Source organism: Gordonia sp. (in: high G+C Gram-positive bacteria) (genome assembly GCF_020438995.1).
Lineage (GTDB): Bacteria > Actinomycetota > Actinomycetes > Mycobacteriales > Mycobacteriaceae > Gordonia.
This window is the reverse complement of record NZ_JAGQTN010000170.1, coordinates 1-57,671: the sequence shown is the minus strand read 5'-3', so window position 1 is coordinate 57,671 and position 57,671 is coordinate 1. Positions and strand designations below refer to the sequence as shown.

Genomic DNA, 57,671 nt, shown 5'->3' with positions numbered 1-57,671 from the left:
TGGTCGCGGCGCAGCGGCATCGGTCTTCCGGAATCGGGCAATCGCAAAGGCAGCGTGTGGGTGCTGACTCTCGACGGCCGGAATCTGGTGTCGGCCGACTACTTTGACAGCCCATTGGCCGAAGTCGACCGCAGTCCCACCGGGTTTGCCTCAAGCGCTGCGGCTCCCGACGCCGTGATCACATGATCCTGCCCCGGCGGGGGAAGTCCGTCGGGGCAGGAGTGGGCTGACGTATTCAGACCGGGATGTGATCAGCGACTGGTGCGACGGGTGGTCTTGGCCGGCGCCTTCTTTGCGGCTGTCTTCTTGGCTGCCGCGGTAGTGGTCTTCTTCGCCGCGGTGGTCTTCTTCGCCGCGGTGGTGGTGGTCTTCTTGGCTGCCGCGGCCGTGGTCTTCTTCGCCGCGGTGGTGGTGGTCTTCCGCGCTGTCGTCGCGGTGGTCTTCTTCGCCGCGGTAGTGGTCTTCTTGGCTGCCGCGGCAGTGGTCCGCTTCGCCGCTGTGGTTGTCTTCTTCGCGGCGGCCTTCTTGGCGGCCGCGGTGCTGGTCGCACTGCCGCGCTTAACGGCCGGGCCGGTGGCCGAGAGCTTCTGCTTACCGGCGACCACGGCCTTGAACTGGGCACCCGGACGGAACGCCGGCACCGAGGTGGCGCGGACCTTCACGGTCTCACCGGTCCTCGGGTTGCGTGCCACACGCGGTGCGCGCTTACGCTTCTCGAAAACACCGAAGCCGGTGATGGTGACGCTCTCGCCGCGATGAACTGCCCGCACGATCGTGTCGACGACCAATTCGACTGCCTCGGTGGCGGTCTTACGATCCGCGTCGAGCTTCTTGGTCAGCTCGTCAATGAGCTCTGCCTTGTTCATGGGGATACCTCCGCAAGCCGTTGTGAACCATCGGAATATGGTCAGCTAAACACACACGGTAAACGTCGGAACCGAAAACGTCCATCTTCCACGAGAATTAGTGGGATGTTTTCCGAAACCTCAAGGCGCACGCGGTATGCCGGAGGCCGAATTCGAAACCCTCAGGTATGGCGTTCGGAACGCCCATACCCGAGGGTTGCCGATCATTGTCGAAGTGTCGTCGGCTTCCACGAAGGACGCGACTTCTCGTACGCGGAAATCGCTTCTACCTGGCGCAATGTCAGGCCGATATCGTCCAGACCCTCCATCAGGCGCCAGCGGGTGTAGTCGTCAATCGTCAACGGCACCACGAGGTCTCCGGCGGTCACCGTCCGATCCTCAAGGCTGACGGTCAGTTCCAGACCGGGCTCTTGCTCCAGCCGCTTCCACAGCAGTTCGACGTCGGGCTGTTCGACCTGTGCGGCAACCAGACCCGCCTTGCCGGCGTTGCCGCGGAAGATGTCGGCGAATCGGGAGGAGATCACCACCCGAAAGCCGAAGTCGGACAAGGCCCACACCGCGTGCTCGCGGGACGAACCGGTACCGAAGTCGGGACCGGCGACGAGAACCGAACCGTGGCTCCACGGTTCGTTGTTCAGGATGAAATCAGGGTCGGCACGCCAGCCGGCGAACAGACCGTCCTCGAAACCGGTCCGGGTGACCCGCTTGAGGTAGACGGCGGGGATGATCTGGTCGGTGTCGACGTTGCTGCGGCGCAGCGGCACACCGACGCCGGTGTGGGTGAGAAAGGGTTGCATGTCGGAGCTTTCGGTCGTCTAACGAGTGTTCGGAATCGGCGGTGTCAGGCCAGATCAGCGGGCGCGGCGAGCGTGCCACGCACAGCAGTGGCCGCGGCCACGAGCGGGGACACCAGGTGTGTCCGGCCGCCCTTGCCCTGTCGCCCTTCGAAGTTGCGGTTGGAGGTCGACGCGCAGCGCTCCCCCGGCGCGAGTTGGTCGGGGTTCATGCCCAGGCACATCGAGCATCCCGCCTGGCGCCATTCGGCGCCCGCGGCGGTGAAGATCTCGCCCAGACCTTCCTCTTCGGCCTGCGCCCGCACCCGCATCGAACCCGGCACGATCAGCATTCGCATACCGTCGGCGACGCGGCGCCCCTTGAGGATTCCGGCGACCGCGCGCAGGTCCTCGATGCGGCCGTTGGTGCAGGAGCCGACGAAGACCGTGTCGATCTTGACGTTCCGCAACGGGGTTCCCGGTTCCAGGCCCATGTAGTCCAGCGCCTTCGCCGCGGCCTGTGACTCCGTCTCGTCCGGGATGAGCGCGGGATCGGGAACCCGATCCCCAAGCGGCGCACCCTGACCCGGGTTGGTGCCCCAGGTGACGAACGGCGTCAGCGCGGAGGCGTCGATGTGTACCTCGGCGTCGAACTGCGCGTCCGGATCGGTGCGCAGCGAATCCCAGTACGCCACAGCGGCATCCCAGTCCTCGCCCTTGGGAGCATGATCGCGGCCTTTGAGGTAGTCGTAGGTGATCTCGTCGGGGGCGATCATCCCGGCGCGCGCACCGGCCTCGATCGACATGTTGCAGATGGTCATTCGCGCTTCCATCGACAACTTCTCAATGGCCTTGCCGCGATACTCCAGCACATATCCCTGGCCACCGCCGGTGCCGATCTTGGCGATGACGGCCAGGATCAGATCCTTGCTGGTGACACCGGGCCCGAGTTCGCCGTCGACGTTGATGGCCATCGTGCGGAACGGCTTGAGCGACAACGTCTGCGTCGCCATCACGTGTTCGACCTCGGAGGTGCCGATGCCCATCGCGATGGCGCCGAAGGCCCCGTGTGTGGATGTATGGCTGTCGCCGCAGACCACCGTCATGCCGGGCTGTGTCAGACCCAGCTGCGGGCCGACGACGTGGACGATGCCCTGTTCGCGGTTGCCCATCCGGTACAGGCGAACACCGAACTCCTCGCAGTTACGGCGCAGGGTGTCGACCTGCAGGCGGGAGACCTCGTCGGCGATCGGCTTGTCGATGTCGACGGTGGGGACGTTGTGATCTTCGGTCGCGATCGTCAGGTCCACCCGGCGCAGGGGCCGGCCGGCCATCCGCAGGCCGTCGAAGGCCTGCGGGCTGGTGACCTCATGCACGAGGTGCAGGTCGATGTAGATCAGGTCCGGATTGCGGTTGCCCGCCTCGTCGACCTCGCCGTGCACCACGACATGGTCGTCCCAGACCTTCTCGGCCAGCGTCCGCGGCCTGGTCCCGGATCCACTCTGCGTCACAGGTTCGGTCTGTGATCCTTCGATTCGCTCACTGCTCATGGCTGTACTCGCATCTACTCATTCGCCAAGCCGCGCGGGGGCTGCTCCGCACGGCACTTCCGGTGACCGACGACCATCCCGATGTTCGATCCATCTCGGGCGGTCATCCGGCACCAGATTGGCAATCTCACTATTTGGACAGCTAGTATCGTCCTATGGGACAGGATAGCGCACTCGAGGTCGTCAGCGGAATCGGCGTCCTCGACAAGTCGGTCACGGTCCTGCGGGCCGTCGCCGCCACCCCGTGCAATCTCGGCGAACTGTGCGAGCACACCGGCCTGCCGCGCGCCACCGCACATCGCCTCGCCGTCGGCCTCGAAGCACATAGGTTGCTGGCGCGCAATGCATCCGGGAAATGGTATCCAGGACCGGCGCTGGGCGAGCTGGCCTCGTCGGCGCACGACCCGGTGCGCGAGGCCGCGCTGATGGTGCTACCGCGGCTGCGCGAGATCACTGGCGAATCGGTACAGATCTACCGCCGCGAAGGCACCGAGCGCGTCTGCATCGCCGCGATCGAGCCCCCCACCGGTCTGCGCGACACCGTCCCGGTGGGCACACGCTTTCCGATGAACGCCGGGTCGGCCGCCAAGGTCCTGGCCGCCTGGACCGAGGGTGCCACACAGCGAGCGCTGCTGGCCGAGAGCGTCTTCGGAGAACGAGCCCTGCACGAGATCCGGCGCCGCGGCTGGGCGCAGAGCGCGGGCGAACGTGCCGCCGGCGTCGCCAGTGTGTCCGCCCCCGTCCGCGGTTCCACCGGCGAGGTGATCGCCGCGATCTCGGTGTCGGGTCCCATCGACCGGATGGGCCGGCGGCCGGGCGCGCGGTGGGCCGCCGACCTGCTCGCCGCAGCCGACGCGATCCAGAAACGTCTGACCGCCGGCGACGCCTGAATCAACGCGGTCAGCTCAGCGCCACCGGGTAATTCACGTGGATGGTGCTCGCCGGAAATGCGTACAATTACGCACGGTCCGCATGGGAGGATCAGTGTCAACACTGATTTGAGAGGACCCACGACATTGGGCAATCCATACGACCCGACCCAGTCGGGCGACCCGCAGCAGCAGTATCCGGGCGGTCAGCAGTACCCGGGCGGCCCGCAATACCCTGGTGGCCAGCAGTATCCCGGCGGTCAGCAGTATCCGCAGGACCCACAGCAGAACTGGCCCACCCAACAGGCCCCGCAACCTCAGCAGGGCTGGCCCGCCGGCCAGGGCGGCTACGGCGCGCCGACCTCCCCGCCCCCGGCTCCCCCATCCGGTGGTGGCTCCAAGAAGATCTGGTTGCTCGGTGGCGGCGTGGCAGTATTGGCCGTGGTGGCCGTGATCGCCCTCGTCCTGGCACTGACCTCCGGCGGGGACGAGGGCGACAAGGGCAAGTCCGCACCCACCGCCGCGGCCAAGGACCTACTGCTGCCGGAGTCCGGCTTCCCGAGCGCCGCCGGCGGCGAGTTCTCCGTCTCCGACGGGAGTGGCGACGGCGATGACGACGACATCAAGGTCGACAACGAGGCGTGCAACCGCATCGTGAACGCCGAGGACAAGAACAACGGAAGTCAGAAGGCCTCCCGTGAACTCAAGATCTCCGAATCGGGTACCTCGTCGTTCTCGGAGACCACCTATGAGTCGGAGCTGACCAAGCCCGTCGACAAGTCAGATCTCGACACCTTCGACGAGACCGTCTCGAACTGCACCGACTTCACCATGACCATCGACCAGGACGGCACGCCGGTCACCGCGAAGATGAAGATGAGCAAGTCGTCCATCCCCGGCGTCGACGGCAAGTACAAAGCGGCCAAGGTCACCGGCACGTTCGAGATCAGCGGCGTCAAGGTGAACTTCATCATGCACGTGGTGCTGGGCGTCGAGCGTGAGGTCGGTATCGAGATCACCCACGGTCTGGTCAGCACCGGCAATCAGGCCGCGTCGGGCGTCGAGTCCGATCTGGCGTCCATGTTCAACCAGCAGCGTGAACTGATCGCCAACGCGTCCTGAACGCCTGGCCGATTCCCGACGGGGCGTCCATCCCATTGTGATGGGCGCCCCTCGTCGTCTCCGGCGAAACCTCACGAGGCGAAGAACGCGACACGAAGAAGGAGACACCCTCACCGATGTGGTGAGGGTGTCTCCTTTTGTAGCCCCGACGGGATTCGAACCCGCGCTACCGCCTTGAGAGGGCGGCGTCCTAGGCCGCTAGACGACGGGGCCCTAGAACGATTCCCTGTCAGAAACATCTCAACATCAGAAACGCTGCGTGAGACGAAGCGCTGTGTGAGAAGTTCCCTTCCGGAGAACCGGTGTATTCAGTTCTTGAACTACCGCGCACCAGACTAATACACACCGGGTGGGCGATCGCTCGCTGGGGTACCAGGACTCGAACCTAGAATGGCTGAACCAGAATCAGCTGTGTTGCCAATTACACCATACCCCAAGGTTTTACCCTCGCGGCCCCCTTCAGGGCCGAGAAGAACCTTAGCAAAGGGACCCCCCTAAACCACAAATCGGCAGGTCAAGGCCCTATTTCGCGTAGTTTTCGCGTGCTGACCGCAGCCTGGCCAGGGTCGTGTCCCGGCCCAGCAACTCCATGGACTCGAACAGCGGCGGGCTGACGGCCGACCCGGTGACACCGACTCGGACCGGACCGAACGCCTTGCGCGGTTTGAGCTCCAGACCGTCCACGAGCGCCTCCTGGAGTGCCTGCTGGATCGCGTCGGTGGTCCAGTTGGTGGATTCGAGCGCGGCGACCGCAGCATCGAGCACAGGGGCCGCGTCGGCTCCGAGGTTCCTGGCGGCCGACTTCTCGTCGATGGTGAACTCGTCGTCGGACACGTACAGGAACGACATCAGTCCCCAGGCGTCGCCGAGCACCTGGATGCGGGTCTGCACCAGGTCGGCGAGCACCGCGAACTTCGCGTCGTCGGCGTCCTCGGGCAGTAGACCGTGACCGGTGAGGTACGCCTTGAGCCGGCCGGCGAAGTCCTCCGGCGTCAGGCGCCGGATGTGTTCGGCGTTGATCGCGTCGGCCTTCTTCTGGTCGAAGCGGGCCGGGTTGGAGTTCACCTCACGCACGTCGAAGGCCTCGACCATCTCGTCGAGAGTGAAGACGTCGACGTCGGCCTTGTAGCCCCAGCCGAGAAGCGCGAGATAGTTCAGCAGACCCTCGGGCAGGAACCCGCGGTCGCGGTGGTGCAGCAGATTCGATTCGGGATCACGCTTGGATAGCTTCTTGTTGCCCTCGCCCATCACGAACGGCAGATGACCGAACTCGGGTACCCGGTCGGCGATGCCGAGCCGTATCAGCGCCTCGTACAGGGCCACCTGCCGTGGCGTCGAGGACAGCAGATCCTCACCGCGCAGTACGTGGGTGATCTTCATCATGGCGTCGTCGACGGGGTTGACGAGGGTGTAGAGCGGTTTGCCGTTGGCCCGGGTGAGCGCGAAGTCCGGGACAGTGCCCGCCTTGATGGTGGTGGTGCCGCGGACCAGGTCGTCCCACGCGATGTCGTGATCGGGCATGCGCAGGCGCACAACCGGATTGCGGCCCTCGTCGCGGTAGGCGGTGCGCTGCTCGTCAGTGAGGTCGCGGTCGAAGTTGTCGTAACCCAGCTTGGGGTCGCGGCCGGCAGCGCGGTGACGCGCCTCCACCTCCTCGGGGGTCGAGAACGCCTCGTAGGCCTCGCCCGCGTCGAGGAGCTTGCGGACGACGTCGAGGTGGATGTCGGCGCGCTCGGACTGTCGGTACGGCCCGTACGGGCCGCCCACCTCGGGGCCCTCGTCCCAGTCCAGGCCCAGCCAGCGCAGCGAATCGAGGATCGCCTCGTACGACTCCTCGCTGTCGCGGGCGGCGTCGGTGTCTTCGATGCGGAACACGAAGGTGCCCTTGTCGTGCCGGGCCTGCGCGAAGTTGAACAGCGCGGTGCGCACCATCCCCACGTGTGGGGTGCCGGTCGGCGACGGACAGAAACGAACACGAACCTGATCAGGACTGGTCATGCCGATCAGCGTATCGAATCAGGTCCTACAGACTCTTCGCGAAGTCGATCAGGAGCCTGTTCACCGCTTCCGGCTGTTCCAGGTAGCCGAAATGCCCTGCCTTCTCGACGACCTCGTAGCGCGAGCCGGGTATGGCGTCGGCGACTTCCTTGGCCAGTTTCACCGGCAGGGTGCGGTCGTCGGCGAAGCCGATGACCATCGTCGGGACGCTGATGGCGCGGTAGGCGGCAAGCCGGTTGCCGTCGTGTTCGTGAATGCCATACTGGGCGCGGACTCCGGGGGTGACCTTCTGCGGCGAGAATCCGATGATGTCGAGCCAGTCCTGGGCGTGCCGGTCGTCGTCGAAGGTGTGCGGCGACAGGTTGAGATGGGCGGTGATGGCGGCCTCGTAGTCGGGCGGCAAGGTGATGCCGTTGTCGTAGAGGGCGCGTTCGCCGGCCGAGATCGCCCGCTGAAGTGGAGTATTGCGGCCATATGTGGCGATCATCACCGCACCACGGACGACGTCGGGCCGGGCGAGGGCCAGTTCCTGGGTGATGTGCGCACCGAGGGAGGTGCCGACGACGATCGCGGGACCGTCGCCGAGATGCTCGATGAGTCCGGCGGTGTCGGCGACCATGTCATCGATGGTGAATCCCTGGGGGCATTCGGAGCTGGGAGCGATGCCGCGGTTGTCGAAGAGTGCGACCCGGAATCCCGCTTTGACGAGGGCGGGTTGCTGGTTGGCCTTCCAGACGCGGCCCGGGCTGCCGGTGCCCATCACCATCACGACCAGGGGGCCGGTGCCGGTTACCTCGTAGGAGATGTCGATGCCGTTGATACGGGCGATTTCGGGTTTCTTCATGCTTTGTCCATCACAGGGTTGGAGAGTGTGCCGAGGCCGGAGATCGTGACCGAGACCCGTTGGCCTGCCGTCATCGGACCCACGCCTTCGGGGGTTCCGGTGAGGATGACGTCGCCGGGTAGCAGTGTCATCACCCGGGAGATCCACTCGATGATCTTGCCGATGTCGTGGATCATCAGTGAGGTTCGCGAGTGTTGTTTGGTCTCGCCGTCGAGTTGGGTCGTGAGTTCGGCGTCGGCGGGATCGAACTCGGTGTCGATCCAGGGACCGAGGGGGCAGAAGGTGTCGTAGCCCTTGCCGCGGGTCCATTGGCCGTCGGCCTGCTGGTGGTCGCGAGCGGTGACGTCGTTGGCGATGGTGTATCCGAGGATCACACTCGCCGCCTTGGCGGCCGGGACGTCCTTGCAGGGTTTGCCGATGACGACGGCGAGCTCGCCCTCGTAGTCCACGCGTTGCGATGAGGGCGGACGCACGATGGACACTTCCGGCCCGATGATCGACGTGTTGGGTTTGATGAAGATCACGGGATCGGCGGGCGCTTCGCCGCCCATCTCGGCCGCGTGTGCGGCGTAGTTCTTACCGATGCAGATCACTTTGGAAGCCAGGATCGGCGCGAGCAGGCGAACGTCGGCCAGTGGCCAGGTGCGTCCGGTGAAGGTGGGTGTGCCGAAGGGATGTTCGGCGATCTCCTTGGCGACGAGTACACCGTCCTGCTCCTCGATGGAGACGAATGCCACGCCGTCGGGGCTGGCGATACGACCTAAACGCATGCGAGCAGACTAGCCGACGGCTCGGACATCACACCTACCCCGGCCTGACCCATCCGGCCGAGAGTATTAGAATGTGGACGTTGTATCTCATAATTTGAGACCATTCAGCCCAGCGAAGTCCGGGAGGTTGCGGCTATGCACGAAGACATCGGTGCCACACAACGGTGGGTGATGCTGGTGTGCTCGATGATCGCCGCGATGACCACGACCTGTGTCGTCAGTGGTGTGCCGTATCTCATCCCGACCCTGCACTCCGACGAGGGCTTCTCCCTCACCACGGCGTCGGTGATCGCCACCGTCCCCACCATCGGGCTGATGATCGCGATCATCCCGTGGGGCGTGTTGCTCGATCGCTACGGCGAACGCCTGGTGCTGACGGTGTCATTGTCGGGCACGCTGGTGGCGGCGGTCGCCACCGCCGCAGCGGCCCTCGGCGGCGCACCGACCCCGGCGCTGGCGATGTGCCTGTTTCTGGGCGGGTTGTCCTCCGGCGCGGCCAACGGCGCGAGCGGGCGGATCGTCGTCGGCTGGTTTCCGGCCGATCAGCGCGGCACCGCGATGGGATTCCGGCAGATGGCGCAGCCGCTCGGAATGGGTTTATGCGCCTTGACGATGCCGGTGCTGGCCGCGCGATCCGGTGTCGGCGTCGCGCTGCTGGTTCCGGTTACGGTCACGGCGATCGGCTTGGCCTGCTGCATCTTCGGGATCAAGGACCCGCCGCTGAGGACCGAGACACCGGTCTCCGCCGACGCAATATCAGCCGCTCCCAAGCGTCTGGAAAACCCTTACCGGACAAGCAATTTCCTGGCGCGTGTGCACGCGGTCAGTGTGGCACTGGTGATTCCGCAGTCGATGCTGTGGACGTTCGTCCCTACGTGGCTGATCGTCGACCGCGGCTGGGCACCGGCTGCCGCCGGAACGTTGATCACCGCAACACAGATCGTGGGCGCGCTGGGCAGGATCGGGGCAGGGCGACTGTCGGATGTGATGGGCTCGCGAATGCGTCCGATCCGACTCATCGCGATCACCGCAGGTCTCGCCACAGGTGTGCTGGCGCTTCTCGACGCCGTCGGATCGCCTGTCGCGGTGGTGATCATGGTGATCGCGTCGGTGGCGTCCGTCGCCGACAACGGCCTGGCCTTCACCGCGATCGCCGAATACGCCGGTCCCCGTTGGAGTGGCCGCGGCCTCGGAATCCAGAACACCGCACAGCATCTCGCGACCGCCGCCACCACCCCGCTGATCGGTTCGGCGGTCACGCACCTCGGATTTGCCGTCGCCTTCGGCCTGACCGCCCTCGCCCCGCTGATCGCCCTCCCCCTGATCCCCCGCGACGCCACGTAAGGGGCAGCTGCAAAGCGTTGAGAGCCTGGCGTCACCGGACCCTTCGAGACGCGTCGGCTCGCAAGCTCGCGCGACGCCCTCAGGGATCAAGAATTATGGTCACGACCAGCCAATTTGCCCCGAGACCAAAGCAACAAAACAAGCGCCCAAACATCTCGCCCCCGAGACCAAAGCAACGAAGGAGCGGCCAAACATCTTCATCCCCGAGACCAAGGCGACAAAGGAGCGGCAAACATCTTGATCCCTGAGGCCGTTGCGACGAACGAGCGAGGGACCCGTTGGGTCCGGTGACCTTTCGGCGCCTGACGTGCGCACCTCGAAACCTGGTGAGACGACGATGTCCGCGACCGCCGGAAGACGGTCGCGGACATCGCAGTCGGTGTCAGACGCGGGCGAGGATGCGATCCCCGATCGTGGTGGTGCCGAGTTTCTCGTCACCACGCTCGGCCACATCGGCGGCCACCGCCGCCTCGATACGCGCGGCGTCGTCGTCGCGACCGAGATGACGGAACAACAGAGCCACCGACAGGATGGCGGCCGTGGGGTCGGCCTTGCCCTGGCCGGCGATGTCGGGTGCGCTGCCGTGCACCGGCTCGAACATCGACGGATTGGTGCCGGTGGCGTCGATATTGCCCGACGCGGCCAGCCCGATACCGCCGGTCACAGCCGCGGCGAGGTCGGTGATGATGTCGCCGAACAGGTTGTCGGTGACGATCACATCGAACCGCGACGGATCGGTGACCAGGTAGATGGTGGCGGCGTCGACGTGGCAGTAGTCGGTTGCCACGTCGGGGTATTCCGCACCCACCTCTTCCACGGTCCGCGCCCACATCGATCCGGCGAACGTCAGGACGTTGGTCTTGTGCACCAGCGTCAGCTTCTTGCTCCGGGCCTGTGCGCGGGCGAACGCGTCGCGCACCACCCGTTCGATACCGAACCTGGTGTTGACGCTGACCTCGGTGGCCACCTCGTGCGGGGTGCCGACGCGGATCGAACCGCCGTTGCCGGTGTACGGCCCCTCGGTGCCCTCCCGGACTACGACGAAGTCGATCTTCGGGTTACCCGCCAGCGGCGACCGCACACCGTCCAGCAGGACCGACGGCCGCAGGTTGACGTGATGGTCCATCGCAAACCGCAGCTTGAGCAGGAAACCACGTTCGAGAACCCCCGACGGCACCGACGGATCGCCGATCGCACCGAGCAGGATCGCGTCGTGTTCACGCAGCGATGCCAGATCGGCGTCGGTGAGCAGTTCACCGGTCGCGTGGTAGCGGCGTGCGCCGAAATCGTAGTCGGTGGTGGTCAGCTCGGGTTCGAGCTTGCGGGCCACCCGCAGCGCCTGGTCGATGACCTCGGGTCCGATGCCGTCGCCTGCGATCACAGCCAGTTTCATGCCAGGTCCACCAGCTCGATCAGGGTGGCGCCGACGGCGCCGCGGACCTCGGCCAGCAGGTCGTCGCCGATCTCGCGATCGACGCGCAGGATCAGGGTCGCACCGTCGCCCTCGACGTCCTGCGATAGCGCGGCGGCCAGGATGTCGACGCCCGAATTGCCCAGCAGGGTGCCGACCTTGCCCAGCGAACCCGGCTGATCGGTGTAGCTGACGATAAGGTTCAGGCCCTCGGCGCGCAGGTCGATGTTGCGGCCGTTGATGTTGACGATCTTCTGCACCAGCCGGGGTTCGGTGAGCGTGCCTGCCACGTTGGCGACCGATCCGTCGGCGAACACCGCCTTGACGTCGACGACGCTGCGATGGTTGGGGCTTTCGGTGGCGGTGGTGACCTCACTGGTCACCCCGCGCGCCTGCGCCACGGCCGGGGCGTTGACGAAGGTGATGGGCTCGTCGAGGACGGCCGAGAATAGGCCACGCAGCGCCGACAGGCCCAGCACGTCGACATTGCCGGCGGCGAGCTCACCGAGCACCTCGACGTTAATCGAGGTGGGCACCTCGGTGCTGATGGCACCGATGAGCACACCGAGCTTGCGGGCCACCTCCAGCCAGGGTGCGACCTCTTCGTCGACGGCTCCGCCGGTGATGTTCACGGCATCGGGCACGAAGTGTCCCGCCAGGGCCAGGCGCACGCTCTTGGCGACGTCGGTACCGGCCCGGTCCTGCGCCTCGCTGGTGGAGGCACCCAGGTGCGGGGTGACGACGACCTGCGGCAGGTCGAAGAGCGGTGAATCGGTGCACGGTTCGGTGTTGAACACGTCCAGACCGGCCGCGCGGACCTGGCCGGAGTTGATGGCGTCGGCCAGGGCCTGCTCGTCGACGAGGCCGCCGCGGGCGGCGTTGACGATGACCACACCCTTCTTGGTGCGGGCCAACTGCTCGGCACCGATGAGGCCGAGCGTCTCGGGAGTCTTGGGCAGGTGCACGGTGACGAAGTCGGCCCGTTCGAGCAGTTCGTCGAGGCTGACCAGTTCGATGCCCAGCTGCGCGGCCCGCGCGGCCGACACGTAAGGGTCGTAGGCAATGATGTGGGTCTCGAACGCGGCCAGTCGGGCTGCGACCAGCTGGCCGATACGGCCCAGGCCGACGACGCCGACGGTCTTGTCGAAGATCTCGACACCGTTGAACGACGACCGCTTCCAGGTGTGCTCACGCAGCGTGGCGTCGGCGGCCGGGATCTGGCGGGATGCGGCCATCAGCAGCGCGATGGCGTGCTCGGCGGCGGTGTGGATGTTGGAGGTGGGCGCGTTGACGACCATCACGCCGCGTGCGGTGGCGGCGGGCACGTCGACGTTGTCCAGACCCACGCCGGCGCGGGCGATGATCTTGAGGTTCTTGCCGGCCTCAAGCACCTCCGCGTCGACCGTGGTGGCCGACCGCACGAGGATCGCGTCGGCGTCGACGACGGCCTCGAGCAGCTTGGGGCGGTCGGGGCCGTCCACCCAGCGGACCTCGACACCGTCGCCGAGAGCCTCGACGGTCGAGGGGGCCAGTTTGTCGGCGATCAAGACGACCGGACGTCCTGCTGAGGTCACAGTTCTCTTCTCCAGTATTCGGTATGGAATCCACCCCGGCACCGCGGTGCCGACCGGGCGGATCGGTAGGTGCGCACCCGCTAGCTTAGAGGTCGCCGAAATGCGCGAGACCAGCGGATCTGCCGCACGTGGAGTCTCGACACGTCGGTGTGTACATTGTGGTCGGTGTTACATGCCGTAAGGTCTGTGCACTATTGGGACTTTTCCGACCCGATCGCGGGCGAACAGACCATGCCGGAACCATACAGACCTGATCGGGAGCCCCTTGGGCCACAACGACCAGGCGACATGAACTCCGGGAGTATCCGCTACCGATGGTCGGTGGTGCGCACGAGACGACGAAGCGGGAGCGCGCATGGCGCAGAGACTGACAGCACTGGTGGCTGCACTGGCCACCACGGTGCTGGCAGGCTGGGGGGCAGGCGCGGCCGAGGCTGCACCGGCGAAGATCCCCCTCGGCGGCGGATCGGGCATCTACGTGATGAAGACCAAGGACATGGCGTCCTCGTGCACGCTCACCACGATCGGCCGCGCCAAGAAGACCAACAAGCTCATCGGCATCACGGCCGGCCATTGTGGTGTCCGTGGTCAGTACGTCCTGTCGGAGAGGTACACCGACCGCGGTGTCGCGGGTGTCGTCACCTACACGGCCGACGACCTCGACATCGCCGTGATCGAGTTCAACGAGAAGCTGGTCCGCCCCTTGCGCACGGTTCAGGGAGTGACCATCAATGGATTCGACACCCGGCCCCTGTCATTCCCCACGATCGCATGCAAGCAGGGCCGTACCACCGGCAACACGTGCGGTATCGCCTGGTTCTCCAAGGGTCACGAACACTACAGCCAGCTGTGCATCGTCGAAGGCGACTCCGGCTCCCCTGTCGTCGTCGGTGACCGCCTCGCCGGAATGGTCAACGCCTACTACACATTCGGCTGCATCGGCACCGAAACCGGCACCAACATAGGCCCCATCCTCAAGCGGCTGGCGGCGCTGCCCTCATACCGGGGTTTCACACCGATCTGATATCACAAACCCCACCGATGGCCCCCGGCGAGGACACTATTGCGATGCCGGGGCCTATCGGTGGGGTTTGTGACGTCACACATGACGGCAAGGGGTTTCGATGAACGATCCGTCCCGGAGCCGGCGAAGCACTCGCACGTCCCCGAGTTCGTCACGCAGAGACGGATGACGCGCGTAGAAGTCGAGGAGCCAGAACGCGGCCGGTGATCCGGTCGCCAGATGATCGACCTCGAACCTCGTGGCCGCCGGCCCGAATCCCAGAGCAACACGCGTTCTTCCGGCAGTGCGTCGGCACGGCACGGCCTCGGTGATCTCACCCCAGTCGATGTGTATCGGTCTGCTTTCCAATGGACGCGCCACGACTCCGCGTGTCGAGACCACCAGAACATCACGCGAACCGAGCCGCAATATGCGAACCAGTTGGTGGATTCCGCCGACCACACCGACGAGCCCCATGCCATACATTTCCGGGTCGTAGTCGATGAGTCCGTACACCTGGAAAAGGACCATCACTGCCGCTGCGGCGATACCGGATATACCGGTCGCCAAGTGCAGGCTCCACAACCTGGCGTCCACAGATATGGCCAATGCTCCATCGACAACTCGCACGCCATCGCCACTCACCCGTTTCGCAACGGCCAGCGACCGGCCTCTCCAAGCCGCGGCCACCATAAGAGCAAAAATCGTCGAGAACGTGCCCAAGAGAATAAAATCGTATATCCCACAGCGTAGACCGAGAAATATCGCGAGAGAAAACAGACACACCGGCAACAGGACCTGAATCACCGTCAACCCGCGGAAGTTCTTTCTCCACCGATACGGAATCGGATAGTTCGTCACAACCACACCAGCCTCAGCGACAGCTCGTCCGTAGACAGATCCGGGAGATCGCGATATCTCCCCGAACCACGAGTCAACCGATACTTGAAATCATCCATTTCGCGTCGAAAATCGATCCGCACCTCATGAACTATGGTACTGTACTCCGCGTCCGGAATCCGGCCTGCGTACCACTCGCATCCCCGTTCCTCGTACCAGCGCTCCACCTCGGTACGCGTACGTCTATCGACCTCGGCTTCGGCAACTCGAGGATCGAGGTGGAATAGGGCGTAGTCGTCCGATTGCCACTGCCTGGGCAGCGGAACAATCTCAGCGGCAAGTGCACTGTCATCGAGCTCGACGATCTCCCGCATGACCTCGACCCGAATATCAGGTGCATGCACCATTTCACGGATAACATTCAGATACTCGTCGGGCAGCCATTGTGATGACAAACCCGTTTTCAACCTGAGCACAGCCAAGGCGCGACCTTCCCCCCGAGATACGTTCCCGCACTGCCACCTGCCATGGACTTCCAGAAGGTGCTCCAACCGTCGGGCAAGAACATAGCGCCAAGAGCGGCACCCATCGCTCCTCCCGAGCCCTTCACGCCGGCTTCGCAGGATTCATAGTAGTTATCTGCCGACGCCACATAGTAGAGCGTCGACATCACGGTAACCGTGGCACTTGCCATGTCCACACCGGCAGCCAGACGTCCGGCTTGATTCGAGTCAAGGAAAGGAACCCTGCCGTTTCGTAGTGACTCCGCTGTTTGGTCGAGCTGTGGTGTCCCCGAATAGAATGTCGACGTCGTGGCGTCCATAATCTCATTGAGCTCGGCGACGACAAGGTTCTTCTCGTCCACGCGGGCGACCGCGTCCTGCCCCGGCTTCTTGGTGACGATGACCGGAGCACGACCGGTACGCTGCAAGGTGGTGACCACAGTTCCGTCCGATTCCTTGACCGAACCGGATACCAGGTCCCCTTTGGGACTGTAGAGATCGAACGAGACAGGGCGCTTGCCATCGTCGGCGGCGGTGTACACCTGACGACTGCCGTCGAGCATCCGCAATTCGGTGATCACTTTGTCGCCGTCCCGGGAGGTCTCCTTGTCGACGACGGTTCCGAACATATGCCTTTCCAGTACCTGCTGTTGCTTCTTACGTTCGTCGGCATCGTAGGGCGCGTCAGTGACATTCTGCGGAACGCCCGGAACATTTCGCGCGGGTAGGTCTATCCCCAGCCAGGAGCTGTTCGTATTGCGACGTACGGATCCGGCGAACTCGTTGTCGGCCCTGCCGAGTTTGCCCAGGTGCGAGTTCAGTTGATCCTGAAATCCTCGGGCCGCCAACGCCATCAGCTTGGCCCGGTCCGGCGTCATCTTCTCCGCCCGGACCAGAATCTGCCATTCGTCGGTGACGTACAGCGGACCCTTCTCGATCACCGCGACGAGCCGGTCGATGTTGATCCGCTCGGCGGCGATCTCGCTGCCGTAGGTCTTGAAATCGTTGCTGACACTCGTACCGATGTCGGCGACGCAGTCGGCCAGGAAACCGACCCTGTCGGCCACACCCGCTGCGGCCCGCTGAGAATCACCGTCCCAGGCATCGTTGTGCGTCAAGGACGCGATCTGCTGACCGACGCGGTCTCCGGCGACGCTGATCGCCTTTCCGTCGATGCGGAACGACTCGCCGAGTTCCGCGAGTTCGGTTGTGCGCCAGGTGGCGAGCACGCTGCGCGCCGGGATCATCGCTTCGGCGAGATCTTGCTCAGCGCCGACGACAGACCTTGATCGGTCGCCTCGTATTCCCCTGCAGCATTGCGCACCGCGTCGGCCATCGATTCGTAACACCCGGCGACCATTCTGATCACCCGCTCAACCTCGGAGACACCGCCCGAGGCCATGAACGCCGTACGCGATCCCGGCAGACACGCGCACAGTTCTTCGATCCTGTCCGGAAGCGTTGAGCGTCTGATGAAATCCGCTGTCGTGTCGACGGTTTCGGCATACTGCCGCAAGATCGCCGGATCGACCAATACCCCCATGAATCCCCCTCGACCACTACGACCGTGGCTGTCCCCCGCGCCCCCGTACTGAGGCACATGCCGGACAGACTAGGACACACTGAAAGGTATGGTCCACTCCACTATCCACAGGCCGCGCCGGATCACAAACACCCCGTACCGGGTGACGCGGGGTGTTCGGAGGTCAAAACACCCGGGAGACATACCTCGGGGGCATGTCTTCCGGGTAGGGGTTCGCTATTGCGCACCCGTCAGCGACAACCAGGTCTGCACCACCGTGTCGGGGGTCAGCGACATCGACTCGATGCCCTGCTCGACCAGCCACGACGCCAGATCCGGATGGTCGGACGGGCCCTGACCGCAGATGCCGACATACTTGCCGCGGCGCCGGCACGTCTCGATGACCGAGGCCAGCACCTTGAGCACAGCCGGGTTGCGTTCGTCGAAATCGTGGGCGACCAGCCCCGAATCGCGGTCGACGCCGAGGATGAGCTGGGTCATGTCGTTGGAACCGATGGAGAAGCCGTCGACCCTGTCGAGGAACTCGTCGGCAAGAAGATAGTTCACCGGGACCTCGCACATCATCACCACCTGTAGACCGTTCTCGCCGCGCTTCAGGCCATGTGAGGCCATGATCTCCAGCACATCGTCGAGTTCGGCGACGGTCCGCACGAACGGCACCATGAGCTTGACGTTGCGCAGCCCCATCTCGTCCCGGACCCGGCGCAGCGCCTCACATTCGAGCGCGAAGCAGTCCCGGAAACCCTCGGAGACATAGCGGGCCGCGCCACGGTAGCCGATCATCGGATTCTCTTCGTCGGGCTCGTAGATGTCGCCTGCGAGGAGGTTGGCGTATTCGTTGGACTTGAAGTCCGAGAGCCGCACGATAACCGGTTTCGGGTCGAACGCGGCGGCGATCGTCGATACTCCCTCTACGACTCGCCGGACGAAGAATTCGGTGGGCGACGGGTATGCGGCGGTGAGCCGGTCGACCTGCTCACGTAGTTCTGGCGCCAGCGAATCACGTTCGATGAGCGCCTTCGGATGCACCCCGATCTGCCGGTTGATGATGAACTCCATCCGCGCCAGCCCGACCCCACTGTTGGGCAGCGCAGCGAACGAGAACGCCTGGTCGGGGGTGGCGACGTTCATCATCAGTTTCACCGGTATCTCCGGCATCTCGTCCAGCGACGTCAGATGCTCCTGGAAGGGCACCAGCCCCCGGTACACGCGGCCGGTATCGCCTTCGGCGCACGAGACCGTGACCTCCTGGCCGTCGGCGAGTGCGGTTGTCGCGTCGCCGGTTCCGACGATCGCGGGTACGCCCAGTTCGCGGGCGATGATCGCGGCGTGACAGGTTCGGCCGCCGCGTTCGGTGATGATCGCGGCGGCGCGTTTCATCACCGGTTCCCAGTCCGGGTCGGTGATCGCGGCGACCAGCACATCCCCGGGCCGGACCCGGTCCATCTCCTTGATCGACCGCAGCACTCGCACCGGACCGGCACCGATCCGCTGTCCGATCGAACGACCCTCGACCAGGACGTCGGTGGCGTCGGCGGCAGCGCGATCGATCTCGAACCGCGACAAGGACCGGCCGGCCTCGCCGCGCCGGGATACCACGGTCTCCGGTCGGGCCTGGAGGATGTAGAGCCGACCGTCAAGTCCGTCGCGGCCCCATTCGATGTCCATCGGTCTGCCGTAATGCTTCTCGATCGCGATGGCGTGCCGGGCGAGTTCGGTGACCTCGTCGTCGTCGATGGAGAACCGCAACCGCTCGTCGGCGTCGACGTCCACCCAGCGGGTCGCCGATGCGATACCCGTGCCCTCCGCGTATCGCATCGCCACGGCCTTCTCGCCGACGGTGCGGGACACGATGGCATCACGTCCGCTTCGGCCCTCCTCGATGGCGGGTTTGTAGACGTAGAACTCATCCGGGTTGACCGCGCCTTGCACCACGGCCTCACCCAAACCATAAGCGGCGGTGATGAATACGGCGCGATCGAAACCAGACTCGGTGTCGACGGTGAACATGACCCCCGACGCACCGATGTCGGTGCGGACCATGCGCTGTACGCCCGCGGACAGCGCGACCTCGTCGTGGACGAAGCCGTGGTGGACGCGGTAGGCGATGGCGCGGTCGTTGTACAGGGAGGCGAACACCGACTTGACCGCTTCGAGGATGTTGTCGATGCCGCCGATGTTGAGGTATGTCTCCTGCTGGCCGGCGAACGACGCATCCGGCAGGTCCTCCGCGGTGGCACTGGACCGCACCGCCCACGTCACCTCGTCCGGGTGGGTGTCGGCGGCCACCAGCTTGTCGTAGCCGGCGCGGATATCGCGCTCGAGTGCCTCGGGGAACGGGTGGTCGAGGATAAGCCGACGTATCTGCTCACCGCGCCGGGCGAGTTCGGTGACGTCCTCGACGTCGAGGCCGGTGAGAGTATCGCGGATCTTGGCATCCAGTCCACCTTCGGCGAGAAAGTCCCGGTAGGCATCGGCGGTCGTGGCGAAACCACCCGGAACGCGCACGCCGGCGTCGGCGAGGTTGACGACCATCTCGCCGAGCGAGGCGTTCTTACCCCCGACCTGCGGAACATCGGACATACCGATTTCGGTGAACCAGAGAATCGTAGACATCGAAAGCCTTTCGAGTGGTGTGCTGGACGTGTCAGCGGTGACGCAGCTTCATCGTCGTGAGAATGACGCTGGCCATTTCTTCCACGCTCATGGCGTGGGAGTTTATGAACGGAATCCCGTTGTCCCGGTACAGGGTTTCGGCATCGCGCAATTCGGTACGGCAGCGCGCGAGACTGGCGTAGCCGCTACCCGGGCGACGCTCGCCCCGTACTTGGCTCAGGCGCTGCGGTGTGGTGGTCAGCCCGAACAACCGGTCGCGGAAGGGTGCGACCGCCTCGGGCAGCACGCCCGGCCTGTCGTCGCTGGTGAGCGGATAGTTGGCCACCCGCAGACCGTGCTGCAGGGCGAGGTACATGGCGGTGGGCGTCTTACCGCAGCGCGACGGCGCGATGATGATGAGGTCGGCGCGGTCGACGTGCCGCAGGGACTGCGCGTCGTCGTGGGTGAAGGTGTACTCCACCGCGTCGATGCGATCGTGATAGCTGTCCAGGTCGCCGACGCGGTGGTATACGGTCGCATCCCCGGTCCGGGACGTCTCGAGAACCTCTTCGAGCTGGGCCAGGTGCGGGCCGAGCAGGTCGATGATCTCCCCCGGCGCCTGCTGGAACTCCGCGGCGACATCGGCGGCGCGGACGGTCACGAACACGATGGGGTCGGCCCCGGTGGAGGTGGCATCCGGCCCAGATACGGCGGCACGGATGACGCCGACGGCACGACGAGCCGCCGCGACCGTGTCGGTGAACGGCAGGACGTGCCGCTCGAAGGAGAATTCGGGAAACTGCGCCAGCAGCGCGTTCCCGAGGGTCTCGGCGGTGATGCCGGTGTTGTCGGAGACGAAGAACACCGACCGTTGCCTCGGATTCACCACACGCCCCCTGTCGACGTTGACCGTATCGGTCAACATATCAACAGCCCGCGCCCGCTCCGTGCGGTGACCGTGGATTCATGCTCGGAGAACGCCGTCGGCCCCGCATCCGGTGGACACGGGGCCGAGGCATCGTTCAGCGAAAAGAGCTGCGGGTCAGGCAGTTTCGGTGATCGGGCGATCCACCCAGCTCATCAGGTCGCGCAGCTTCTTGCCGGTGACCTCGATCGGGTGCTCGGCGTTGGCCTTGCGCAGGCCTTCCAGTTCCTTGTTGCCGCCCTCGACGTTGGCGACCAGACGCTTGACGAAGGTGCCGTCCTGGATGTCGGTGAGGATGGCGCGCATGCGCTCCTTGGTGTCGGCGTCGATGACGCGCGGACCCGACAGGTAGCCACCGAACTCGGCGGTGTCGGATACCGAGTAGTTCATGCGCGCGATGCCGCCCTCGTACATGAGGTCGACGATCAGCTTGAGCTCGTGCAGCACCTCGAAGTAGGCCATCTCGGGGGCGTAGCCAGCCTCGACCATGACCTCGAAACCGGTCTTGACCAGTTCCTCGGTGCCACCGCACAGCACTGCCTGCTCACCGAACAGGTCGGTCTCGGTCTCTTCCTTGAAGGTGGTCTTGATGACTCCGGCGCGGCCACCGCCGATGGCGGAGGCGTAGCTCAGCGCCAGCGCCTGGCCCTCACCCTTGGGATCCTGGTCGACCGCGATCAGGCAGGGCACGCCCTTGCCGTCGACGTACTGACGGCGCACCAGGTGGCCGGGGCCCTTCGGGGCGACCATGCCGATCGTGACGTTGGCGGGGGGCTTGATGAGGCCGAAGTGGATGTTGAGGCCGTGTCCGAAGAACAGGGCGTCGCCGTCCTTGAGATTGGGCTCGATGTCCTCGGTGAAGATCGAGGCCTGGCTGGTGTCGGGCGCCAGCAGCATGATCACGTCGGCCCAGGCGGCTGCCTCGGCGTTGGTGAGCACCTTCAGGCCCTGCTCCTGTGCCTTTTCCCGCGACTTGCTGCCCTCGCGCAGACCGATCACGACCTCCACGCCGGAGTCGCGCAGCGACAGCGAATGCGCGTGTCCCTGGCTGCCATAACCGATGACGGCGACCTTGCGGCCCTGGATGATCGACAGATCAGCGTCGTCGTCGTAGAAAAGTTCGATCGCCACAGTGGATTCCCTTCGATGTGTGGCCCGCGGAGAAACTCGGCGTTTCTCACGGATTTGGTGTTGCTATCAGTCTTAGCCGATCAGCCCGGGACGAAGCCGGGTGGGCCGGTCAGCGGTGGTCAGCGGTTTCCCGGCGAGCCGGTCAGCGGTTTGTCGACATGCTCTTCGGACCGCGGCCGAGCGCCACGGCACCCGATTGCGCGATCTCGCGGATGCCGTACGGATCGAGCATCCGCAGCAGGGCCTCCAGCTTTTCCGAGGTGCCGGTGGCCTCGATGGTCAGCGACTCGGGCGAGACGTCGATCACCTTGGCGCGGAACAGGTTCACCACTTCGAGAACCTCGCTGCGCACCGCCGAATCCGAACGCACCTTGATCAGCATCAGCTCACGCGCCACCGACGACGCCGGATCCTGCTCGACGATCTTGAGGACGTTGATGAGCTTATTGAGCTGCTTGGTGACCTGCTCGAGCGGGAAGTCGTCGACGGTGACCATGATGGTCATCCGCGAGACACCCTTGAGTTCGGTCGGCCCGACGGCCAGCGACTCGATGTTGAAACCGCGCCGCGAGAACAGCGAGGAGACCCGGGCCAGCACGCCCGGCAGGTCCTCCACCAGCACGCTGAGGGTATGTGTGGTGCTCACTGCTCGTCCTTCTTGCTCGTGGCGGCCGTGTCCGGGCGCGCCATCGTTTCGTGGATGTCGACGGGGTCGGACACCGAGTCCTCCTCGTCGAACAGCGGCCGGATATTGATGGCCGCCATGATCTCGTCGTTGCTGGTGCCGGCGGCGACCATCGGCCACACCTGCGCGTCCTTGCCGACGATGAAGTCGATGACCACCGGCCGGTCGTTGATGGCACGCGCCTGTGCGATCACCTCATCGACGTCGGCCTCCTTCTCGACCCGGAACGCCGCGCAGCCGAGCGCCTCGGCGAGCTTGACGAAGTCCGGGATCATCCGCGAGTGCGTCGACAGGTCGGTGTTGGAGTACCGCTCGTCGTAGAACAGAGTCTGCCACTGGCGGACCATGCCCAGGTTGCCGTTGTTGATGAGCGCAACCTTGATCGGGATACCCTCGATGGCGCAGGTGGCCAGCTCCTGGTTGGTCATCTGGAAGCAGCCGTCGCCGTCGATGGCCCACACCTCGGTCTCGGGGGAAGCCATCTTGGCGCCCATCGCGGCCGGCACGGCGTAGCCCATCGTGCCCAGACCGCCCGAGTTGAGCCAACTGCGCGGCTTCTCGTACGAGATGAACTGCGCGGCCCACATCTGATGCTGGCCGACGCCCGCGACGTACACGGCGTCCGGTCCGGCGGCCTTGCCGATCGCCGAGATGACGAACTCCGGCGACATCGAACCGTCGGACTGGCGGTCGTAGCTCAGCGGGTAGGTGCTGCGCATCTTGTTCAGGTACGCCCACCATTCGCTGATGTCGGGCGTCGACGGGTCGGTGGCCCGCTCATTGCGCAGGGTTTCGATCAGGTCGACGATGACGGCCTGGCAGTCGCCGACGATCGGCACGTCGACGGCCCGGTTCTTGCCGATCTCGGCCGGGTCGATGTCGGCGTGGATCACCTTGGCATCGGGGGCGAACGAGTCGAGCTGGCCGGTGACCCGGTCGTCGAAACGCGCACCGAGCGTGATCAGCAGATCACTGCGCTGCAGGGCGGCCACCGCGGCGACGGTACCGTGCATTCCGGGCATGCCCAGGTGCTGCTGATGACTGTCGGGGAACGCGCCACGCGCCATGAGGGTGGTGACCACCGGAATGCCGGTCAGCTCGGCCAGTTCCAGCAGTTCGGCCGACGCGTTGGCCTTGATGACACCGCCGCCGACGTACAGCACGGGGGCCTTGGCGGCGTTGATGAGCCGGGCGGCCTCACGCACCTGCTTGCCATGCGGCTTGGTGACCGGACGGTAGCCGGGCAGGTCGATCTGCGGCGGCCACGAGAACGTCGTCTGCGCCTGCAGGATGTCCTTCGGGATGTCGACGAGAACCGCACCCGGACGGCCGCTTTCGGCGATATGGAATGCCTCGGCGATCACCTTCGGGATGTCGGCGGCGGCCTTCACCAGGAAGTTGTGCTTGGTGATGGGCATCGTGATTCCGGAGATGTCGGCCTCCTGGAAGCCGTCGGTGCCGATGAGGTGCCGGGCCACCTGACCGGTGATCGCGACGACCGGAACCGAGTCCATCTGGGCGTCGGCGAGCGGTGTGACCAGGTTGGTGGCACCCGGGCCCGACGTGGCCATCATGACGCCCGCGCGTCCGGCGACCTGCGCGTAACCGGTCGCCGCGTGACCTGCGCCCTGCTCGTGCCGGACCAGGACGTGCCGGACCTTGGTGGAGTCGAGCAGCGGGTCGTACACCGGGAGCACCGCACCGCCGGGGATGCCGAAGACCGTCTCGACGCCGAGTTCTTCGAGCGAGCGGACCACCGACTGGGCTCCGCTGACCCGCTCGGGGGCGACGACGTTCTGCGAAATGGCACGGAGGTTGCCGGCCGCGGGCGACGGCTGCCGGCCTCGCGCCGCGCCTGCTGCGATATCCGAGACTGGCGCCTCGCCCGCCCCGCTAGGTGCTGTTGGTGCGCTCACTGCACGATCCTCATCTGGTTTGACTGAAACTGCTGCTGACAACAAAAAACCCTCGACAGCTGTGCTGTGCGAGGGTGGCGCGTCGATGCTGTGAGGTCTACGAAGTGACCGGTCAGGCGACGACGCGCCGGCCGAGTACTACGAGAAAATCGAACTGCATCACGGCAAACACCGTAGAACTGTTGCTACTGCCGAGTCAAACTCCGTCCCAAGTCGTCCCATATCCTGGGAACACGCAGGTCCTATCCACCCGTCGCGACCCGACACCGCTATCACCCGAACCGATCCCCCACAATGGGAGCCGTGGAGAACAACCCGGCCAACTCGCCGCGCAAGACAACGAACCCGACCCACGACAGCCCGGCCGGCGACACGCAGCCTGCAGCCGGACGCGGCCCTTCCCCCACAGCCGGACGCAGCCCGTCCCCCGAGATCGCGCTGCCGATGTCCTTCCGCATCAACAAGCTCGCCTACTTCTCAGTGCCCCTCACCTTGCTCGTCGCGGTGATTCTCGCCGGAGCATCCATCACCTGGCTCAGCTGGACGCTGATCATCCCGGTCCTGCTCGCGCTCTGGATCCACCGTCTGCGTACCGACGTCACCGAGGCCGGCCTCCACGTCGTCGGCACCTTCGGCACCAAAGATCTGGAATGGAACCGGATTCGCGGCCTCCAGTTCCCCAAATGGTCGGCGGTACGGGCAGTGCTCGATGACGGATCACGAGTCCGGCTGCCCGCGATCGCCTTCCGCGACCTGCCCTTGCTCTCGGCCGCCAGCGAAGGCCGCATTCCCGACCCGTACGAGCGGTGAGCTTTTGTTGAGCCCACCGGAGTGGGCGTAATCTTGCTTGTTGTGACGCTCACAGCATCGAGCGAATAACAGCCCATCGCCAGATGTTGAACCCGAACATCGAGCGCCGGCGGCCAGCGGGAAACACCTCTGCCCTCGCCCCGACCGGCATCTTCATCCGCACCAGAGGCCCTGAGAGTTAAGTTCTCTCAAGGAGATTCAGAGGACACCGCAATGCCAGCCCTGAGATCACGGACCACCACCTTCGGTCGCGAAGCCGCCGGCGCACGCTCACTGTGGCGCGCCACCGGCATGACCGACGACGATTTCGGCAAGCCGATCGTGGCCATCGCCAACTCGTTCACCCAGTTCGTGCCCGGCCACGTGCACCTGCGCAACGTCGGCGAGATCGTCGCCGAAGCCGTCCGCGCGGCCGGTGGCGTGGCCAAGGAATTCAACACCATCGCCGTCGACGACGGCATCGCCATGGGTCACGGCGGCATGCTGTACTCGCTGCCCAGCCGCGAGATCATCGCGGACTCCGTCGAATACATGGTCAACGCGCACACTGCCGACGCTCTGGTGTGCATCTCCAACTGCGACAAGATCACCCCCGGCATGCTCAACGCCGCGATGCGGCTGAACATCCCCACCGTGTTCGTCTCCGGCGGACCGATGGAAGCCGGCAAAGCGGTGGTGGTCGGCGATGTGGTGCACCCGTCGTCGGACTTGATCACCACCATCTCGGCCTCGGCCAACAGCGACGTCGACGACACCGGCCTCGATGAGGTCGAACGCTCGGCCTGCCCCACCTGCGGTTCGTGTTCGGGCATGTTCACCGCCAACTCGATGAACTGTCTGACCGAGGCGCTCGGCCTCGCACTGCCCGGCAACGGTTCCACCCTGGCCACCCACGAGGCGCGGCGCGCCCTTTTCGAGAAGGCCGGACGCATCGTCGTCGAGGCCGCCAACCGCTGGTATCAGGACGACGACGAGTCGGTGCTGCCCCGCAACGTCGCCACGGGCACCGCCTTCCGCAACGCGATGGCGCTCGACGTCGCGATGGGCGGCTCCACCAACACCGTGCTGCACATCCTGGCCGCCGCGCAGGAGGGCGAGGTCAATGACTTCGACCTGTCCACCATCGATGAGATCAGCCGCCGCGTGCCCTGCCTGTCGAAGGTGTCCCCCAACTCCGACTACCACATGGAGGACGTGCACCGTGCCGGCGGCATACCCGCGATCCTCGGCGAACTGCGGCGCGCGGGCCTGATCGACGACTCCACCAGCACGGTGCACAGCCCGACGCTTGCCACCTTCCTCGATGACTGGGACATCCGCGGCGGCAAGGCCACCGACGAGGCGCTGGAATTGTTCCACGCCGCGCCCGGCGGCGTGCGCACCACCGAACCGTTCTCCACCGCCAACCGCTGGAGCAGCCTCGACACCGACGCCGAGGGCGGCTGCATCCGCGACCTCGAACACGCCTACACCGTCGAAGGCGGCCTGTGCGTGCTGCGCGGCAATATCGCTCCCGACGGCGCGATCCTCAAGACCGCCGGCATCGACGAGGACCTGTGGAACTTCGAGGGACCGGCTCGCGTCGTCGAAAGCCAAGAGGAGGCCGTACAGGTCATCCTGTCCAAGACCATCCAGGCCGGTGAGGTGCTGGTGGTCCGCTACGAGGGTCCCGCGGGCGGCCCGGGTATGCAGGAGATGCTGCACCCCACGGCCTTCATGAAGGGCACCGGCATGGGCAAGAAATGCGCCCTCATCACCGACGGCCGGTTCTCCGGCGGATCATCGGGCCTGTCGATCGGCCACATCTCCCCCGAAGCGGCCTCCGGCGGCACCATCGGCCTCATCGAGGACGGCGACCGCATCTTCATCGACGTCAAGACGCGGGCCCTCAAGGTGCTCGTCGACGACGAAGTGCTCGCCGAACGCCGCGCCAAGATGGAGGCCTCCGAGCGCCCGTGGCAGCCGAAGGACCGCGTGCGCCCGGTCACCATGGCCCTGCGCGCCTACGCCAAGATGGCCACGTCCGCGGACAAGGGTGCCGTGCGTCAGGTCGACTGACCTTGTGAACAAGAACCGCCCGGGAGCGGGCAGCCGATGCGCACGTGCGTCGGCCACCCGCTCCCGGGCGGTTCTTTGTCGCGATCAGACGGGGTTGCCCGGCGAGTCCAGCGGATTGGTGCCGTTGAACACCACCCAGATGGTCACCGCGACAGCGATGCCCAGCACCGCCAGAGCCAGGGAACCCCACTTCGGACGCGTCGCCCAGCCACGCCCGTAGTCCAGGGCCAGCCGGCCTGACCCGATAAGCAGAATCGTCAACAATCCGGCCACCAGGAGCACCTGGTACTCGATACCGCCCTTGCTGTCGGATGGATACCACAGTTCACCCGCCAGAGTGACCTTGTACGTCGTCCCGACCAGCAGCACGCCGAGCAACGCGGATGCGGCCACCGGTGTCACCAGACCCACGATCAGCAACGCACCGGCGGCGGTTTCGGTGATCGCACCCAGACCCGCCAGCCAGTGGGCCGCCGACTCGTCGAAACCTATGGACGGATTGGCGGGGTTGAGCAGGATGTCCTCGAATCCGTCGATCCCGGGACCGTCCCACCAGCCGAGCAGCTTCTGCAGACCATGCACGACTGCCGCCGCACCCACGGCAACCCTGAGTATCAGCATCGCGATATCAACGATCACGCGTCGGGCGCCACCGTCGGCCTCGACGTCATCAGCGGTTGTTTCCGGGTCAGCGGCTGTTTCCGGTTCGGGCGATGCCTTCTCGGCCTTCTCAGACTTCTCGCTCGTCTCGGCCACCGTCGGCTGACCGGATGCACCGACAGGTTCCGGTTTGTCCACCACCGGCTCGGGGATCGTCTCAGCCTGGGCAAGCTGCGCTGCCGGCGCTACCGGAACGAACTGTTCGGCAGGTTCTTCCGGAACATCAGGTTCTTCCCGAACATACTGCGGCACCGGCTCTACCTGCGCATACTGCTCGGCCTCGGCCACCGGCATATACCGCTCGGCAGACTCGGCCCCGACGAACTGCGCGACAGGCTCGTACACCTCGACCTGCTCCGCCGGGGCATACTCGTCCGTTGTATCGACAGGGACGTACTGTTCCGCAGGCTCAGCCGTAACGAACTGCTCGGCGGGATCGACCGCAAAGACCTGCTCAGCAGGATCAGCCGCAACAAACTGGTCCGTGGGCTCGGCCGCAACGAACTGCGCCGGCTGTTCCTCTTGGGCAAACGGCTCCACCGTTTCGGCCGCATCGAGCTGCTCCGTGGCGCCTTCCGATGCGTACTGCTCCGTCGGTTCGACCACATCGAATCGCGCCGTCTGTTCGTCCGGAACAAACTGGTCCGTCGGATCGGCTACGACGAACTGCTGCGCGGCGTCCGCCGAAACGTACTGATCGGCAGGCTCGACCGCAACGAACTGCTCCGTCGGTCCCTCCGGAACAAACTGCTCCATCGCATCGACCGCGACGAACTGCTCACTGGGCTCGACCGGAACGAACTGGTCCACAGACTCAACCACAGCAAACTGCTCCGTAGGTCCCTCCGGAACAAACTGCCCCGCCGTATCGACCACACCGAACTGCTCACCGGGCTCGACCGGAACGAACTGGTCCACAGACTCAACCACAGCAAACTGCTCCGTCGGTCCGTCCGGAACGAACTGGTCCACAGACTCAACCGCAACGAACTGCTCCGTCGGTCCCTCCGGAACAAACTGCCCCGCCGTATCGACCACACCGAACTGCTCCGTGGTGTCCGCCGAAACGTACTGCTCAGCGGGATCGGCGGCGTCGGACAGTTCTGCGGACTCGGCTGCGACGAACTGCGCTACCGGTCCGAGGACATCAAATCGCGCAGCCGGTACTTCCGGAACGTACTGCTCCGTCGCATCACCCGGAACGAACTGCTCCATCGATTCCTCCGGCACGAACTGCTGAGTCAGTTCCGCCGGAACATCCTGTTCCGCGGGCTCGTCGAATACTACGGATTCGATCGATTCGGCAAACCCGGACTCGTCCACCGATTCTGGCTGGTCGACAGGTTCCGGCAACACATCCGGTGCCGACAGACCAGCGGGATCGAGGTCATCCGATAGGTCGGCCAGGTCCACGACCTCGGCGTCCTCGGTCGCGCCGGTCAGTTCCACCCCTTCGGCTACATCAGCGGCATCGGCTATTTCCGGAGCTTCGATCGCGTCGGCGACTTCGGCTACATCAGCGGCATCGGCTATTTCCGGAGCTTCGATCACTTCCAGAGCCTCGGTCACTTCCAGAGCCTCGGTCACTTCCGCAGTTTCCGGGGGGGCGGACGGCGCGGACTGTTCCGCCGGAGGAACCGATACACCGGATTCCCACGGCTCGGCCGGTTCGGCGGGCTCTGGGGGTTCAGGTGTCCCCGCGGTATCGGACGACACCGCTGCCGCGAGCGGCGGTACCGTCGCCGGGACTGTCCGCACGGACCGCCGGCGGCGGAACCGGGAAACGAACCTCTCCCATCCCGACAGCGGGGTCTGTCCGACCTGCTGCGGCGTCGCACGCCGCCCGGCGAGTCCGGCCGCCGCGTGACCATTCACCTCGTCGGTACGGTCTGCTTCGGGTACGTCGGGCTCCGGCGCTGCCGCTGATTGTGCCGACTGCTCCTGATCCTGCTTCTGCACTGTGGTCGCCACCTCGTTGGGATCCAGATCATCGAGTTCATCGACCCTGCGCAGCCCTGCACGGGCGTGGCGGTCGAAAAAGCTGTCCCGGTCGCCGCGACGACCGGACCCGGCAGTTCGGTGCGCGTCATTGACGGGAATCACACCGGTCGGGTCATCGTATGGGCTGCCCATGTTTCCATCCTCACGGTCAATGCCACTGACATAATCGACTCTAGGCACTGTCGACGCCGATTCGGCGGACATATCAGGTGTGGCGCCGATAACCGACCGTTGGGGTGACGCCTCAACGGATCGTACTCGGGTCCGGGCACCGCCGATCGCTACTGTGGTGGCATGCGAAATCAGCATGCCACCACCAGGGACCGGCGTCTCGGCAATCCGGCCGGAACGACCTCACGTGCTCCTCGCCGGGCGCTGCTCAGCGTTGTTGCGACGCTTGGAGCGGCGATGCTGACGCTTTCCGGTTGTGTCAGCTTCAACGATCAGGACCGAACGCGGGAGGCCGGGAACTTCAGCAACAACCCGGTGCCCGACATCATCGCCCCCAAAACCCCTGACTCACCGGCCCAGCCGAGCGAGGACCAGCAGGGACCACCGCCCACCGGACCGTGCGTCGATCCCGACAACGCGGTGATCGCCACCTGTCTGGCATCCACCGGCGGCGTGCATCCCGCCGACTCCGAGGGCAAGACCACCTACGTCGCCGAACGCACGACCGGCAAGATTATTGTTTCCAAACGCTATGGGCCGCAACGTGTTCTGGCCACGATCCCCGTCGATGCGAGCGGCGACGGCGGCCTGATCGACTTCGCCTTCTCCCCCACCTACGGTCAGGACGGCCTGATCTTCGCACTCATCACCACCGGCAGTGACAACCGCATCGTGCGGGTGGCCGCCGGCGACGTCCCCAAACCGATCCTGACCGGAATCCCCAAGGGCGCAACCGGAAACATGGGATCGATGTACTTCCAGTCGGCGGGCGAACTGATCGTCGCCACCGGTAACGCGGGCAGCCCGGCCGCCGCCGCCGATCCGTCGTCGCTCGCCGGAAAGGTACTAAAAGTGTCCCCGTTCCCCGACGCCGGACGTCCCCGGGTGGTCGCGAGCGGTTTCGGTGGCAATGTGGCCCTGTGCCCCGACGCCGAGACCAAGACGCTGTACGTCGCCGATCATGGCGAAGCAGGTGACCGCCTCTTCTCCGTCGACAAGAACGGACCAAAGAAGTTGTGGCAGTGGGACGACAACCCGCAGATCGGTGGCTGCGCGGCCTCCGGCGGCGTCATCTACGTCGCCATGACCCGTGCGCGGCGCATCGACTCGATCGCCGCCCCCACCGCGCAGAAGCCCACCATCACCAACCCCGCACCCGCCGACGTCGCCAAACGATTCGGCCACGTCGCCCGACTGGCCCCCATCCCGGGCGGCGTCCAACTCGCCACGGTCAACAAGTCGGTGGCCGGGGCGGATGTGAAGACCTACGACGACCGCGTCGCCATCTTCAACCCGCCCCAGCCCACCCAGGACCGCATGTAATCAGGCGTTGTTCACCGCGTCGAGGACCAACTCCTGGACGCGGGCGGCATCGGCCTGGCCGCGGGTGGCCTTCATGACGTCACCGACGATCTTGCCGGCCGCCTTCACCTTTCCGCCCTTGATCTTTTCGACGATGTCGGGGTTGGCGGCAAGGGCCTCATCGACGGCCTTTTGCAGCGCCGAGTCGTCACGCACCACTTCGAGGCCCCGGTCGGCGACGATCTGAGCGGGCTCACCCTCGCCATCGAGGACGGCGACCGCGACCTGCTGACCGAGTTTGGTGGTGAGCTTGCCCTCGTCGACCAGGCCGATGATGGTGGCGACCTGGGCCGGGTTGATCGGCAGGTCGGCGAGTTCGGTGCCGCGGGCGTTGGCCTGCTGCGCGAGGAACGACACCCACCAGCTGCGGGCAGCGTCGGCCTTGGCGCCGGCGTCGGTGGTGGCGATGATCAGATCGACGGCCCCGACGTTCACCAGGTCGCGCATGACCTCGTCGGACACGCCCCACTCCTGCTGAATACGGGCCCGGCGCACCCACGGCAACTCAGGCAGGGTGCCGCGCAGTTCCTCGACCCATTCGGCGGCGGGCTGCACGGGCGGGAGATCGGGTTCGGGGAAATAGCGGTAGTCCTCGGCGGTCTCCTTGCGCCGACCGGCAGAGGTGGTGCCGTCGGTTTCGTGGAAATGCCTTGTCTCCTGCACGATCTCGCCACCGTCGGTGAGGATCGCACCCTGTCGGCACATCTCGTACCGGACGGCCACCTCGACGCTCTTGAGGGAGTTGACGTTCTTGGTCTCGGTCCGCGTGCCGAACTCATCGGCGTCCTTGCGCATCAGCGACACGTTGGCGTCGCAGCGCAGCGAGCCCTGGTCCATCCGGACGTCCGAGACGCCGAGCGCCTTGAGCAGATCACGCAACGCCGTCACGTATGCACGCGCCACCTCCGGTGCCCGACTACCCGCTCCCACAATGGGTTTCGTCACAATCTCGACCAGCGGCACTCCGGCCCGGTTGTAGTCGAGCAGCGAGTGGCTCGCCCCGTGGATACGACCCGTAGCGCCGCCGATGTGCAGCGACTTGCCGGTGTCCTCCTCCATGTGGGCGCGTTCGATGTCGACCCGCCACGGTGTGCCGTCGGGCAGGACCACATCGAGGTATCCGTCGTAGGCGATCGGGTCGTCGTACTGGGAGATCTGGTAATTCTTCGGCTGGTCGGGATAGAAGTAGTTCTTACGGGCGAACAGGCTCGACAGCCGGATCGAGCAGTTCAGCGCCAGCCCGATGCGGATGGCCGACTCGATGGCCTTGCCGTTGGCCACCGGTAGCGATCCGGGAAAGCCGAGGCACACCGGGCACACCTGGGTATTGGGTTCGGCGCCGAACGCGGTGGGGCAGCCGCAGAACATCTTGGTCTCGGTCCCGAGTTCGACGTGCACCTCCAGGCCCATCACAGGATCGAAATCCGCGTTGACCTGGTCGTAGTCGAGCAGTTCAGTCGTAGCCGAAGTCATGGGCAACAGTTTATGCCCAAAAGTCCTACGCGCAGCCGCCGACCGCCACCGGCGCAGGGCGGCCGATGTCCGGGACAAGATCAGGGCGTACCCCGATGCCACGGCACGTTCGCGAACCTAGCGTGGTCGGTGACGAAAGGAGTTCGGCCATGAGTACCCCCGAACCGACCGTATCCACCCCCGACCTCAACAAACAGGCGACACCGACCACACGACTCGCGCAGGTCCCCGGACCCCAGCAGGCCCCAGAACCTCAGCAGGCTCCAGAACCCCAGCAGGTCCCAGAACCCGAGCAGATCCCCGCGGCACAACACGCGACGGTCACGGCCGGCGCGCCGTCACCGGGTGGGGCGGCCTCCACCATCCCGGACCCGGCGGAGGTCTTCCCGGAACTGGCGCGGCCGACGACGTTCGCCGGCTACGTCCCGCCGCAATCCGCCGCGGGCTATGCGCCGCAGTCGTACGGCCCCACATCGGGTGCCGCGATCGGGCAGAGTGGATACGGCCCGCCCGACCACGCACCCAAACGCCTCACGCGATCGACCCGCAACAAGTGGATCGGCGGTGTCTGCGGTGGAATCGCCGAATACTTCGACTGGGACCCGAATCTGGTCCGCCTGGTGTTCGTGCTGTCGACCATGCTGCCCGGTCCCCAGCTTCTGGTGTACGCCGTTCTGTGGCTGGTGATCCCACGCGCATCGTCGTGAAAACAATGACGGTACAAGGCTTTCCCGATCCGACCGGCGGTGCGGGGTTGTTCACCCGAAGATGACGCGCATTTCGTCGTAGTACTCCGGGCGGACCTGCTTGAGTTTGCCGAGTGCCTCGTCGAAGGTGATGCGGGCCATCTGGGTTCCGTGCAAAGCCACCAGGTGCCCCCAGCCGTTGTCGGCGACGAGATCGGCGACGGCCCCGCCCATCCGGGTGGCCAATACCCGGTCCCAGGCGCTGGGCACACCGCCGCGCTGAATGTGACCGAGAACCGTCGCCCGGGTTTCGATTCCGGTGCGGCTCTCGATCAGTGGCGCCAGCACTTCGGCGATCCCGCCCAGGCGGGGACGATTGAAACCGTCGAGCCCCTTCTCCGAGTACGCCTCCTTCATATCCGGCAGCGTGAAGCCTTCGGCGACGACGACCATCGGCGCTCGGCCGCGGTTCTTCACACTGGTGACCCAGGCGCAGATCTGGTCGAGGCTCTCGGGGTGTTCGGGGATGAGGATGGCATGCGCGCCGCCGGCGATCCCCGAATGCAGCGCAATCCAGCCGGCGTGCCGTCCCATCACCTCCAGCACCATGCAGCGCTTGTGTGAGTTTCCGGTGGTGCGCAGCCGGTCGATGGCCTCGGTGGCGATCTCGACCGCCGTGTTGAACCCGAAGGTGTAGTCGGTGGCGTCAAGGTCGTTGTCGATGGTCTTGGGGACGCCCACGATGTTGATGCCGTCGTTGAAGAGGCGGTTGGACGCGGCGGCGGTCCCGTCACCGCCGATCGCGATCACACCGTCGAGCTCCAGGTCGGCGATCACCTTCTTGATGTTCTCCGGACCGCCGTCGGGTTCGGAGTACGGGCCGAACCGGCTGGTGCCCAGGATGGTGCCGCCCTGGTTGGACAGGCCACGCACGGTGGTGCGGTCCAGTTCCAGGATGTCGCCGTACACCAGGCCCCGCCAGCCGTCGCGGAATCCGACGTACGTGTGGCCGTACACGGTCTCGCCTTTGAGGACTGCACCGCGGATGACCGCGTTGAGTCCGGGGCAGTCGCCGCCGGAGGTCAGAATGCCGAACCGTCTACCCATGTGCTGGCCGCCCTTCGTCGAATGCCCGTGTCTATCCGGTTGCCCGTGCCTGATCTCGCCATGTGTCTAACGCAGGGCAAACGATGCCCATCGACACAATGACCACCAATCTAGGGCACCCGACCGCATCCCGCGGGGTACCCCGGCTGATAACGATCGGACTCGCGGCGTTGGTACATACCCGGCCGACATATAGCATCTTCAGGCGTGCCTTCCCTCTCATCACGTAAATCGCTCCGCGCACGTGTTGCGGTTGCAGGGATCGGTCTCGGGGTCGTCGTTTCCGGCGTTGTCGTGGCCTCACCGGCGACTGCCGCACAGCCGTGCGACGCGCAGTATCAATCGGCGCTGGCCATCCAGAAGCAGATCGAGTCGCACAACAAGCAACCCCGCACGTTCGAGTTGCCTGCCCAGCGCGCCGCCTACGACGCATACAACGCGCGCGCATCCCGGCTCAACTCCCAGATGGCGGCCGCCCGTAAGAACTACAACGCGTGCAAGGCCGCGGTCCGCGAACTGTTCGAACTCGACATCAAGCAGGACCCGCCCAGTCCCGATCCCACTGCGGTCGCCAAGATCAAGGACGCCGCAGCCAAGATCCCCGCCGGATACACGCCTCCCGCCCTGTCCAAGCCAACCCGCTCTACGACCGCGGTGGCCGTCGCCGCCGAGTTGCAACCCCTGTACGACGCACTCGACGACGTTTCGCTCACCGATTCGGACACCGTGAAGTTGCAGAACGTGTCCAAACCCGACGAAGGCGACCAGGACCCGGCCTACTCCGCCAAGAGCGGCCGCACGATCGTCAAGGGTCCCGACGGCAAGGCCGCGGTGACCGCAGACCGGGTGACCCCGCTGGCCCGGGTGCTGTCCATCGAGGGATTCACCCAGCTCAGCCCCGAATCGATGTACTTTGTCTCGCGCGCCCCGCTCAATCTGCAATGGCTCTCACCGAACGCGGCATTGTCGAGAAAATCCGGCAGCGTGGCAGCGGTGACCGGCGTCGACGACACCTGGCTCGACAAGCAGGTCGACATGCAGACCACCGTCGAGGACAAGCTCAAGACCCTCATCGCCCAGCTCATCGCAAGCGAGAAGAAGTGACGACCATCGCCCGGGCAGCGGGTGCGGAGAGACTATGACCCAGCCACCCCAGGGACCCGAGCCTTCCGGCGAACCGCTACCGGGCGCCCAGTGGTCGAGTGACCCGCAGGACCTCGACAAGACTCAGATCTCCTCGCCCCGGAATCCGTATCCGCAGGCTCCGGTACCACCACCGGCGCCGGGTACGGCAGGATTCGCATCGGACCCCCAGCAGGTCATGCCTGCCGGCCAGTACGACCCGGCCGCCCAGTACGACCCTGCCGCCCAGTACGCGCCTACCCCCCAGTACGATCCGGCCGGTCACTACGACCAGACGATGGTCGGTCAACCGTCCTTCGGCATGCCGGACGCCGAGCAGGCCGGTCCGCAGCAGCAGTACGACGCCCCGCAGTACGGGTCGCAGCAGCCATACGGTCAGCAGCCCTACCCGGCGCCGATGCCCGGAACGACGCCGTTCGGGTCCGAGCAGCCGTATGGCCACGCCGGACCGGACTCCCAGGGGTTCCCCTCGTATCAGCAAGCGCCCCAGACCGGACCGGCGCCCTATGGGGCATACGACCGTCCCGTTCACCGCACGGAACCATTCGAGCCGCTGCCCGCCAAACGTAAGAAGGGCCGCAAGATCGCGCTGATCGCGCTCGGCGTGGTCGTCCTGCTCGCCATCATCGCCGGCGTGCTCTGGTTCCTGAACCGCGGCGAGAGCGACGAGGACGCCATCAAGCGGGTGAGTTCGGAGTTCTCCGAGGCCGTGGCGTCGCAGGACACCGCGAAGATGACCGAGCTGATGTGCAAGGCGGAGGCCCAGCGCATCGGCGGCGACACCGCACCCACCTCGGGAGAAGGCGACAACAACGCCGCCGAGCCCGAGAAGTTCGACGTGTCGGCGACCAAGATCTCCGGAGACAACGCCAAGGCCACACTGACGTTCCCGTCGGACGGCCGGACGTCGACGCTGTACTTCGCCAAGGAGGACGACAACTGGGTGGTGTGCGACTCGGCCGCGGCGAGCTTCGGCCCCTGACCGGATCACACGCCGGATCCGAAAGCGGCCCGCGAGCCTGTGCTCGCGGGCCGCTTTCGTCGGTGACTCCGGGGCCGGCTCAGCCGATCGGGCCGCGGGCGGCCTCGTAGGCCGCACCCACCCGGTACAGCCGGTCGTCTGCGAGTGCGGGTGCCATGATCTGCAGCCCGACGGGCAGCCCGTCATCGGCGGACAGCCCCGACGGCACCGACATCGCCCCCACACCGGCAAGGTTCACCGGCAGCGTGCACAGGTCGAACAGGTACATCGCCAGCGGGTCGTCGACCTTCTCCCCGAGCTTGAACGCCGTGGTGGGCGTGGTGGGCGAGATCAGCACATCCACCTGCTCGAACGCGGCCGCGAAGTCGCGGGCGATGAGTGTGCGCACCTTCTGCGCCTGACCGTAGTAGGCGTCGTAATAGCCCGAGGACAGCGCGTAGGTGCCGATGATGATGCGCCGCTTGACCTCGGGACCGAACCCGGCGTCGCGGGTGAGAGCCATGACCTCGTCGGCGCTATGTGAGCCGTCGTCGCCGACACGCAACCCGTAGCGCATCGCGTCGAAACGGGCGAGGTTGCTCGACACCTCCGACGGCAGGATCAGGTAGTACGCGCCGAGCGCGTAGGTGAACTTCGGGCACGACACCTCGATCACCTCGGCACCGCGGTCGGTGAGGACCTTGACGGCCGCGGCGAACGAGTCGAGCACGCCGCTCTGGTAGCCCTCGCCCTGCAGTTCTTTGACGATGCCGATCTTGACGCCGGTCAGATCGCCCTCGGCGCCGGTCCTGGCGGCTGCCACCACGTCGGGTACGGGCACGTTGACCGAGGTGGAGTCCCGCGGATCGTGTCCGGCGATGATCTCGTGCAGGAGGGCGGTGTCGAGCACTGTGCGGGCGCACGGACCACCCTGATCCAGCGACGACGCGCACGCGACGAGGCCGTATCGCGAGACGGTGCCGTAGGTGGGCTTGACGCCGACGGTCGCGGTGACCGCGGCCGGCTGGCGGATCGAGCCGCCGGTGTCGGTGCCGATTGCCAGCGGTGCCTGATACGACGCAAGCGCGGCCGCGCTGCCGCCACCCGATCCGCCGGGGATCCTGTCGGTGTCCCAGGGGTTGCGGGTGACCTGGTAGGCCGAGTTCTCGGTGGACGATCCCATCGCGAACTCGTCCATGTTGGTCTTGCCGAGGATCGGGATGCCGGCGGCGCGCAGCCGGGCGGTCACGGTCGCATCGTACGGCGGTACCCAGCCTTCAAGGATCTTCGAACCGCAGGTGGTAGGCGCGTCGACGGTGGTGAACACGTCCTTGAGGGCAAGCGGCACACCGGCCAGCGCCGACGGCGCGTTGCCCGCGGCGATCGCATCGTCGGCGGCTTTGGCGGCTGCCAGCGCCTCGGCGCCGCTCACATGCAGGAATGCGCCGAGCCGGTCGTCGATCTCGGCTATGCGATTCAGGTGCGCCTGGGTGACCTCCACCGACGACAGCTCACGGGCGGTGATCTTTCCGGCAAGGTCGGCGGCGGTCAGGCCGGTGATGTCCCCGGCGGCGCGGGTATCGGCGGTCACGGTCACTCTTCTCCCAGGATCTGCGGAACGGCGAACCGGTCCTGCTCGACGGCCGGCGCACCCGAAAGTGCCTCGTCGGTGGTCAAGCCCGGCACCACCTCGTCGACGCGCAGCACGTTGGCCAGTTGCGCGGGGTGCGCGGTGGGCGGTACGTCGTCGGCGGCGACCTCGGACACCTGCGCCACGTGCGCGAGGATCGAGTCGAGCTGGGCCGCGTACTGGTCGAGTTCGTCGTCGGTCAACGCCAGCCGCGACAGCCGGGCCAGATGCTCGACCTCCGCACGCGATATCGACTGCGGTTCTGCTGCCACCGAGCCGTCCTTTCTCACCGGGGACACAATTCGCTCCCAAGCCTATGGGAACACCCCGGTCACGCCGTGGTCAGGCTCGACTTCACCGCAACCGGTGCGGCAGCCATATCAGATAGCCACGCCGACGCGCAGGGCCACTCGCCGCACGTACTTGGTGACCCGGTGCGACAATGTGCGCGTGTCGTATCTGCTACGCGTCCATCTGCAGTATCGTCCGGGCAGTCTTGGCCTGCTGGCGGTCCAGCTCGGTTCCGTCGGTGCCGACATCCTCTCCCTGGAAGTCGTCGAACGCGGCGACGGGTACGCCGTCGACGATCTCGTGGTCGAGGTGGCGCCGGGAGGACTGCCCGACAGCCTCATCACCGCCGCCGAGAAGGTCAAGGGTGTGCGAGTCGATTCGATCCGGCCGTATTCCGGGGTGCTCGACACTCACCGCGAATTGGAGTTGATCGACCAGGTGGCCACCGCCGCCGACAAATTGCAGGTCCTCGTCGACAACACGCCCAGGGTGTTGCGTGTGTCGTGGGCGACGGTGATCACGTCGGGAGCGAGCGGTGTCCTGCAACTGTTCGGCTCATCCGGTGCGCCCGAAACCCCGTTGGAGGAAGTCGACTGGCTACCCCTGTCGGCATCCGTCCAGCTCGATTCCGACGGCGATTGGGTACCGCAGGCTTGGAAGGACATGGACACCCGGATGGCCGCCGCGCCGCTGGGCCGCGGCGACAAGGCGATCCTGCTCGGCCGCATCGGCGGCCCCGACTTCCGGCCATCGGAGGTGGCTCGCCTGGGCTATCTCGCGGGCATCGTCAGCACGGTACTGCGCACGTCCCTCTGACAGGATGAGGGAGCGGTCATCGTCGCGGTGACAGGTTTCCGCCCGGCAGCGACAGATCCAGCCGGAATCCGCCGGTGATGTTCTCGGCGCGGACGTCACCACCGTGCGCCTCGACGATGCCACGCACGATGGCCAGCCCGAGACCGGCCGACGACGAACCGATCTCGGGTGCCTCGTCGGCGGTCGCCGGGGTGCGCGCGGCGTCTGCCCGCCAGCCCACCTCGAAGATGTTGGACAGGTCGGCATCGGGAACTCCCGGTCCCTGATCGGCGACGCTGATCACGGTGCGGCCGGTGCCGTCGTCCACCGACGCCGAGATCAGGATCTCCGATCCGGGCGGCGCGTACTTGATGCTGTTGGTCAGCAGGTTCACCACGACGCGGGTCAATTCGTGGGGGTCGGCCCAGACGGTGATCCCGGCGACCCCCGAATGGGTGATCCGCATACCGCGTTCGGTGGCTGCGGCCCGCACATCGGATACCGAATCGGAGACCACATCCACCAGTTCGAGCGGCTCGCAGCGCAACCGCAGCCCCCCTTCGGTGAGCCGGGACAATTCGAAGAGGTCGTCGACGAGGCGACTCATCGTGCCCACCTGAAGGCGGATGCGCCGAATGTAGTCGCCGGGATCGGCGGCCACACCGTCCTCGAGCACCTCCGCCATTGCCCGCAGACCGGTCAGCGGTGTGCGCAGATCGTGCGAGATCCATGCGAAGAACTGCCGCCGCGACGCGTCGAGCTCTTCGATTTCCTTGCGGGCAGCGGCAAGTCGCCGTGAGGTATCCGACAGTTGTTCGGACACTTCGGCGAATTCCTTCCACCCGGTGCCGTCTGTTCCGATGACGTCGCCGTCACCGATCCGGCGTGCGGACTCGCGCAGCGTGAGCATCGATGACCGCGCGGTGCGGCCGACGACGGTCGCAGCCATCACGCTCATGGCGGCCGAGACCCCGAGAACCCACAGCAGTACTTGAAAGTCGTGCTGCGAGACGTACATCTGAACGGCGATCACCGTCACCGACGCGACCACCGACAGTGGTGAGGCAACGGCCATCAGCCAGATCTGGGATGTGATCGAGCCGTGCGCGTTGTACCGGATCAGCCCGATGCAGGCCGCGGTGACCACGACGGTGCAACCCGCGGCGATCGCGACGATCTGGGCGATATCCCAGGCGTGCAACATCATCGGTTGTTCTCCCCTCCCCCGGCGGCCCCGCCGCCCACGGTGAACCGGTATCCCGCACCCCATTCGGTGAGCAGGTATCTCGGATAGCGTGGCTCGGGCTCGATCTTCTCGCGGAGCCGCCGCACATGCACCGTCACCGTCGAGGCCTCCCCGAACGTCCAGCCCCACACCTCGCGAAGGATGTCGTCGCGGGTGAACACCTCGTCGGGATGGTGTGTGAAGAACAGCAACAGCTCGTATTCACGAGTGGTGAGCGGGATCGTCGTATTGTTCAGGAATGCGATCCGCCGAGCCGGGTCAATCCGGAAGGGCCCGATTTCCATCGGCACGAGAGGACTCTTCTGTCCGCGGCGCAGCAGGGTTTCGATGCGTAGTTGCAGTTCGCGCATCGAGAACGGTTTGACCAGGTAATCGTCGGCGCCGTGTTCAAGGCCGCTGATGCGCTGGGCCACCGAATCGAGCGCGGTCAGCATGATCACCATGACGTGCGGGGCGTTCTTCCGGATCTCCGCACACAGCACGTCGCCGCCCACAAGCGGTAGCATCCGGTCGAGAACCAGTACGTCGGGCGTCTGGACTGCGAGTTTGTCCCGGGCCAGGCCACCGTCGGCGACGGCGGTCACCGAGTAGCCCGCCGCGCGCAGGTAGTCGCCGACCGCCGTCCGCACCGCCGCATCGTCTTCCACGATCATCACCGTCGCGTTCACGGTGACGACGATAGTCGCCGGCACAGCCCGGACGGTGAGTTCTTACGCTGCTGAAATGTTTGGTCCCGCCGGGGTTGTGCGCGGTTACGTTCGTGTCCGTAGCCGATTGCCGCTACATCAGCATTTTCCCTCAACCGAAAAGGTGACCATCGTGCATACCAAGTTCTTTTCCGGAATCGTCGGCGCGGGAATCGTGGCCGTCGCTCTGACGCTGAGCGCCTGCGGCGATTCGGACTCCGAATCCGCACCCACCGCGTCGATGTCCATGGCCGCCGGATCGTCGATGTCGTCACCGATGATGTCATCGATGACCGGTACCTTCACCGGCATGGGCGGCAAGAATGTGAGCGGTACGGCCACCGTCGCCGACGGCAAGCTCATGCTGTCGGACTTCCACACCGACGAGGGTCCTGACCTGCACGTGTACCTGACCAACGGCACCGACGAGGCCGCGGTGATGGCAGGCAAGCAGATCAGCGCCATCGACCTGATCAAGATGTCACAGACGTTCCCCCTCGACGGCATCGACGCCGGCATGTACCACAATGTCGTCATCCACTGCGACAAGGCCAAAGTGGTGTTCGGCGCCGCGATGCTGAGCTGATCGCAATGGCTACCGTGACCTCGCCGGTCCTGAACCCGTCGCGGACCGCATCCCGCTGGTACCGGGGTGTGGCCGTCCTGACCGGGGTTGTCGGCCTCACGCTTGGTGTGTTGTGGATCCGGGAGAGCTGGATCAAGTATCACGCCGGGTTCGGTGCCGCCGACATACATCTCGTCGCCGACGGCGCCGCACAGAATTCGAGGGTGCCGGGATTCTTCCAGGAGTTCTGTGCGCACGTCCTCGGGCCGAATGCCGGACTGTTCGGATTGGCCATGCCCGCACTCGAAATGGGGCTCGGCATCGGGTTCGTCACCATAGTCGTAGCGACACTTGCCGATTCACGGTGTTCGACGGCGCTGACCCGCCTCGTGGCCGGTGGTTCGGTGTTCACGCTGATGACATATTGGCTTTCCGATCAGCTGATCTGGGAGTATCCGATCATGGTGTTGCTGTCGGCGTTCCTGCTCGCGACTGCGTCGTCGCGCCGGAGGTGATTCCGAAATCCAGGTGCTACTCCTGCGTGGCACCTGGATTCGGGTTTGTGTCGGCCTCTACCTCCGCCTCGCCCGGTGCGGTGCCGGTGTCGAGCAGGATCTTGAAGGCGTCCTCATCGAGGATCGGTACGCCGAGTTGTTCGGCCTTGGCCGCTTTGGAGCCGGGTGAATCCCCCACCACCACATAGTCGGTCTTCTTGGATACTGACGCGGAAGCCTTTCCGCCGCGGGACAGGATGGCCTCCTTGGCGCCGTCGCGAGAGAAGTCCTGTAGTGAACCGGTGACGACGATCGTCTTGCCCTCCAGTGTGCGGGCGATCGTTTCGTCCCGTTTGTCGGCCATGGAAACTCCTGCGGCACGCCACTTTTCGACTATCGTCCGGTGCCAGTCGACGGCGAACCAGTCGACGATGCTCTGCGCGAGGGTCGCGCCGAGTCCGTCTACCTGCGCCAGATCGTCGACGGATGCTTCCTCGATCGCCTGTAGGGAGCCGAAATGCGTTGCCAGGGAACGGGCCGCGGCCGGCCCGACATGGCGGATCGACAGTGCCACCAGCACCCGCCACAGCGGTACGTCTGTGGCCTTGTCCAGGTTGGTGATGAGCCATTTCCCGTTTGCCGACAGTTCCCCTTCCTTGTTGGTGAACAGGGGCACCTTCAGCAGGTCCTGGGCGGTGAGGGAGAACAGGTCGCCCTCGTTGTGAATCACCCCGGCTTCCAGAAGTGCTTGTGCCGCTTTGTAACCGAGCGCTTCGATATCGAAGGAGCCGCGGCCGGCGAGGAAGAACAACCGCTCGCGAAGCTGCGCCGGGCACGCTTCGCTGTTGGGGCAACGGATGTCGGCGTCACCCTCCTTCTCCGGGCGCAGTTCGGCAGCGCATTCGGGGCAGTTCGTCGGCATCACGAACTCGGTTTCGCTGCCGTCCCGCAGGTCGATGACCGGCCCGAGAACCTCGGGGATCACATCGCCGGCCTTGCGGATGGTGACGGTGTCGCCGATCTTGACACCTTTGCGCTTCACCTCGGACTGATTGTGCAGGGTGGCGCGGGCGACGGTCGACCCGGCGACGGGCACCGGTTCGAGTACCGCGTACGGGGTGACCCGGCCGGTGCGGCCGACACCGACTTCGATGCCGAGCAACCTGGTGGTGACCTCCTCGGGAGGGTACTTGTAGGCGATCGCCCAGCGCGGGGCCCGCGAGGTGGCGCCGAGGCGACGCTGAATCCCGAAGTCGTCGACCTTGACGACGATGCCGTCGATCTCGTGCTCGACATCGTGGCGGTGTTCGCCCCAGTAGCTGATCTTGTCCAAGACCTCGGCACCCGAGGTGGCCTTGGCGGTGTGCGTGGACACCGGCAGGCCCCACGCCCCCAGCGCCAGGTATGCATCGTGCAGGGACGCCGGTCGCCAGCCGTCCACTCTGCCGATACCGTGGCAGATCATCCGGAGCCTGCGCCGCGCAGTGACCTGCGGATTCTTCTGCCGCAACGAACCCGCGGCCGAGTTGCGGGGGTTGGCGAACGGAGCCTTGCCGTCCTCGATGAGCGATGCGTTGAGGTTGGCGAAATCTTCGAGCCGGAAGAACACCTCGCCCCGCACCTCCAGCAGCGCGGGGATCGGGTAGTCGCCGGTGGCGCTGAGTTCGGCCGGGACATCCTCGATGGTGCGTGCGTTGAGGGTGACGTCCTCACCTGTGCGGCCATCGCCGCGGGTCACCCCGCGAACCAGGACGCCGTTCTCGTACACAAGACTCAACGCCACACCGTCGATCTTCAGTTCACACAGAAAATCAACCGCCGTACCGGCGTCGGCGTCGACTTTCTGCACCCACCCCGTCATCTCGCCGTAGTCGAAGACATTGTCCAGCGACATCATCCGCTCGAGATGATCGACAGGGGTGAACGCCGTCGAAAATCCCCCACCTACCAGCTTGGTCGGCGAATCAGCCACCGCCAGTTCCGGATAGCGATCCTCCAATTCCTGCAACCGCCGCAGCAGAGCATCGAACTCACCGTCACTGATGATCGGCGAGTCCCGCACGTAGTACCGGAACTGGTGGTCACGGATCTCCTCGGCCAGTTGCGCCCACTGCTCGTGGGTGGCCGTGTCGGCCGGACCCGCGCCGGTCGCGACCGCCTCGATCGAATCGGTATCGTCCGGGATCGTGTTGTCCTCTGCCACGCCGTCGAGGTTAGCCCAGACCGGTGACACCCCCTGCGTGACTCAGCCCTCGTTCTGCGCGAGATTGTCGCGCAAGGTGGTACCGCCGTATTCGCGTCGATGGACATCCCGCTTCCACAGGTGCGGAACGATGTGCTCGGCGAACTGCGGCAGCGACTCCACGAACACCGTGGATCCAGGTAGGCGAACACGGAGTTTCTGGATGAAGTCACCGTACGGTTCGGTGAGTCGAACCTCCACGGTGTGCGGCCGACGGCGATGGCCTCCCCATAGTAGTCGGCGAGAAAGTACTGCGACCGCGGAATACCGCGCTTCTCATCGCCCCTGGCCAGGAAGTTCAGGTTCGCGGCCACCGCAGCGGCGTCGAGTGCTTCACCGTTGGAGAAGGTCACGCCTTCGCGGATGGTCGGTGTGAAGCGAGTACGCGCGGCGTTCTCGGTGAATCCGGTAGCCAGATGAGGGACGAACGAGCCGTCCGCGTCGTCGTAGAAAGGCGCTCTACCACTTGATTCCACACCTGCGCGACATGCCGGGAGCCTGCGAAACCGTTCTGTCCTGGTGACTTGTCGCAGGCAAGTGAGCACAGTCCGGGTGCACTGATCTACGGTATTGCTCTACACGAACGGGACAGTGGTACTGAACTTTTCAGTACCGGTACCGTGCACAAACCCCACCGCTGAGCACCGGTATCGCAACTATTGTGATGCCGCGGCTCAGCGGTGGGGTTTGTGACGAACGAACTATGCGAACTCGGGAATCACCGTGTCCGCGAACAACAGCGCACCGGACTGATCGTAGGCCAGGTCGACGAAGTTGGTGATGGCGTAGGCCAGACCGAGATCACGGACGGCACTGAGCTTTTCGACGATCTGATCAGGGGTGCCGACGAGGTATCCGGAGCGGAACGTCGTGTTGTACCGGTCGGCGGGCTCCCCGGGCACCAGCTTCTCGTAGTGCGCCTGGATCCAGTCGAGTTTGTCGGCCACGTCCGTCTCGGTCTCACCGATCACCACGTTGTAGTTGGAGGAGCGGGTGATCTCGGCGAAGTCGCGGCCGAGGTCCTTGGCGTGCTGTTCGAGGATGGCCGACTTGTGGGCAAAGCCGTCGGGGGTGCCGTCGAAGTTGGTGTACTGGGCGTACTTCGCGGCGATAAGCAGGGTCTTGCGTTCGCCACCACCGGCGATCCACAACGGAATCCCGTTGTCCTGCAACGGCAGCGGCTGCACGATGGCCCCGTCGACCTGGTAGACCTTCCCGTCGAGGGTGGCATTGCCCTCACGCCAGGCCTGGGTGAAGATCTGCACTCCCTCGTCGAGTGCCCGCAGCCGGTCACCCGCGCTCGGGAATCCGTAGCCATAGGCGAGCCATTCGTGTTCGTACCAGCCCGCCCCGATCCCCATTTCGACACGCCCACCGGACACGTGGTCGACGGTGGTGGCGACTTTGGCCAGGTACGCCGGGTTACGGTAGGCGATGCAGGTGCACATCTGGCCGAGCCGGATCCGTTCGGTGGACGCGGCGAACGCCGACATCAGCGTCCACGCCTCGTGTGTCGCCTCCTGCGTCGGCGCGGGCACCGTGTGGAAATGGTCGTACACCCACAGCGACGTCCACGGCCCCGCGTCGGCCTCCTGAGCGAGACGTTTGATCAGCGGCCACTGCTGCGCGGGTTCGATGCCGACGAGATCCAACCGCCAGCCCTGCGGGATGAAGATTCCGAAATCCATGGGCACCAACCTAACCCCCGAACGACCCAATAAGCGCCGACGTACGCCGCCGACGACGCATCGTCAAAGGTGACGGGCACGACAAGGGTATCGACCACCACGCGCAATAGTCGGCGGCCGGCGGCGTGCGCCGGTCAAAGCCCGGGCGTAGATGTACCCAGACGCTCGCGCAGAGTGGCGCCGGTATGGTCGCGGGCGAAGGCGCCACGGTCGATCAGACCCGGCAACACGTGTCGCCGAGGTAGAGCCGGAGACCGGGGAGCACCTTGAGGTGGCCGGGTCGCGGCCGTGTCCGCGCACCGCGCGGCTACCCTTGGGAGCCATGCCACACCCGATCATGTTCGACGACAATGACCCGTATCTGGTGAAGGTCCGCGAGATCGCGCTGGCCCTGCCGAACACCACCGAGGTGATCGCGCACGGGCGACCGACGTTTCGGTGCGGAAAGATGTTCGGCAACTACGGCGGTTCGGTGAAAGGCGTTGTGCGGTACGACCGGTCGTTGTTGTTCATCCCCGACCCGACCGAACGCGAAGCACTCGTCGGCGACGAACGCTTCTACGTTCCCGCATATTTCGGACCCGCGGGCTGGCTCGGCATCGTGTTCGATGACGGTACCGACTGGACGGAGGTGGCCGAATTGCTCGATGCCAGCTACCGGCAGGTGGCCCCGAAGCGGTCGATAGCCGAACTCGACGCGCGCGGATAGCTACGGACTACAGGGCTTCGGGGTCGGCGGACAGCAGTTCTCCGGCCTTGGCCGATGCCTTCAGGGCGGTGGTCGCCCAGGCCGGGTTCGCGCCGGCCAGGCCGCACGCCGGCGTCACCACGACGTTGTCGCGCAGCACCGAACGGTTCAGGCCGATCCGATCCACCAGCCGGGCCAGCGACGTCGCGGCGTGCTCGGCGAGGACCGGAACCCCGGACGCACTCCGGGCCGTCGTCGGTATCACTCCGGCGACCCACGTGTCGCCACGGTCGATGAGGGCACCGGCACCGTCGAGGTCGGCGGCCGATTCACCTGTCCACGAGGTGATATCGCACGAGAGCGCCACACCCGGAAGCCGGGCCGTCAGGTCCCAGCGCGCCGCGCCGCAGTTGTGCAGGATGACGGGCCGTCCGATCGCCTCGACCATCTGCGCCAGCGCGTCGGCGACCTCGATCACCGGGATCGCGGGAATGGTGTCGAATCGGGTCAGCGGCTTCACCGTTCCGTCGATCACCGCACCGATCATCGGTTCATCAAGCTGCACAACGGTATTCGAACCCAGCCTGCGTTCGGTCTCACCGGCGAGCGTCCGGATGCCCTCGGTCGACGAAGCGATCACGTCCGACCAGGCACCCCGGTCCCGCAGAATCTTGTGCCCGTTGGGAAGTTCGGCGGAGGCGGCAAACGTGAACGGGCCGCACACCTGAATCTTGAACGGACGCCCGGTTCCGACGAATCCCGCCGCATCCCAAAGCTCTTCGACGGCATCAAGATCCGCCGACAGGAAATCGGCGGCCCGGCGCGAGACCGCCGATCGCCGCCCGGACAGCCGGTATCCCCAGGTACCGGCATCCATCGGCATATCCACCAGGATCGCGGCCATCCGGCCCACCATGTCCGCGCCCACACCCCGACCGGGCAGTTCGACCAGATGCGCTAAATCCAACTCGCCGTTGACAATCGCGGCGGCCTCACGCGGATCGCTACCGGGCATCGACCCGATACCCGTACCCACCGCGGTGGGAAGAGGGCCCGTCACACCTTCGCCAGGGACGACGTGCCGATGATGCGACCCGAACCGATTACCAGATCACCGGCGTCCTCGTCCGGCAGATACAGGACGGCCGCCTGACCGCGCGCGACACCGGTCAGCGGCTGCGCCAGTTCGATGTCGATGCGGGCCTCGCCATCACGTGTCACGGGGGTGGCCCGGGCGGGTGCGAGACCGCCGTGAGCGCGGACCTGGACCACGCAGTCGACGGGGCCGTCGGGCACCTGACCGGAGGTCCACACGGCGCGCCCGGCCTCGATGGTCCACACCTGCAGGTGTTCGGCCGATCCGACTGTGACGGTACCGGATTCGGGGTCGATGCCGGTGACGTAGCGGGGTTTGCCATCTGCGGCCGGCGCCTCGATACCCAGCCCTTTGCGCTGGCCGATCGTAAAGCCATGCACGCCTTCGTGTTCGGCGAGCCTCTCCCCCGAATCGGCGTCGACGACGGCGCCGGGCCGGATCCCGATCCGGGCGCCGAGGAAAGCGCGGGTGTCGCCGGTGGGGATGAAGCAGATGTCGTGCGAGTCGGGCTTGTCGGCCACCGACAGGCCGCGCCGGGCGGCCTCATCCCGGATCTGCGGCTTGGGCGTGTCGCCGCACGGGAACATCGCCCGGCTCAGCTGTGCGTGATCGAGCACCGCGAGCACATACGACTGATCCTTGTCGTCGTCGACGGCCCGGCGCAGTTCGCCGCCGGAGAGCCGGGCGTAGTGACCGGTTGCCAGTGCGTCGAAGCCCAGCGCGATCGCCTTGTCCGCGAGCGCCGCGAACTTGATCTTCTCGTTGCAGGTCAGGCACGGATTGGGGGTCTGGCCCTCGGCGTAGGCATCGACGAACTCGTCGATCACGTCTTCCTTGAAGCGGTCGGCGAAATCCCACACGTAGAACGGGATGCCGAGCACGTCTGCGGCACGCCGGGCGTCGTCGGCGTCCTCCCGCGAGCAGCACCCGCGTGACCCGGTGCGCAGTGCACCAGGGGCCGTCGACAACGCCAGGTGCACACCGACCACGTCGTGACCTGCGTCGACGGCACGTGCGGCGGCCACCGCCGAATCGACACCACCGCTCATCGCCGCGAGAACTCTCATGACCGGACACCTCCACGAACAGAAACCAACCCGGCGGTGCGCGCCCGGTCCACGACGTCGCCGATCACCTGTGCCACCGCGTCGACATCGGCGTCGGTGGTGGTCGCGCCGAGCGAGAACCGCAGCGACCCGCGGGCGTGCGCCATGTCGAAACCCATCGCCAGGAGCACGTGGCTGGCGCGGGCCACCCCGGCGGTGCAGGCCGAACCGGTGGAGCATTCGATGCCGTTGGCGTCGAGCAGCATCAGCAGCGAGTCACCCTCGCAGTCACCGAATGTCACGTGCGCGTTGCCCGGCAGTCGCAGGGCGCCGACGGGCCCGTTCACGCTTGCCCCGGGAACGTCGAGCAAAGCGTCGAGAAGCCGGTCGCGCAGCCGGGTGATGCGCGTGGTCGCCGATTCCATCGACTCGGTGCTGATCCGCAGCGCGGTGGCCATGCCGACCGCGCCCGCCACGTCCTGGGTTCCCGACCTGATGTCGCGTTCGTGGCCGCCGCCGTGCAGCAGCGGTACGCACGCGACGTCGCGACGCAGTAGCAACGCACCAGTGCCCTGGGGTCCGCCGAACTTGTGTGCGGCCAGGCTCAGAGCAGACAACCCGGATGCTGCGAAGTCGACGGCGACGTGCCCGACGGCCTGGATGGCATCCGAATGCACCGGCACCCCGAACTCGACGCCCAGAGCGGCAAGCTCGGTGATCGGCTGGATCGCCCCGACCTCGTTGTTGGCCCACATGACGGAGACGAGCGCTGTCGAGGCCGCGTGCGCGGCCAGTTCGGCGCGCAGGTCGTCGGGTGAGACGACGCCGGTGACGTCCACCGGGAGAACCACCAACTCGGCACCCTCGTTGTCGGCGAGCCACTGCGCCGGATCGAGAATGGCGTGGTGCTCCACCGCGGACACGACGATCCGGGTCCGCGCCGCATTCTCCGCTCGTCGCGCCCGGTAGATGCCCTTGATCGCGAGATTGTCAGCCTCGGTTCCGCCGCCGGTGAAGATGACCTCCGACGGCCGCGCCCCCAGCGCCGCGGCGATGGATTCACGGGATTCCTCCAGCCGACGGCGCGCCCTGCGCCCGGAACCGTGCAACGACGACGCGTTGCCGGGGTGGGCGTAGACGGCAGTCATCGCCTCGACAGCTTCGGGGAGCATCACAGTTGATGCGGCGTGATCGAGGTAGACGGGGGGCCGGGCCGGTGTGGACATATCGCTGCCAAGGATAAACGTGCGGGCAGCCCCGGCAAATTCCCGCGCGATCCGGCGCGCGCGGACGCCGTCGGTGGACGGCGCCCGCTCGCTCCCCGGCTCACCGCACGACCTGGCCCGTATGCAGGACCCCGCGCGGGTCGAGCCGGGCGGCGAGCGCCGCGAGCCAGGCGTAGGTGTCCTCGTCGTAGCATCGCCGGATCATGTCCGGGTCACCGGAAGGCGTGAAGTTGGGCAGGGAGGTGCCGGTGCTCCACGGCCCCACCGCCGCCAGCAGTTCGGCCACGGCAGCGGGCACCAGGTCGGCGATCGGCGGGGCGAGGACACCGACTGCGAACAGCTGAAACGCGGAGTCACGGTGGCAGAGGGCACTACGCACGGCCTGCTCGTCGGTGAGCGCACCCCCGAACTGACGGACTTCGACGATGGCCAGCGGTGACGATGACTGCGGTCCGGCGGCCGAGACGATCGCGTCGATCGTTCCGTCGGTGAAGTCCCGCAGCAGGGTGCTCGCCTCGAGTGCGGGCATCGGGACCGTCGGATCGGCATGCACGGCGGCGACCGCGGCGTACGGAATCGTGGCTACGCCGTCGAGCAGGGGTGTCGCCACCGCCCGCATCGGTGCCAGCATCCCGGCCGCGGTGTCGGCGTCGGAGGCAGTGGCGAACCGCACCGCCAGGGTGAGTCTGCCGGCCAGCACCGGCGGGACGCCCGGCATCTCCGGCAAGCGCATCAACGCGGCCGAGGTGCTTGCCTCCCGCGGCAGATCCGCGGCCCAGTCGCGCCACGCCCGGAGCAGGCCGGCAGCATCGGCACCGTCGAAATAGATTGCACCACCGTAGATCTTGGGGATCGGAAGCAACTCGATGACCACCTCGGTGATGATCCCGAGCGAGGCCTTGCCGCCGCGCAGTCCCCAGAACAGTTCAGGATTGACCTGTGCCGTGGCCTCCCGCACGGTGCCGTCACCGGTGACGACCCGCACCGAACGCACGTAGTCCACGGTCGCGCCATGGGACCGCACGAGCGGCCCGACACCACCGCCGGAGAGAAGCCCGACGACGCCGACCGTGGTCGACGAGCCGCACACAAGGGCCAGCCCGTGGGGTGCCGCCGCGTCGAGAACGGTCTGCACACGCACGCCGGCGCCGATGCGTACGGTCCTCGCCGCCGGGTCGACCTCGCAGGTGTCCAGGGCCGCGGTGCGTACCAGGATGGTGTCGGGACCGACCTCGACGCCGCCGTGCCCGGTCGCGAACACCGCCACACGCAGGCCGGAGGTGCCGGCGAACCGGATCACGGCGGCGATGTCATCGGCATCGGCGACGTCGACGACCGCATACGGCGTGCGGGTGACGGCGAGGTTGAAACCCGCTGTGGCATAACCGGCGTCGTCGGGTCCGTGGACCGCGCCGCGGACGAGTGCCCGCAATGAGGTCAGGTCGAGTTCAGTAACGATGGGGCTGATAGTCATGTCGATCTCCTTCGTGAGGTCTGTTCGGTTACTGACAACCAGAGTCGGAGAGGGCGCTTGCAGGCCTCTTGGAACGGACTTGGACGGCGGCCGGGCGCCACTTGCGGGCGCCACAAGTCTGGGGCCGGGGGCTTCCCCGGACAAGCGTACGCACTACCTGCAAAAGACGGATGCGCAGCATCGTCGGCAGGTAGTGACACGCAGGATCCGGCGATTCACGCAAAGGGAACCTACCGGCGTATGCCCTTAGAATGTCCCCGTGATGGCAAGTGCGAGCGCGGATTCGGGTATCCGCTCATATGCGGTACTCGGTGACCTGCAGGTGCGGCGCGGGGACATCGCCGTCGATCTCGGTTCACCCAAGCAACGCGCCGTGCTCGCCGCACTGATCCTGGCGCGCGGCGCGGTCGTCTCCGTCGATCGATTGATCGACACAGTGTGGCCGGTCGAGGCACCGGCGGCGGCCACGACCAGCCTGCAGGCCTACATCTCCAACCTGCGCCGGGCGCTGCGGGCAGGCGCGTCGGGCCCCTCACCCATCGAGCGGGTCGGCACCGGGTACCGGCTTGTCGTCGGCGACGATCAGGTCGACGTCGCCGATTTCGTGCGGCTCGCCGGTTCCGCTCGCGTGGCCCGCGACGACGGCGACTGGTCCCGCGCACTCGCCGAGTCATCGGCGGCGCTGGCTCTGTGGCGCGGCGATCTGGCCGGCGGAGAATTGGGCGAGGCGAGCTGGCTGGTGGCCGAGGCTGCCGCACTGGCCGAGACCCGGAACGCCGTGGACGACATCCATATCAGTGCACTGCTGGCCGGCGGCGATGTTGCGGGCGCCTTGAGCGAGGTCGCCGCGCTGCGTATCCGCGACCCGCTGCACGAACGTACGGTGTGGCTGCAGATGGTGGCGCTCTATCGCGCGGGCCGTGGCACCGAGGCACTCACGGCGTACACCGACCACGCCACGATGCTCGACGCCGAACTCGGCCTCGACCCCGGTACTGAACTGGTCTCGCTGCAAGGTGCGATCCTCCGGCACGATCCGGTGATCGCGGCCTGGCCACGGCCGCCGCACTGGACGGGATCGGTGGAGGTCAGTGCACCGGCCGCCGAGACCATCCCCGCGCGGCCGGCCGATCCCGTGCCCCCGGCCGAAGCGCGGTTCGTCGGCAGGACGCCGGAGTTGCGGCGACTGCGTGACGTGGTGTCGACGGCCTCACCCGACCCGCGGTGGGTGCTCCTGACCGGGCCGCCAGGGATCGGCAAGACCGCACTCGCCGAGGAAACGGTGACGCTGGCCACCACCGCCCACCCCGATGCGACGGTGGTGTGGGTACGCTGCCCCGACACCGAGGGCGTCCCCGCGTGGTGGCCCCTGCGGCAGGCGTGCCGGGCGCTCGGCGCCGACCCCGCCCAGGTGTTGTCGGTGCCCGCCGGTTCGGACGCCGATACCGCCCGGTTCGCCGTCTACGACCGGGTACAAACAATGCTCGAGCGCGCCGCGCAGACGGCACCGCTCATCTTCGTCGTCGACGATCTGCAGTGGGCGGATCCGATGTCGCTCGGGTTGTTCACCTATCTGATGTCGGTGCTGCGCGGTGGCCGGATCATCGTCGTGGCCACCGCTCGCGACGGTGAGGGCGGGCCCGAGGTCCAGCGGTTCCGCGCTGGCGCCAATCGCTCGGGGGCCACGGTGGTCTCGGTGCCACGCCTGTCGCGTGACGAGGTCGCCGACCTGGTGCTGGTCGTCTCGCAGGAGGAGATGGCCCCGGCCGACGTCGATCTGCTCACCCGGCGAACAGGCGGAAACCCGTTGTTCGTCACGGAGTTCGCCCGGCTCACCCATCACGCGCGGGACGACGAGCAGATCCCGGAGGCGATCCGCTCGATTCTGGACCGACGTCTGAACTCCCTGGACCCGGCGGTGCTGGAGGTGATCGGTTACGCCGCGGCGATCGGTGAGGATATCGACGTACCACTGCTGATCGCGGTCACCGGCCGCGATCCCGACGACATCGCGGACTGTCTCGACGAGGCCGTCGACGAACACATCCTGGTGACCCGACCCCAGCACGATCTGTTCGGTGCCCCACTCCCCGCGAATACCACCCGGTTCGCACACTCGCTGCTGCGCGAAGGTGCGCTCGGCATGATCAGGCCGCTGCGCCGGGCACGGATCCATCTGCGGATCGCCGGGGTGCTGGGCGAGATCGGTGGCAGCGACTCTCGCGCGGTGCGCGCCGCCCACCTCGTCGACGCACTGCCGGTCGCCGATGCCCGCGAGGTGGTGGCCGCCTGCCGGGCCGCCGCCGTGGATGCCACGGCCGCATGGGATTCGGAGAAGGCCGCGTACTGGCTCGATGCCGCGCTGCGTATCTACGAGTCGGCGCCACGGATCAATCAGGATGTCACCGAACGCGACGACCTGTTGATGGGTCTGCTCACCGCACAGACCCGCGCCGGTCAGGTTCAGCAGGCGCTGGCCGTCGTCGAGGTGCGGCTCGACGAGGCGATCGCCGCCGGTGCGCCCGACACCCTGGGCAGGCTGGCGGGAATCCTGCTGCGGGCGGGCGGTTCCTGGCCCTGGGTCGGCCCCAACGTTGACAACGAACACCTCTGCACCACAATGGAATCCGCGCTGGATGCAGTCGCCGGGAACGGCCCGGCGGAGGCCCGGGTCCTTAGCGCTCTGGCCGTCGGATATTGCTATCACCACGATGCATCGGTACCCGCCGGACTGCTCGATCGCGCCGACGCCGTTGCTGCCGAACTCGGCGACGACGCCGTCCTCGTCGACGTGCTGATGGCCCGCCTGATCACCTATTCCGGTGTGGCACAGTATGCCCCGGAATCGATCGAACTCGCCGCCCGAATCCGGCACGTCCGCAGTCTCAGTCACCCGCGTAGTAGTGGGACCGACTATGCCGCAACAGATGTCGATGATGTCATCGTCGATACGGTGCTCACCATGTCGACGATGATGCTCGGCGACGTCGCTGAGACCGAACGTCTGGTACGCCGCGGAATCGTCGGCAGCGAACGCTACCGGCTCCCGATCCTGCGAGCCCAGTTGCGCTGGATGGAGGCATCTCTGGCGGTGTGGCACGGCGATTTCGAAGTGGCGATGCGGCACTTCCGCACCGCGGTCAAGGTGCACCAGATGACCGAACTGTATGTGGCCGGCAGCGACACCGTCGCGATGATCGGCATGGCAACCGAACGCCACATGCTCGACAGCATCATCGAATCCGACGATTTTCCCGCGAGCGGGCAATCGACACTGGATTGGGCCAGGTCGATGGCCGATCAGTTCTCCGACAATCAGATCACCGTGCTGCTCGCCGCGGGCGTCGCCATGGTCGCCCGATCCGAAGGTGATCACGACCTCGCCGAACGGATGGTCGCCATCTGGCTCACCGACGACCGGCCGATGGTGTGGACCTCGCTGTGTCAGGCGGTGTTGCTGGCGCATGTCGTGGCGGATCTCGAATTGATAAGCTACGCACAGTATTTCATCGACTACCTCGCCCCGTACAGTACCGGGATCGGCGCCCTCGGCCAGATCGGATGCGTCGGGCCGGTCGGCCTGTCACTGGCCAAGCTGCACTATCTGCTCGGCGACGACGAAGCCGGCGACACGGCATTGCGCGATGCCACCGATGTCGCGGTCCGCGGCGCCGGCCGGCCGTCCCTGCTGCGCTGCCGACTGCTCGCCGCCACACGCCAACCGCCCTCCCCACAACGAGATCGGGAGATCGCCGACATCGAGACCGAGGCGAGCAACCTCGGGCTGCTCGATGTCGTCAAGGCGACCGGTGCACTGCGGTCCCGATGAGCCGTTCGCACCGCAGGGCCAGCTCTCTGCGATCGGTGCCCGGCGCTTGGCTCTCGTGCACGGTGATCCGGACTGTCAGTCCACGGGTGCGCACCACCCGGAGCAGGGTGTCCCACGGCGCGTCGTCACCGATGAACGCCGCCGCGGCACAGGTGCCCGCCGCGGTGGTGAACGTCAGACCGACAGGTAGAACCGGCGCGTCGGCGTCGATGGCGGCCTGAAAGAATGCCGGGGCGAAGGTTCCGGCGCTCATACCGCACCGGGTGGTGCCTTCGGGAAACACCGCGACCGACCTGTCGCGGGCAAGCCGCGCGGCCACGACCCCTACCGTTGTAGGCAACTGTCGCAACGAGTTCCGCTGAACCTTGATCGTCCTGAAGATCACGGCCGGCACCGCGGCGCCCGGAATGTCCGCGATCTCGGCCTTGGCGACGAACCGGGCCGGGCATACCCCGGCGATCGCCGCGATGTCCAGATACGAGATGTGATTGGCCACAACGAGTCCGTCGAACCGGCCGGGGACCGCCCGGCGATCGTCGACGACCACCGTCAATCCGAGCGCCACCAGCAGCTGCCGCGACAGACCGGACACAAACCGGCGCCGTCCCGATCTCGGAAACACCACCAGCAATGGCCAGGTCCATACCGCTGCGGCGACGACTGCCGCCGCCCGAGCCACCCGGCCCGCGGCCCGGGCAGCCGACACGGTGTCCCGATGTTCGGCAAGACATCCGTCACCGCACGGGCTCAGCGGAAACCACGGGTGCAGGCCGGTATACGGTGCGGCGTGCACCTTGCGCGCCATGCCCGACGCCGTGGGAGCCGGCTCTGCGAACCGTACAAGGCGCAGTTCGGTCCCCCGGTCGACCGGGATCGGGGCTAGCATTTGCGCGACTGAACCGCGTGCGGCCATTCAGCGTCCCGCCACCGCGAGTCGCTGGACGGTGGCGGTGAGCCGGTCGAGGTAGCGCCGGGTGGCACCCTCACGGTCGATGACGGTCAGGAAGTCGCCGACGTCGAAGGCATCGTCCACGGCCGGTTCACCGCACACCTTGGCACCCAGACGCAGGTAGCCACGCAGCAGTGGCGGCAGCGCGGTCCCGGGATGCGCCGCGATGGCATCGAGCGCGACTCCGTCGACGTGTGGCGACGTCAGCGGACGCACCTGCCACGGGGACCTGTACTTGATGAGGAGTTGGTCGCGCACCGACCGCAGTTCCGCCCCGCGCTGTGCGGCCGGATCGGCACGCAGCGGAACGGAGACCGATCCCATCACGTAACGCACGCCGGTCATGTCCAGGTAGCGCAGCACCGACGCCCACGTGAGCGCGGTCACCGATCCGCTGCGGTGCGCCGCGGCCACGCACGCCCGGCCCATCTCGACGGTCTGCGTGGCGATTGTTCCCAGCCCCGTCACGTCGAACTCGGTGGCCGAGTACCAGCCGCCGGCGACGATGGCCCGGGCCGGTGGCAGCAGACGGGCACAGCCGATCACGCCGTCCTCGTCGTGCCGGACGATCAGATGCTGGGCGAAGTCATCGAAACGGTCTGCGTCGCGGCCACTCTCGTGGTCGCCGATGCGATCGGAGAAGCCCGGCTCGGAGTTGAACACCTGGTAGCGCAGCCGCTGTGCGTCGGCGATGTCGTCCGGATGCTCCGACAGCAGCACCCGCAGCGGGCCCGCGGACAGCAGTTCGATTCGTGTGGGCGAGAACAACGATCCGTCGATCACTTGGGTCATGAACCGAATACAACCCTGCCGGAACGACTTTCGGGCGACGAGAACCTGTCACGGCGGTGCGGACACGGTGAACGTGTCCGGGCGCGGAATGTACTGACGGTGAACGCCGCCGACAATCGAGTAGGAGGGCCGGGTTTCCCGGCCCTCCTCTCACACCACCGGACGTGCGGGCCTCGCATCCGGCGGTTCGCTAGGTCGTTCGAAACCTGGCCCAGGCTGGGTGAAAGAACACGACACCAC

Annotated in this window: 49 protein-coding genes and 2 tRNA genes (1 of these 51 running past the window's edge); 16 read left to right on the top strand and 35 right to left on the bottom strand. The window is 66.2% G+C overall.

The genetic code is table 11. The annotated features are described in order from the left end of the window. Window positions 1–186 carry the 3' portion of an NUDIX domain-containing protein gene (locus KDB67_RS12620; protein ID WP_291016168.1) on the top strand. It extends 780 nt beyond the left edge of the window, so 186 of the gene's 966 nt are visible here — the last part of the coding sequence; the start codon falls outside the window, past its left edge; the stop codon is at window positions 184–186. A gap of 65 nt (window positions 187–251) precedes the next feature. Here KDB67_RS12620 and KDB67_RS12615 read toward each other — a convergent pair whose 3' ends face one another. From KDB67_RS12615 to leuC, 3 genes are all read right to left on the bottom strand, one after another. Then, on the bottom strand, window positions 252–866 hold the full coding sequence (locus KDB67_RS12615; RefSeq protein WP_291016167.1) for an HU family DNA-binding protein: 615 nt from the start codon (window positions 864–866) through the stop codon (window positions 252–254). A gap of 203 nt (window positions 867–1,069) precedes the next feature. Continuing rightward, window positions 1,070–1,663, bottom strand: coding sequence for a 3-isopropylmalate dehydratase small subunit (leuD, locus tag KDB67_RS12610; protein WP_291016166.1), 594 nt, complete (start codon window positions 1,661–1,663; stop codon window positions 1,070–1,072). Between the two features lie 44 nt (window positions 1,664–1,707). Continuing rightward, window positions 1,708–3,189 carry a 3-isopropylmalate dehydratase large subunit gene (gene leuC, locus KDB67_RS12605; protein ID WP_291016165.1) on the bottom strand — a complete coding sequence of 494 codons (1,482 nt, stop codon included), beginning with the start codon at window positions 3,187–3,189 and terminating at the stop codon, window positions 1,708–1,710. A 155-nt stretch (window positions 3,190–3,344) separates the two neighbouring features. On the opposite strand from leuC, the gene KDB67_RS12600 reads away from it, so the two are divergent. Together KDB67_RS12600 and KDB67_RS12595 are read left to right on the top strand one after the other, a co-directional pair. Further along, a complete protein-coding gene (locus KDB67_RS12600) occupies window positions 3,345–4,079 on the top strand; it encodes an IclR family transcriptional regulator (RefSeq protein ID WP_291016164.1) in 735 nt (244 codons plus the stop codon). 126 nt (window positions 4,080–4,205) lie between these two features. Further along, complete coding sequence (locus tag KDB67_RS12595) at window positions 4,206–5,180, top strand: hypothetical protein (RefSeq protein WP_291016163.1); 975 nt, start codon at window positions 4,206–4,208, stop codon at window positions 5,178–5,180. Between the two features lie 140 nt (window positions 5,181–5,320). Here KDB67_RS12595 and KDB67_RS12590 read toward each other — a convergent pair. From KDB67_RS12590 to KDB67_RS12570, 5 genes are all read right to left on the bottom strand, one after another. After that, window positions 5,321–5,393, bottom strand: a tRNA-Glu gene (locus tag KDB67_RS12590). Between the two features lie 151 nt (window positions 5,394–5,544). Beyond that, window positions 5,545–5,616: transfer RNA gene (locus KDB67_RS12585), tRNA-Gln, on the bottom strand. Window positions 5,617–5,702: 86 nt separating this feature from the next. Beyond that, window positions 5,703–7,178 (bottom strand): glutamate--tRNA ligase, encoded by a 1,476-nt coding sequence (gltX, locus tag KDB67_RS12580; protein ID WP_291016162.1) that lies wholly within the window; start codon window positions 7,176–7,178, stop codon window positions 5,703–5,705. A 25-nt stretch (window positions 7,179–7,203) separates the two neighbouring features. Beyond that, entirely contained in the window at window positions 7,204–8,022 is an 819-nt protein-coding gene (locus KDB67_RS12575) for an alpha/beta hydrolase (RefSeq protein WP_291016160.1), read from the bottom strand. Then, complete coding sequence (locus tag KDB67_RS12570) at window positions 8,019–8,792, bottom strand: fumarylacetoacetate hydrolase family protein (protein ID WP_291016158.1); 774 nt, start codon at window positions 8,790–8,792, stop codon at window positions 8,019–8,021. The genes KDB67_RS12575 and KDB67_RS12570 overlap by 4 nt, the downstream gene beginning before the upstream one ends. A gap of 135 nt (window positions 8,793–8,927) precedes the next feature. Here KDB67_RS12570 and KDB67_RS12565 point away from each other — a divergent pair, with 135 nt between their 5' ends. After that, on the top strand, window positions 8,928–10,136 hold the full coding sequence (locus KDB67_RS12565; RefSeq protein WP_291016157.1) for an MFS transporter: 1,209 nt from the start codon (window positions 8,928–8,930) through the stop codon (window positions 10,134–10,136). Window positions 10,137–10,518: 382 nt separating this feature from the next. Here KDB67_RS12565 and KDB67_RS12560 read toward each other — a convergent pair whose 3' ends face one another. Beyond that, a complete protein-coding gene (locus KDB67_RS12560) occupies window positions 10,519–11,529 on the bottom strand; it encodes a 3-isopropylmalate dehydrogenase (protein WP_291016155.1) in 1,011 nt (336 codons plus the stop codon). Further along, window positions 11,526–13,121, bottom strand: coding sequence for a phosphoglycerate dehydrogenase (serA, locus tag KDB67_RS12555; RefSeq protein WP_291016153.1), 1,596 nt, complete (start codon window positions 13,119–13,121; stop codon window positions 11,526–11,528). The genes KDB67_RS12560 and serA overlap by 4 nt, the downstream gene beginning before the upstream one ends. Window positions 13,122–13,476: 355 nt before the next feature. Between serA and KDB67_RS12550 the strand changes: the two genes are divergently transcribed. Continuing rightward, the gene (locus KDB67_RS12550) at window positions 13,477–14,145 is read left to right on the top strand and encodes a serine protease (RefSeq protein WP_291016152.1); all 669 of its coding nucleotides are present in this window, start codon (window positions 13,477–13,479) and stop codon (window positions 14,143–14,145) included. Between the two features lie 75 nt (window positions 14,146–14,220). Here the strand turns inward: KDB67_RS12550 and KDB67_RS12545 are convergent, their stop codons facing one another. The 9 genes from KDB67_RS12545 to KDB67_RS12505 all read right to left on the bottom strand — a co-directional run bounded on the left by KDB67_RS12545 (window position 14,221) and on the right by KDB67_RS12505 (window position 24,262). Beyond that, a complete protein-coding gene (locus KDB67_RS12545) occupies window positions 14,221–14,985 on the bottom strand; it encodes a hypothetical protein (protein WP_291016151.1) in 765 nt (254 codons plus the stop codon). Further along, a complete protein-coding gene (locus KDB67_RS12540; RefSeq protein ID WP_291016149.1) occupies window positions 14,982–15,446 on the bottom strand; it encodes a hypothetical protein in 465 nt (154 codons plus the stop codon). Before KDB67_RS12540 ends, KDB67_RS12545 begins: the two co-directional genes overlap by 4 nt. Further along, entirely contained in the window at window positions 15,428–16,714 is a 1,287-nt protein-coding gene (locus tag KDB67_RS12535; protein WP_291016148.1) for a hypothetical protein, read from the bottom strand. The genes KDB67_RS12540 and KDB67_RS12535 overlap by 19 nt, the downstream gene beginning before the upstream one ends. Continuing rightward, window positions 16,711–17,010 carry a hypothetical protein gene (locus tag KDB67_RS12530; protein ID WP_291016147.1) on the bottom strand — a complete coding sequence of 100 codons (300 nt, stop codon included), beginning with the start codon at window positions 17,008–17,010 and terminating at the stop codon, window positions 16,711–16,713. Before KDB67_RS12530 ends, KDB67_RS12535 begins: the two co-directional genes overlap by 4 nt. 216 nt (window positions 17,011–17,226) lie before the next feature. After that, window positions 17,227–19,626 carry a phosphoenolpyruvate synthase gene (gene ppsA, locus KDB67_RS12525; protein WP_291016145.1) on the bottom strand — a complete coding sequence of 800 codons (2,400 nt, stop codon included), beginning with the start codon at window positions 19,624–19,626 and terminating at the stop codon, window positions 17,227–17,229. Between the two features lie 31 nt (window positions 19,627–19,657). Beyond that, window positions 19,658–20,530, bottom strand: a complete 873-nt coding sequence (gene ppsR, locus KDB67_RS12520; RefSeq protein ID WP_291016144.1) for a pyruvate, phosphate dikinase/phosphoenolpyruvate synthase regulator — start codon at window positions 20,528–20,530, stop codon at window positions 19,658–19,660. A 117-nt stretch (window positions 20,531–20,647) separates the two neighbouring features. Further along, on the bottom strand, window positions 20,648–21,661 hold the full coding sequence (gene ilvC / locus KDB67_RS12515; protein WP_291016142.1) for a ketol-acid reductoisomerase: 1,014 nt from the start codon (window positions 21,659–21,661) through the stop codon (window positions 20,648–20,650). Window positions 21,662–21,803: 142 nt separating this feature from the next. Then, entirely contained in the window at window positions 21,804–22,307 is a 504-nt protein-coding gene (gene ilvN, locus KDB67_RS12510) for an acetolactate synthase small subunit (protein ID WP_291016140.1), read from the bottom strand. Next, on the bottom strand, window positions 22,304–24,262 hold the full coding sequence (locus KDB67_RS12505) for an acetolactate synthase large subunit (RefSeq protein WP_291016138.1): 1,959 nt from the start codon (window positions 24,260–24,262) through the stop codon (window positions 22,304–22,306). Before KDB67_RS12505 ends, ilvN begins: the two co-directional genes overlap by 4 nt. Window positions 24,263–24,694: 432 nt before the next feature. On the opposite strand from KDB67_RS12505, the gene KDB67_RS12500 reads away from it, so the two are divergent. Beyond that, a complete protein-coding gene (locus tag KDB67_RS12500) occupies window positions 24,695–25,072 on the top strand; it encodes a PH domain-containing protein (protein WP_291016187.1) in 378 nt (125 codons plus the stop codon). A gap of 213 nt (window positions 25,073–25,285) precedes the next feature. Beyond that, complete coding sequence (gene ilvD / locus KDB67_RS12495) at window positions 25,286–27,130, top strand: dihydroxy-acid dehydratase (protein WP_291016136.1); 1,845 nt, start codon at window positions 25,286–25,288, stop codon at window positions 27,128–27,130. A gap of 84 nt (window positions 27,131–27,214) precedes the next feature. Here the strand turns inward: ilvD and KDB67_RS12490 are convergent, their stop codons facing one another. Further along, the gene (locus KDB67_RS12490; RefSeq protein WP_291016135.1) at window positions 27,215–29,506 is read right to left on the bottom strand and encodes a DoxX family protein; all 2,292 of its coding nucleotides are present in this window, start codon (window positions 29,504–29,506) and stop codon (window positions 27,215–27,217) included. Window positions 29,507–30,199: 693 nt separating this feature from the next. Between KDB67_RS12490 and KDB67_RS12485 the strand changes: the two genes are divergently transcribed. Continuing rightward, window positions 30,200–31,285 carry a PQQ-dependent sugar dehydrogenase gene (locus tag KDB67_RS12485; protein ID WP_291016186.1) on the top strand — a complete coding sequence of 362 codons (1,086 nt, stop codon included), beginning with the start codon at window positions 30,200–30,202 and terminating at the stop codon, window positions 31,283–31,285. Here KDB67_RS12485 and gatB read toward each other — a convergent pair whose 3' ends face one another. Beyond that, window positions 31,286–32,797 (bottom strand): Asp-tRNA(Asn)/Glu-tRNA(Gln) amidotransferase subunit GatB, encoded by a 1,512-nt coding sequence (gene gatB, locus KDB67_RS12480; RefSeq protein ID WP_291016134.1) that lies wholly within the window; start codon window positions 32,795–32,797, stop codon window positions 31,286–31,288. Window positions 32,798–33,282: 485 nt separating this feature from the next. On the opposite strand from gatB, the gene KDB67_RS12475 reads away from it, so the two are divergent. Further along, the gene (locus KDB67_RS12475; protein WP_291016185.1) at window positions 33,283–33,504 is read left to right on the top strand and encodes a PspC domain-containing protein; all 222 of its coding nucleotides are present in this window, start codon (window positions 33,283–33,285) and stop codon (window positions 33,502–33,504) included. Between the two features lie 51 nt (window positions 33,505–33,555). Here the strand turns inward: KDB67_RS12475 and KDB67_RS12470 are convergent, their stop codons facing one another. Continuing rightward, window positions 33,556–34,590, bottom strand: coding sequence for an ATP-dependent 6-phosphofructokinase (locus KDB67_RS12470; protein ID WP_291016133.1), 1,035 nt, complete (start codon window positions 34,588–34,590; stop codon window positions 33,556–33,558). Window positions 34,591–34,884: 294 nt separating this feature from the next. Between KDB67_RS12470 and KDB67_RS12465 the strand changes: the two genes are divergently transcribed. Next, window positions 34,885–35,694 (top strand): hypothetical protein, encoded by an 810-nt coding sequence (locus tag KDB67_RS12465; RefSeq protein ID WP_291016131.1) that lies wholly within the window; start codon window positions 34,885–34,887, stop codon window positions 35,692–35,694. A gap of 34 nt (window positions 35,695–35,728) precedes the next feature. After that, complete coding sequence (locus KDB67_RS12460; protein ID WP_291016129.1) at window positions 35,729–36,715, top strand: hypothetical protein; 987 nt, start codon at window positions 35,729–35,731, stop codon at window positions 36,713–36,715. A 79-nt stretch (window positions 36,716–36,794) separates the two neighbouring features. Here the strand turns inward: KDB67_RS12460 and gatA are convergent, their stop codons facing one another. Together gatA and gatC are read right to left on the bottom strand one after the other, a co-directional pair. Beyond that, complete coding sequence (gene gatA / locus KDB67_RS12455; protein ID WP_291016127.1) at window positions 36,795–38,285, bottom strand: Asp-tRNA(Asn)/Glu-tRNA(Gln) amidotransferase subunit GatA; 1,491 nt, start codon at window positions 38,283–38,285, stop codon at window positions 36,795–36,797. A 2-nt stretch (window positions 38,286–38,287) separates the two neighbouring features. Then, the gene (gene gatC / locus KDB67_RS12450) at window positions 38,288–38,596 is read right to left on the bottom strand and encodes an Asp-tRNA(Asn)/Glu-tRNA(Gln) amidotransferase subunit GatC (protein WP_291016126.1); all 309 of its coding nucleotides are present in this window, start codon (window positions 38,594–38,596) and stop codon (window positions 38,288–38,290) included. A 178-nt stretch (window positions 38,597–38,774) separates the two neighbouring features. On the opposite strand from gatC, the gene KDB67_RS12445 reads away from it, so the two are divergent. Then, complete coding sequence (locus KDB67_RS12445; RefSeq protein WP_291016124.1) at window positions 38,775–39,431, top strand: amino acid-binding protein; 657 nt, start codon at window positions 38,775–38,777, stop codon at window positions 39,429–39,431. Between the two features lie 16 nt (window positions 39,432–39,447). Here the strand turns inward: KDB67_RS12445 and KDB67_RS12440 are convergent, their stop codons facing one another. Both KDB67_RS12440 and KDB67_RS12435 read right to left on the bottom strand, forming a co-directional pair. After that, window positions 39,448–40,617 carry a HAMP domain-containing sensor histidine kinase gene (locus KDB67_RS12440; protein WP_291016122.1) on the bottom strand — a complete coding sequence of 390 codons (1,170 nt, stop codon included), beginning with the start codon at window positions 40,615–40,617 and terminating at the stop codon, window positions 39,448–39,450. Beyond that, on the bottom strand, window positions 40,614–41,309 hold the full coding sequence (locus KDB67_RS12435) for a response regulator transcription factor (RefSeq protein WP_291016184.1): 696 nt from the start codon (window positions 41,307–41,309) through the stop codon (window positions 40,614–40,616). The genes KDB67_RS12440 and KDB67_RS12435 overlap by 4 nt, the downstream gene beginning before the upstream one ends. Window positions 41,310–41,475: 166 nt before the next feature. On the opposite strand from KDB67_RS12435, the gene KDB67_RS12430 reads away from it, so the two are divergent. Both KDB67_RS12430 and KDB67_RS12425 read left to right on the top strand, forming a co-directional pair. Further along, window positions 41,476–41,928 (top strand): DM13 domain-containing protein, encoded by a 453-nt coding sequence (locus KDB67_RS12430; protein ID WP_291016120.1) that lies wholly within the window; start codon window positions 41,476–41,478, stop codon window positions 41,926–41,928. Between the two features lie 5 nt (window positions 41,929–41,933). Beyond that, entirely contained in the window at window positions 41,934–42,422 is a 489-nt protein-coding gene (locus tag KDB67_RS12425) for a hypothetical protein (protein WP_291016118.1), read from the top strand. A gap of 16 nt (window positions 42,423–42,438) precedes the next feature. On the opposite strand, the gene ligA is transcribed toward KDB67_RS12425, so the two are convergent. From ligA to KDB67_RS12410, 3 genes are all read right to left on the bottom strand, one after another. Then, window positions 42,439–44,565: an NAD-dependent DNA ligase LigA gene (ligA, locus tag KDB67_RS12420; RefSeq protein WP_291016183.1), complete on the bottom strand. Its 2,127-nt coding sequence runs from the start codon at window positions 44,563–44,565 to the stop codon at window positions 42,439–42,441. An 81-nt stretch (window positions 44,566–44,646) separates the two neighbouring features. Further along, a complete protein-coding gene (locus tag KDB67_RS12415; protein WP_291016116.1) occupies window positions 44,647–44,844 on the bottom strand; it encodes a hypothetical protein in 198 nt (65 codons plus the stop codon). A 500-nt stretch (window positions 44,845–45,344) separates the two neighbouring features. Further along, complete coding sequence (locus KDB67_RS12410; RefSeq protein ID WP_291016115.1) at window positions 45,345–46,331, bottom strand: LLM class F420-dependent oxidoreductase; 987 nt, start codon at window positions 46,329–46,331, stop codon at window positions 45,345–45,347. 322 nt (window positions 46,332–46,653) lie between these two features. On the opposite strand from KDB67_RS12410, the gene KDB67_RS12405 reads away from it, so the two are divergent. Continuing rightward, window positions 46,654–47,040, top strand: a complete 387-nt coding sequence (locus tag KDB67_RS12405; protein ID WP_291016113.1) for an MmcQ/YjbR family DNA-binding protein — start codon at window positions 46,654–46,656, stop codon at window positions 47,038–47,040. A 7-nt stretch (window positions 47,041–47,047) separates the two neighbouring features. Here the strand turns inward: KDB67_RS12405 and KDB67_RS12400 are convergent, their stop codons facing one another. The 4 genes from KDB67_RS12400 to KDB67_RS12385 form a co-directional block, all read right to left on the bottom strand. Beyond that, the gene (locus tag KDB67_RS12400; protein WP_291016111.1) at window positions 47,048–48,079 is read right to left on the bottom strand and encodes a vitamin-B12 independent methionine synthase; all 1,032 of its coding nucleotides are present in this window, start codon (window positions 48,077–48,079) and stop codon (window positions 47,048–47,050) included. Next, the gene (gene mnmA / locus KDB67_RS12395; RefSeq protein ID WP_291016109.1) at window positions 48,076–49,182 is read right to left on the bottom strand and encodes a tRNA 2-thiouridine(34) synthase MnmA; all 1,107 of its coding nucleotides are present in this window, start codon (window positions 49,180–49,182) and stop codon (window positions 48,076–48,078) included. Before mnmA ends, KDB67_RS12400 begins: the two co-directional genes overlap by 4 nt. Further along, window positions 49,179–50,387 carry a cysteine desulfurase family protein gene (locus KDB67_RS12390; protein WP_291016108.1) on the bottom strand — a complete coding sequence of 403 codons (1,209 nt, stop codon included), beginning with the start codon at window positions 50,385–50,387 and terminating at the stop codon, window positions 49,179–49,181. Before KDB67_RS12390 ends, mnmA begins: the two co-directional genes overlap by 4 nt. 100 nt (window positions 50,388–50,487) lie before the next feature. Further along, entirely contained in the window at window positions 50,488–51,861 is a 1,374-nt protein-coding gene (locus KDB67_RS12385; RefSeq protein ID WP_291016106.1) for an FAD-binding protein, read from the bottom strand. Between the two features lie 262 nt (window positions 51,862–52,123). On the opposite strand from KDB67_RS12385, the gene KDB67_RS12380 reads away from it, so the two are divergent. After that, a complete protein-coding gene (locus KDB67_RS12380) occupies window positions 52,124–55,690 on the top strand; it encodes a BTAD domain-containing putative transcriptional regulator (protein ID WP_291016104.1) in 3,567 nt (1,188 codons plus the stop codon). Here KDB67_RS12380 and KDB67_RS12375 read toward each other — a convergent pair. Both KDB67_RS12375 and KDB67_RS12370 read right to left on the bottom strand, forming a co-directional pair. Further along, complete coding sequence (locus KDB67_RS12375) at window positions 55,659–56,495, bottom strand: lysophospholipid acyltransferase family protein (protein WP_291016102.1); 837 nt, start codon at window positions 56,493–56,495, stop codon at window positions 55,659–55,661. The genes KDB67_RS12380 and KDB67_RS12375 overlap by 32 nt on opposite strands. A gap of 108 nt (window positions 56,496–56,603) precedes the next feature. Beyond that, a complete protein-coding gene (locus KDB67_RS12370) occupies window positions 56,604–57,431 on the bottom strand; it encodes a GNAT family N-acyltransferase (RefSeq protein ID WP_291016100.1) in 828 nt (275 codons plus the stop codon). Window positions 57,432–57,671: the final 240 nt, after the last annotated feature.

Excerpts from the sequence above, each read along its gene's own strand:
- KDB67_RS12530 (WP_291016147.1), bottom strand. The coding sequence starts at position 17,010 with ATGGGGGTATTGGTCGATCCGGCGATCTTGCGGCAGTATGCCGAAACC.
- KDB67_RS12380 (WP_291016104.1), top strand. The coding sequence starts at position 52,124 with ATGGCAAGTGCGAGCGCGGATTCGGGTATCCGCTCATATGCGGTACTC.
- KDB67_RS12550 (WP_291016152.1), top strand. The coding sequence starts at position 13,477 with ATGGCGCAGAGACTGACAGCACTGGTGGCTGCACTGGCCACCACGGTG.
- ppsR (WP_291016144.1), bottom strand. The coding sequence starts at position 20,530 with ATGTTGACCGATACGGTCAACGTCGACAGGGGGCGTGTGGTGAATCCG.
- leuD (WP_291016166.1), bottom strand. The coding sequence starts at position 1,663 with ATGCAACCCTTTCTCACCCACACCGGCGTCGGTGTGCCGCTGCGCCGC.
- KDB67_RS12600 (WP_291016164.1), top strand. The coding sequence starts at position 3,345 with ATGGGACAGGATAGCGCACTCGAGGTCGTCAGCGGAATCGGCGTCCTC.
- KDB67_RS12570 (WP_291016158.1), bottom strand. The coding sequence starts at position 8,792 with ATGCGTTTAGGTCGTATCGCCAGCCCCGACGGCGTGGCATTCGTCTCC.
- KDB67_RS12370 (WP_291016100.1), bottom strand. The coding sequence starts at position 57,431 with ATGACCCAAGTGATCGACGGATCGTTGTTCTCGCCCACACGAATCGAA.
- KDB67_RS12375 (WP_291016102.1), bottom strand. The coding sequence starts at position 56,495 with ATGGCGCGCAAGGTGCACGCCGCACCGTATACCGGCCTGCACCCGTGG.
- KDB67_RS12425 (WP_291016118.1), top strand. The coding sequence starts at position 41,934 with ATGGCTACCGTGACCTCGCCGGTCCTGAACCCGTCGCGGACCGCATCC.
- KDB67_RS12405 (WP_291016113.1), top strand. The coding sequence starts at position 46,654 with ATGCCACACCCGATCATGTTCGACGACAATGACCCGTATCTGGTGAAG.
- ppsA (WP_291016145.1), bottom strand. The coding sequence starts at position 19,626 with ATGTCTACGATTCTCTGGTTCACCGAAATCGGTATGTCCGATGTTCCG.
- leuC (WP_291016165.1), bottom strand. The coding sequence starts at position 3,189 with ATGAGCAGTGAGCGAATCGAAGGATCACAGACCGAACCTGTGACGCAG.
- KDB67_RS12560 (WP_291016155.1), bottom strand. The coding sequence starts at position 11,529 with ATGAAACTGGCTGTGATCGCAGGCGACGGCATCGGACCCGAGGTCATC.
- gltX (WP_291016162.1), bottom strand. The coding sequence starts at position 7,178 with ATGACCAGTCCTGATCAGGTTCGTGTTCGTTTCTGTCCGTCGCCGACC.
- gatB (WP_291016134.1), bottom strand. The coding sequence starts at position 32,797 with ATGACTTCGGCTACGACTGAACTGCTCGACTACGACCAGGTCAACGCG.
- KDB67_RS12440 (WP_291016122.1), bottom strand. The coding sequence starts at position 40,617 with ATGATGTTGCACGCCTGGGATATCGCCCAGATCGTCGCGATCGCCGCG.
- KDB67_RS12535 (WP_291016148.1), bottom strand. The coding sequence starts at position 16,714 with ATGATCCCGGCGCGCAGCGTGCTCGCCACCTGGCGCACAACCGAACTC.
- KDB67_RS12575 (WP_291016160.1), bottom strand. The coding sequence starts at position 8,022 with ATGAAGAAACCCGAAATCGCCCGTATCAACGGCATCGACATCTCCTAC.
- KDB67_RS12565 (WP_291016157.1), top strand. The coding sequence starts at position 8,928 with ATGCACGAAGACATCGGTGCCACACAACGGTGGGTGATGCTGGTGTGC.
- mnmA (WP_291016109.1), bottom strand. The coding sequence starts at position 49,182 with ATGAGAGTTCTCGCGGCGATGAGCGGTGGTGTCGATTCGGCGGTGGCC.
- KDB67_RS12390 (WP_291016108.1), bottom strand. The coding sequence starts at position 50,387 with ATGTCCACACCGGCCCGGCCCCCCGTCTACCTCGATCACGCCGCATCA.
- KDB67_RS12615 (WP_291016167.1), bottom strand. The coding sequence starts at position 866 with ATGAACAAGGCAGAGCTCATTGACGAGCTGACCAAGAAGCTCGACGCG.
- KDB67_RS12460 (WP_291016129.1), top strand. The coding sequence starts at position 35,729 with ATGACCCAGCCACCCCAGGGACCCGAGCCTTCCGGCGAACCGCTACCG.
- KDB67_RS12485 (WP_291016186.1), top strand. The coding sequence starts at position 30,200 with ATGCTGACGCTTTCCGGTTGTGTCAGCTTCAACGATCAGGACCGAACG.
- KDB67_RS12385 (WP_291016106.1), bottom strand. The coding sequence starts at position 51,861 with ATGACTATCAGCCCCATCGTTACTGAACTCGACCTGACCTCATTGCGG.
- ilvD (WP_291016136.1), top strand. The coding sequence starts at position 25,286 with ATGCCAGCCCTGAGATCACGGACCACCACCTTCGGTCGCGAAGCCGCC.
- KDB67_RS12410 (WP_291016115.1), bottom strand. The coding sequence starts at position 46,331 with ATGGATTTCGGAATCTTCATCCCGCAGGGCTGGCGGTTGGATCTCGTC.
- KDB67_RS12435 (WP_291016184.1), bottom strand. The coding sequence starts at position 41,309 with ATGATCGTGGAAGACGATGCGGCGGTGCGGACGGCGGTCGGCGACTAC.
- KDB67_RS12470 (WP_291016133.1), bottom strand. The coding sequence starts at position 34,590 with ATGGGTAGACGGTTCGGCATTCTGACCTCCGGCGGCGACTGCCCCGGA.